This window comes from Streptomyces sp. NPDC024687, from assembly GCF_055559055.1.
On record NZ_JBVHLJ010000005.1, the window covers coordinates 355,579 to 410,784 of the forward strand.

53 protein-coding genes and 1 pseudogene (2 of these 54 cut by a window edge) are annotated in these 55,206 nt (G+C 71.5%); 24 read left to right on the plus strand and 30 right to left on the minus strand.

All coding sequences use genetic code 11. The features are described 5' to 3' along the window. The 3 genes from ACZ39I_RS21755 to ACZ39I_RS21765 form a co-directional block, all read left to right on the plus strand. A protein-coding gene (locus ACZ39I_RS21755; protein ID WP_467245984.1) for a sensor histidine kinase crosses the window boundary here: on the plus strand, positions 1–479 show its 3' end. It extends 727 nt beyond the left edge of the window; only the last 479 of its 1,206 coding nucleotides appear in the window; the start codon falls outside the window, past its left edge; the stop codon is at positions 477–479. Between the two features lie 253 nt (positions 480–732). Further along, positions 733–1,392 (plus strand): response regulator transcription factor, encoded by a 660-nt coding sequence (locus tag ACZ39I_RS21760; protein WP_403656272.1) that lies wholly within the window; start codon positions 733–735, stop codon positions 1,390–1,392. 104 nt (positions 1,393–1,496) lie between these two features. Then, entirely contained in the window at positions 1,497–2,417 is a 921-nt protein-coding gene (locus ACZ39I_RS21765) for a CPBP family intramembrane glutamic endopeptidase (protein ID WP_467245985.1), read from the plus strand. 32 nt (positions 2,418–2,449) lie between these two features. Here ACZ39I_RS21765 and ACZ39I_RS21770 read toward each other — a convergent pair whose 3' ends face one another. Beyond that, positions 2,450–2,797 carry a hypothetical protein gene (locus ACZ39I_RS21770; RefSeq protein ID WP_352387432.1) on the minus strand — a complete coding sequence of 116 codons (348 nt, stop codon included), beginning with the start codon at positions 2,795–2,797 and terminating at the stop codon, positions 2,450–2,452. 71 nt (positions 2,798–2,868) lie between these two features. Between ACZ39I_RS21770 and ACZ39I_RS21775 the strand changes: the two are divergent. The 3 genes and pseudogenes from ACZ39I_RS21775 to ACZ39I_RS21785 all read left to right on the plus strand — a co-directional run bounded on the left by ACZ39I_RS21775 (position 2,869) and on the right by ACZ39I_RS21785 (position 4,913). Beyond that, positions 2,869–3,497: pseudogene (locus ACZ39I_RS21775) on the plus strand (RNA polymerase sigma factor). Next, on the plus strand, positions 3,494–4,531 hold the full coding sequence (locus ACZ39I_RS21780; RefSeq protein ID WP_467245986.1) for a CU044_5270 family protein: 1,038 nt from the start codon (positions 3,494–3,496) through the stop codon (positions 4,529–4,531). Before ACZ39I_RS21775 ends, ACZ39I_RS21780 begins: the two are co-directional and overlap by 4 nt. Before the next feature lie 58 nt (positions 4,532–4,589). Further along, a complete protein-coding gene (locus ACZ39I_RS21785) occupies positions 4,590–4,913 on the plus strand; it encodes an antibiotic biosynthesis monooxygenase family protein (RefSeq protein WP_467245987.1) in 324 nt (107 codons plus the stop codon). A gap of 62 nt (positions 4,914–4,975) precedes the next feature. Here ACZ39I_RS21785 and ACZ39I_RS21790 read toward each other — a convergent pair whose 3' ends face one another. Beyond that, on the minus strand, positions 4,976–6,556 hold the full coding sequence (locus tag ACZ39I_RS21790; protein WP_467245988.1) for a carbohydrate-binding protein: 1,581 nt from the start codon (positions 6,554–6,556) through the stop codon (positions 4,976–4,978). Positions 6,557–6,682: 126 nt separating this feature from the next. Here ACZ39I_RS21790 and ACZ39I_RS21795 point away from each other — a divergent pair, with 126 nt between their 5' ends. Together ACZ39I_RS21795 and ACZ39I_RS21800 are read left to right on the plus strand one after the other, a co-directional pair. Beyond that, the gene (locus tag ACZ39I_RS21795) at positions 6,683–7,300 is read left to right on the plus strand and encodes a phosphoribosylanthranilate isomerase (protein WP_467245989.1); all 618 of its coding nucleotides are present in this window, start codon (positions 6,683–6,685) and stop codon (positions 7,298–7,300) included. A 17-nt stretch (positions 7,301–7,317) separates the two neighbouring features. Further along, positions 7,318–7,455: a hypothetical protein gene (locus ACZ39I_RS21800; RefSeq protein ID WP_467245990.1), complete on the plus strand. Its 138-nt coding sequence runs from the start codon at positions 7,318–7,320 to the stop codon at positions 7,453–7,455. Between the two features lie 373 nt (positions 7,456–7,828). Here ACZ39I_RS21800 and ACZ39I_RS21805 read toward each other — a convergent pair whose 3' ends face one another. Beyond that, complete coding sequence (locus tag ACZ39I_RS21805; RefSeq protein WP_467245991.1) at positions 7,829–10,681, minus strand: golvesin C-terminal-like domain-containing protein; 2,853 nt, start codon at positions 10,679–10,681, stop codon at positions 7,829–7,831. A 315-nt stretch (positions 10,682–10,996) separates the two neighbouring features. Here ACZ39I_RS21805 and ACZ39I_RS21810 point away from each other — a divergent pair, with 315 nt between their 5' ends. Then, the gene (locus ACZ39I_RS21810) at positions 10,997–11,488 is read left to right on the plus strand and encodes a signal peptide protein (protein WP_467245992.1); all 492 of its coding nucleotides are present in this window, start codon (positions 10,997–10,999) and stop codon (positions 11,486–11,488) included. A 60-nt stretch (positions 11,489–11,548) separates the two neighbouring features. Here ACZ39I_RS21810 and ACZ39I_RS21815 read toward each other — a convergent pair whose 3' ends face one another. Beyond that, positions 11,549–13,147: an alpha/beta hydrolase gene (locus ACZ39I_RS21815; RefSeq protein WP_467245993.1), complete on the minus strand. Its 1,599-nt coding sequence runs from the start codon at positions 13,145–13,147 to the stop codon at positions 11,549–11,551. Between the two features lie 240 nt (positions 13,148–13,387). Here ACZ39I_RS21815 and ACZ39I_RS21820 point away from each other — a divergent pair, with 240 nt between their 5' ends. The 4 genes from ACZ39I_RS21820 (at position 13,388) to ACZ39I_RS21835 (ending at position 18,500) form a co-directional block, all read left to right on the plus strand. After that, complete coding sequence (locus ACZ39I_RS21820; RefSeq protein WP_467245994.1) at positions 13,388–15,592, plus strand: MMPL family transporter; 2,205 nt, start codon at positions 13,388–13,390, stop codon at positions 15,590–15,592. A 91-nt stretch (positions 15,593–15,683) separates the two neighbouring features. Further along, complete coding sequence (locus ACZ39I_RS21825) at positions 15,684–16,916, plus strand: sensor histidine kinase (RefSeq protein ID WP_467245995.1); 1,233 nt, start codon at positions 15,684–15,686, stop codon at positions 16,914–16,916. Between the two features lie 139 nt (positions 16,917–17,055). After that, positions 17,056–17,850 carry an inositol monophosphatase family protein gene (locus tag ACZ39I_RS21830; RefSeq protein ID WP_467245996.1) on the plus strand — a complete coding sequence of 265 codons (795 nt, stop codon included), beginning with the start codon at positions 17,056–17,058 and terminating at the stop codon, positions 17,848–17,850. Between the two features lie 119 nt (positions 17,851–17,969). Continuing rightward, the gene (locus ACZ39I_RS21835) at positions 17,970–18,500 is read left to right on the plus strand and encodes a TerD family protein (RefSeq protein ID WP_467245997.1); all 531 of its coding nucleotides are present in this window, start codon (positions 17,970–17,972) and stop codon (positions 18,498–18,500) included. Between the two features lie 55 nt (positions 18,501–18,555). Here ACZ39I_RS21835 and ACZ39I_RS21840 read toward each other — a convergent pair whose 3' ends face one another. Beyond that, complete coding sequence (locus ACZ39I_RS21840; RefSeq protein WP_467245998.1) at positions 18,556–18,822, minus strand: DUF6959 family protein; 267 nt, start codon at positions 18,820–18,822, stop codon at positions 18,556–18,558. 196 nt (positions 18,823–19,018) lie between these two features. Here ACZ39I_RS21840 and ACZ39I_RS21845 point away from each other — a divergent pair, with 196 nt between their 5' ends. The 3 genes from ACZ39I_RS21845 to ACZ39I_RS21855 all read left to right on the plus strand — a co-directional run bounded on the left by ACZ39I_RS21845 (position 19,019) and on the right by ACZ39I_RS21855 (position 21,291). Then, positions 19,019–19,240, plus strand: coding sequence for a hypothetical protein (locus ACZ39I_RS21845; RefSeq protein WP_007383474.1), 222 nt, complete (start codon positions 19,019–19,021; stop codon positions 19,238–19,240). A gap of 547 nt (positions 19,241–19,787) precedes the next feature. Further along, a complete protein-coding gene (locus tag ACZ39I_RS21850; protein WP_467245999.1) occupies positions 19,788–21,020 on the plus strand; it encodes an acyltransferase family protein in 1,233 nt (410 codons plus the stop codon). A gap of 46 nt (positions 21,021–21,066) precedes the next feature. Continuing rightward, a complete protein-coding gene (locus tag ACZ39I_RS21855; protein ID WP_467246000.1) occupies positions 21,067–21,291 on the plus strand; it encodes a hypothetical protein in 225 nt (74 codons plus the stop codon). Here the strand turns inward: ACZ39I_RS21855 and ACZ39I_RS21860 are convergent, their stop codons facing one another. The 6 genes from ACZ39I_RS21860 to ACZ39I_RS21885 form a co-directional block, all read right to left on the minus strand. Beyond that, entirely contained in the window at positions 21,292–22,383 is a 1,092-nt protein-coding gene (locus tag ACZ39I_RS21860; protein ID WP_467246001.1) for an ABC-2 transporter permease, read from the minus strand. It abuts the gene before it with no gap. Positions 22,384–22,906: 523 nt separating this feature from the next. After that, positions 22,907–25,348 (minus strand): SpoIIE family protein phosphatase, encoded by a 2,442-nt coding sequence (locus ACZ39I_RS21865; protein WP_467246002.1) that lies wholly within the window; start codon positions 25,346–25,348, stop codon positions 22,907–22,909. Positions 25,349–25,488: 140 nt separating this feature from the next. After that, entirely contained in the window at positions 25,489–25,791 is a 303-nt protein-coding gene (locus tag ACZ39I_RS21870; protein ID WP_053852860.1) for an SCO5918 family protein, read from the minus strand. 119 nt (positions 25,792–25,910) lie between these two features. Beyond that, a complete protein-coding gene (locus ACZ39I_RS21875; protein ID WP_467246003.1) occupies positions 25,911–27,347 on the minus strand; it encodes a DEAD/DEAH box helicase in 1,437 nt (478 codons plus the stop codon). Positions 27,348–27,557: 210 nt separating this feature from the next. After that, positions 27,558–27,761 carry a cold-shock protein gene (locus ACZ39I_RS21880; RefSeq protein ID WP_007383480.1) on the minus strand — a complete coding sequence of 68 codons (204 nt, stop codon included), beginning with the start codon at positions 27,759–27,761 and terminating at the stop codon, positions 27,558–27,560. A gap of 485 nt (positions 27,762–28,246) precedes the next feature. After that, positions 28,247–28,843 carry an NADPH-dependent FMN reductase gene (locus ACZ39I_RS21885; RefSeq protein ID WP_467246004.1) on the minus strand — a complete coding sequence of 199 codons (597 nt, stop codon included), beginning with the start codon at positions 28,841–28,843 and terminating at the stop codon, positions 28,247–28,249. Positions 28,844–28,955: 112 nt separating this feature from the next. On the opposite strand from ACZ39I_RS21885, the gene ACZ39I_RS21890 reads away from it, so the two are divergent. Continuing rightward, entirely contained in the window at positions 28,956–29,795 is an 840-nt protein-coding gene (locus ACZ39I_RS21890) for a helix-turn-helix domain-containing protein (RefSeq protein WP_467246005.1), read from the plus strand. Between the two features lie 219 nt (positions 29,796–30,014). Then, positions 30,015–31,334, plus strand: coding sequence for a phosphatase PAP2 family protein (locus tag ACZ39I_RS21895; RefSeq protein ID WP_467246006.1), 1,320 nt, complete (start codon positions 30,015–30,017; stop codon positions 31,332–31,334). Between the two features lie 19 nt (positions 31,335–31,353). On the opposite strand, the gene ACZ39I_RS21900 is transcribed toward ACZ39I_RS21895, so the two are convergent. Further along, positions 31,354–32,643, minus strand: a complete 1,290-nt coding sequence (locus ACZ39I_RS21900; protein WP_467246007.1) for a helix-turn-helix domain-containing protein — start codon at positions 32,641–32,643, stop codon at positions 31,354–31,356. Positions 32,644–32,830: 187 nt separating this feature from the next. Between ACZ39I_RS21900 and ACZ39I_RS21905 the strand changes: the two genes are divergently transcribed. After that, positions 32,831–33,565, plus strand: a complete 735-nt coding sequence (locus ACZ39I_RS21905; RefSeq protein ID WP_467246008.1) for a DUF4232 domain-containing protein — start codon at positions 32,831–32,833, stop codon at positions 33,563–33,565. A gap of 13 nt (positions 33,566–33,578) precedes the next feature. On the opposite strand, the gene ACZ39I_RS21910 is transcribed toward ACZ39I_RS21905, so the two are convergent. The 4 genes from ACZ39I_RS21910 to ACZ39I_RS21925 form a co-directional block, all read right to left on the minus strand. Continuing rightward, the gene (locus tag ACZ39I_RS21910; RefSeq protein WP_467246009.1) at positions 33,579–33,929 is read right to left on the minus strand and encodes a MerR family transcriptional regulator; all 351 of its coding nucleotides are present in this window, start codon (positions 33,927–33,929) and stop codon (positions 33,579–33,581) included. 435 nt (positions 33,930–34,364) lie between these two features. After that, the gene (locus tag ACZ39I_RS21915) at positions 34,365–34,613 is read right to left on the minus strand and encodes a CBS domain-containing protein (protein WP_352387476.1); all 249 of its coding nucleotides are present in this window, start codon (positions 34,611–34,613) and stop codon (positions 34,365–34,367) included. A gap of 54 nt (positions 34,614–34,667) precedes the next feature. Further along, positions 34,668–36,146: a DEAD/DEAH box helicase gene (locus ACZ39I_RS21920; RefSeq protein WP_467246010.1), complete on the minus strand. Its 1,479-nt coding sequence runs from the start codon at positions 36,144–36,146 to the stop codon at positions 34,668–34,670. 177 nt (positions 36,147–36,323) lie between these two features. Next, the gene (locus ACZ39I_RS21925; protein ID WP_004986771.1) at positions 36,324–36,527 is read right to left on the minus strand and encodes a cold-shock protein; all 204 of its coding nucleotides are present in this window, start codon (positions 36,525–36,527) and stop codon (positions 36,324–36,326) included. Positions 36,528–36,991: 464 nt separating this feature from the next. Between ACZ39I_RS21925 and ACZ39I_RS21930 the strand changes: the two genes are divergently transcribed. Then, complete coding sequence (locus tag ACZ39I_RS21930; RefSeq protein ID WP_467246011.1) at positions 36,992–38,050, plus strand: right-handed parallel beta-helix repeat-containing protein; 1,059 nt, start codon at positions 36,992–36,994, stop codon at positions 38,048–38,050. A gap of 42 nt (positions 38,051–38,092) precedes the next feature. After that, a complete protein-coding gene (locus tag ACZ39I_RS21935; protein ID WP_467246012.1) occupies positions 38,093–39,148 on the plus strand; it encodes a methyltransferase in 1,056 nt (351 codons plus the stop codon). Positions 39,149–39,194: 46 nt separating this feature from the next. Here ACZ39I_RS21935 and ACZ39I_RS21940 read toward each other — a convergent pair whose 3' ends face one another. The 10 genes from ACZ39I_RS21940 to ACZ39I_RS21985 all read right to left on the minus strand — a co-directional run bounded on the left by ACZ39I_RS21940 (position 39,195) and on the right by ACZ39I_RS21985 (position 47,680). Continuing rightward, positions 39,195–39,527, minus strand: a complete 333-nt coding sequence (locus tag ACZ39I_RS21940) for a TcmI family type II polyketide cyclase (RefSeq protein WP_352388042.1) — start codon at positions 39,525–39,527, stop codon at positions 39,195–39,197. Positions 39,528–39,547: 20 nt separating this feature from the next. Continuing rightward, positions 39,548–40,027 (minus strand): SRPBCC family protein, encoded by a 480-nt coding sequence (locus tag ACZ39I_RS21945; protein WP_352387483.1) that lies wholly within the window; start codon positions 40,025–40,027, stop codon positions 39,548–39,550. A gap of 1 nt (position 40,028) precedes the next feature. After that, entirely contained in the window at positions 40,029–40,286 is a 258-nt protein-coding gene (locus ACZ39I_RS21950) for an acyl carrier protein (protein ID WP_467246013.1), read from the minus strand. Between the two features lie 42 nt (positions 40,287–40,328). Beyond that, positions 40,329–41,579: a ketosynthase chain-length factor gene (locus ACZ39I_RS21955; RefSeq protein WP_467246014.1), complete on the minus strand. Its 1,251-nt coding sequence runs from the start codon at positions 41,577–41,579 to the stop codon at positions 40,329–40,331. Beyond that, complete coding sequence (locus ACZ39I_RS21960; RefSeq protein ID WP_467246015.1) at positions 41,576–42,844, minus strand: beta-ketoacyl-[acyl-carrier-protein] synthase family protein; 1,269 nt, start codon at positions 42,842–42,844, stop codon at positions 41,576–41,578. Before ACZ39I_RS21960 ends, ACZ39I_RS21955 begins: the two co-directional genes overlap by 4 nt. Then, positions 42,841–43,293: a cupin domain-containing protein gene (locus tag ACZ39I_RS21965; protein WP_352387490.1), complete on the minus strand. Its 453-nt coding sequence runs from the start codon at positions 43,291–43,293 to the stop codon at positions 42,841–42,843. The genes ACZ39I_RS21960 and ACZ39I_RS21965 overlap by 4 nt, the downstream gene beginning before the upstream one ends. Positions 43,294–43,360: 67 nt before the next feature. Further along, positions 43,361–44,518, minus strand: coding sequence for a SchA/CurD-like domain-containing protein (locus ACZ39I_RS21970; RefSeq protein ID WP_352387492.1), 1,158 nt, complete (start codon positions 44,516–44,518; stop codon positions 43,361–43,363). Between the two features lie 166 nt (positions 44,519–44,684). Then, the gene (locus ACZ39I_RS21975) at positions 44,685–45,383 is read right to left on the minus strand and encodes a class F sortase (protein WP_467246016.1); all 699 of its coding nucleotides are present in this window, start codon (positions 45,381–45,383) and stop codon (positions 44,685–44,687) included. 119 nt (positions 45,384–45,502) lie between these two features. Beyond that, positions 45,503–45,877 carry a hypothetical protein gene (locus tag ACZ39I_RS21980; RefSeq protein ID WP_352387496.1) on the minus strand — a complete coding sequence of 125 codons (375 nt, stop codon included), beginning with the start codon at positions 45,875–45,877 and terminating at the stop codon, positions 45,503–45,505. A 147-nt stretch (positions 45,878–46,024) separates the two neighbouring features. Beyond that, entirely contained in the window at positions 46,025–47,680 is a 1,656-nt protein-coding gene (locus tag ACZ39I_RS21985) for an FAD-dependent oxidoreductase (protein WP_467246017.1), read from the minus strand. 475 nt (positions 47,681–48,155) lie between these two features. On the opposite strand from ACZ39I_RS21985, the gene ACZ39I_RS21990 reads away from it, so the two are divergent. Continuing rightward, on the plus strand, positions 48,156–48,539 hold the full coding sequence (locus ACZ39I_RS21990; protein ID WP_467246018.1) for a hypothetical protein: 384 nt from the start codon (positions 48,156–48,158) through the stop codon (positions 48,537–48,539). Between the two features lie 45 nt (positions 48,540–48,584). Here the strand turns inward: ACZ39I_RS21990 and araD are convergent, their stop codons facing one another. Genes araD through araB form a run of 3 tightly spaced genes read right to left on the minus strand, consistent with a single transcriptional unit; the run spans position 48,585 to position 52,537 of the window. After that, entirely contained in the window at positions 48,585–49,313 is a 729-nt protein-coding gene (gene araD, locus ACZ39I_RS21995; RefSeq protein WP_467246019.1) for an L-ribulose-5-phosphate 4-epimerase AraD, read from the minus strand. Between the two features lie 25 nt (positions 49,314–49,338). Continuing rightward, positions 49,339–50,862 (minus strand): L-arabinose isomerase, encoded by a 1,524-nt coding sequence (gene araA, locus ACZ39I_RS22000; protein WP_467246020.1) that lies wholly within the window; start codon positions 50,860–50,862, stop codon positions 49,339–49,341. 13 nt (positions 50,863–50,875) lie between these two features. Beyond that, positions 50,876–52,537 carry a ribulokinase gene (araB, locus tag ACZ39I_RS22005; RefSeq protein WP_467246021.1) on the minus strand — a complete coding sequence of 554 codons (1,662 nt, stop codon included), beginning with the start codon at positions 52,535–52,537 and terminating at the stop codon, positions 50,876–50,878. Positions 52,538–52,881: 344 nt separating this feature from the next. Between araB and ACZ39I_RS22010 the strand changes: the two genes are divergently transcribed. Both ACZ39I_RS22010 and ACZ39I_RS22015 read left to right on the plus strand, forming a co-directional pair. Next, entirely contained in the window at positions 52,882–54,180 is a 1,299-nt protein-coding gene (locus ACZ39I_RS22010) for an alpha/beta hydrolase (protein ID WP_467246022.1), read from the plus strand. A 136-nt stretch (positions 54,181–54,316) separates the two neighbouring features. Further along, positions 54,317–55,126 (plus strand): COG4705 family protein, encoded by an 810-nt coding sequence (locus ACZ39I_RS22015; protein WP_467246023.1) that lies wholly within the window; start codon positions 54,317–54,319, stop codon positions 55,124–55,126. A gap of 49 nt (positions 55,127–55,175) precedes the next feature. Here the strand turns inward: ACZ39I_RS22015 and ACZ39I_RS22020 are convergent, their stop codons facing one another. After that, positions 55,176–55,206: the final stretch of a TetR/AcrR family transcriptional regulator gene (locus tag ACZ39I_RS22020; protein WP_467246024.1), read on the minus strand. It continues 539 nt past the right edge of the window; 31 of the gene's 570 nt are visible here — the last part of the coding sequence; its start codon lies beyond the right edge, outside the window; the stop codon is at positions 55,176–55,178.

Genomic DNA, 55,206 nt, shown 5'->3' on the forward strand with positions numbered 1-55,206 from the left:
GGGACCCGGTCGGCGCCGACGAACTCCTGGAGCGGGCCCAGTCCGCGGCCGAACAGGCGCTGGCCGAGCTGCGGACCGTCTCCCGCAGCATCCTGCCGCCGGTGCTCGCCGACCGGGGCCTCGCGGGGGCGCTGACCGGGCTCGCGGCTCAGAGCGCGGTGCCGTGCACGGTCGACGTGGAGGTGGCCCGGCGCTGTGCCGCGTCCGTCGAGGCGACCGCGTACTTCGTCGTCGCCGAGGCGCTCACCAACATCGCCAAGCACAGCGGGGCGTCCCGGGCCACGGTCACCGTCCGCGCCCAGGGCCCCCGGCTCCTGCTGCGGGTCACGGACGACGGCCGGGGCGGCGCCGACGAGCACACCGGCTCCGGCCTCACCGGCATCCGCCGCCGCGTCGCCGCCCACGACGGCACCCTCAGCCTGACGAGCCCACCGGGCGGCCCCACGACCCTGGAGGCGGAGCTGCCGTGCGGGCTGTGATCCCGGGCCGCACGGGGTGCGGTGCGCCCGCCGGTGGCAGTGCCCCTCGCCCCGTCCGCGCCCTGGGTCCCCGGCTCCTGCTGCGGGTCACGGACGACGGCCGGGGCGGCGACGAGCCCGCCGGGCGGCCCCACGACCCTGGAGGCGGAGCTGCCGTGCGGGCTGTGATCCCGGGCCGCACGGGGTGCGGTGCGCCCGGCCGGGACAGCGCCCCTCGCCCGACCTGTCGAACGACCCCGGAGGTGGACCTGCCATGCGGATCGTGATCGCCGAGGACGACCCCCTGCTGCGGGAGGGGCTCGCGCTGCTGCTGCGTGCCGAGGGCCTCGACGTGGTCGGTACGGCCGGCACCGCCGAGGGGGCGCTCGACGCCATCGAGACGCACCGGCCCGACGTGGCCATCCTCGACGTACGGATGCCGCCCACCCACACCGACGAGGGGGTCCGCGCGGCCGTCGAGGCCCGGCGGCGCAGGCCCGGCCTCGCCGTCCTCGTGCTGTCCGCCTACGTCGAGCAGAGCTTCGCGACCGAGCTGCTGACCGGCGGGGTCGGCGGACTGGGCTATCTGCTCAAGGAACGGGTCGGCCGGGTCGAGGAGTTCCTCGACGCGCTGCGCCGGGTGGCGTCCGGCGGCACCGCCATCGACCCCGAGGTCGTCGCCCAGCTGTTCACGCGCTCCCACCAGGACGTACGGCTGGAGCGGCTCAGCCCGCGCGAGAAGGAGGTGCTCGCCCTGATGGCCGAGGGACTCGGCAACAGCGCCGTAGCGGAAAGGCTGTTCGTCACCGACGGGGCCGTGCACAAGCACATCCGGAGCATCTTCGCGAAGCTCGATCTGGCGCCCACGGACCAGGTCGACCGGCGCGTGGCGGCCGTACTGCACTATCTGGAGGACGCGCGGCGACGGTCGTAGTACAGCCTGCTGCACCTGAGTCGGGCCCTTGGCGGCAATGATCCGCAGACCTGGAGCCGGTGTGCTGGACGCATCACAGAAGCCCCCTTCGAAGGGACCCCGCCGTGAGCGTCCACACCCCCGTCGACATCGAGACCCGACCGCTCGCGCACGAGGCCGGCGGCCTGCGCGGAAGCATCCGGCGCAACCCCCTGACCTGGTTCTTCACTCTGGCCTTCGCGCTGAGCTGGGCCGCCTGGACACCGTACGTCCTGTCCGCGAACGGCCTCGGCGTCTGGCACTTCGCCTTCCCCGGCGGCCGCGCGGGCAGCCAGCTCGCCGGCGTCCTGCCCGGCGCCTACCTCGGCCCGATCGCCTCGGCCCTGCTGGTCACCGGGATCACGGAGGGACGCGCGGGCCTGCGGGCCTGGCGGGTCAGGATGACGAAGTTCAGGGTGAGCGCGCGCTGGTACCTGGCCGTCCTGCTCGCGGTGCCCGCCGCGCTGACCCTCGCCTCGGCCGCGCTGGCCGGCCGCGGACCCGAACTGCCGTCCGCGACGATCCTCGCCGCGTACCTCCCCGGACTGCTCGTCCAGATGATCACCACCGGTCTCGCGGAGGAGCCCGGCTGGCGGGAGTTCGCCATGCCGCGGATGCAGCGCCGCCACGGCCCCCTGACCGCGACCCTCGTCGTCGGCGCGCTGTGGGGCTGCTGGCACCTGCCGCTGTTCCTGACGGAGTGGGGCGGCGGACCGCACCTCGCGTGGACCGTGCCGGTGGAGTTCATCGCGATGACCATCACCTTCAGCTGCGTGATGACCTGGGTGTTCAACACGTCCGGCGAGAGCATGCCGCTGGTCATGCTGCTGCACACCGGCGTCAACAACTTCTTCTCCCTCGCCTGGACGGACATGTTCCCCTCGCTGTCCGAGGGGGAGGTCGCCCACGCCCTTGTCCTCAGCACGACGGCGGCGGCCCTGATCCTGCTGGCCGCGACCCGGGGCCGGCTGGGCCTGCCCCGGCGCGACCCGCACGCCCACGGCTGACCCGCCGCGCACGGACGAGCTCCGGCGCGCGGCTACTTCTGCGCCCCGCCCGCGAGCTGCAGGGAGATACGCCGCAGCACCTCCGCGGAGGTGTCGGTGCGGCCCTCGTCGTGGGCCTCGGCCAGCTGGACGAAGGCGAACGCGAAACAGTGGGCGATGCTCGCGATGGCGGGCCCCAGCTCCTCCACCACCGCGTCCGCCGCCGCCTGTCCACTGGCGTCCGCCGGGAGGTGGATCCGTGGCAGGGTCTCCACGAGCAGCGCGGAGACCGCTCCGGTCAGCGAGACCTGCTGGTCGGGGTGTTCGCGGACCTGCCGCCGCATCTCCAGTGCCTCGGTGAGGATGCCGACGACGTTCTGCATGATCTCGCGCTGTTCCATGGCCGCAGAGTAAGCGCTGCATGTGGTGCAGGACACAGGAACCCGGGACCGGGGTGCGGAGCGTTACGGGTGTGAGGGAAACAGAAGTGGCGGAACCGGAGCGGGCGCGGATACGGGCCGGTGACCGGGCGGCGTTCGGCGAGCTGTACGACCGGTACGCGCGGGCGGTCTACAACCACGCCCTGCGGCTGACCGGGAACTGGGCGGACGCCGAGGAGGCGATGTCCGAGACGTTCCTCGCCGCCTGGCGGACCAGGGAGAGCGTGGAGCCGGAGGGCGGCTCGCTCAAGCCCTGGCTGCTCGGCATCGCCACCCACAAGGCACACAACGCCAACCGGGTCTGCGCCGCAGGCTCGCCTTCCTGGCACGCACCCCCGAGCCGCGCCCGGTCGACGACTTCGCCGAGGAGACCGCGGGCCGGATCGACGACGCCCGGCGGCTCGCGGTCGTGCACCGCGCCCTGGCCGGGCTCAAGCGGCAGGACCGTGAGGTGTTCGCGCTGTGCGTGTCGGCCGGCCTCGACTACCGGCAGGCCGCCGAGGCCCTGGGCGTCCCCGTCGGCACCGTGCGCTCCCGGCTGTCGCGCGCCCGCGCCCGGCTCGCCCGGCTGAGTGCGGAGGCGGAACCGCCCCCGGCCCACGGAGAGATGGAGAGTGAGGCCGCGCTCGCGGCCCTGTTCCTGAAGGAGGAGACCCGATGAGCGAGGCCGAGGAACTGCTGAAGGCCACGGCCGAATGGGACCTCCCGCCGGAGCGCCACCGTCACTTCAAGGACGTACTGATGCAGCAGATCGACCAGGACCGGAATCAGGACCTGAACCTGAACCTGAACCAGGCCCCTTCCGTACGGCCCTCCGTCCGGCGCCGGTTCATCCGCCCGGCCGTTCTGGTGCCCCTCGCCTCCGCGGCCCTGGCGGGCGCGCTGCTGGTGACCCTGTCCGTGGACGGCCGCGCCCCGGCGGCCCGGGCCACCCCGTCGGCGACCGCCGCGGGGGCCTCCGTCACCCTGAACCGGATCGCCACGGCCGCCATGGCGAGCGACGCGATCCGGGTGCGGGACGACCAGTTCGTGTACGTCAGGACGCTGTTGCGCGTCAACAAGGGCGACTTCAGCGGGCCGATCCGGATGGGCGCCCTGCACACCGAGGAACGGTGGACGGCGCAGGACCCCGACCCGCTCCACATCACCGGGTGGATCCGGGAGAGCGGCAAGGACGCGATCATGCCCGACGAGATGATCCCCATCGAGAACACCGACGCCGTCCCGGCGGGCCCCGACCACCCGACCTACCGGTGGCTGGCCTCGCTGCCCACCGACCCGGACGCCCTGCTGCAACGGCTCTCCGAGGCGGCCAGGCCGGTCGAGGGCGAGTCGCGGGACCAGGCGGTCTTCTCCCTGATCGGCAATATGATCAGCGGAACCGTCATGCCGCCCGCCAACGCCGCCGCCTTCTACCGGGCGGCCGCGAGACTGCCCGGAGTGCGGGAGGTCCCGGACGCCGTCGACGCGGCCGGCCGGCACGGCATCGCCATCACCCTGGACGACACCGGCTTCGCGACCCGCGACGAGTGGATCTTCGACAAGGAGACCCTCACCCTCCTCGGCACCCGCTTCTACATCACCGATCCCGACCGGGGCATCACGACCGAGACCCTGGCCGGCACCACCGCCGTGATGAAGACCGCGGTCGTCGACGCCAAGGGCGAGGCACCCGCCCGGGCCGCGTCCCGCTGACGTCGCGCTGACGTCCCGCTGACGTCCTGTTGATGCCCGTTGGCGCACAATGGCCGTCATGAGCATCGTCAAGATCAACGTACTCACGGTTCCCGAGGAGCAGCGCGAGACGCTGGAGAAGCGGTTCGCCTCACGGGCGGGGACCGTGGACAGCGCGGACGGCTTCGAGTGGTTCGAGCTGCTGCGTCCCGTCGAGGGCACCGACACCTACCTCGTCTACACGCGCTGGCGGGACGAGGAGTCGTTCAAGGCGTGGATGGAGGGGTCGATGAAGGCGGCCCACCAGGGCAGCGGCGAGGGCGGCGGCGAGCGTCCCCGGCCCGCCGCGAGCGGGTCGACGCTGTGGAGCTTCGAGGTCGTCCAGCAGGCCGCGCCCAAGTAGGGGGACGGCGGGGGCCCCGGACCGTGCGTCCGGGGCCCCCTTCCGTGCTCTGTTGACGTCCTCTACAGCGTGACCTGGCGGCCTCCGAGGGTCACCACGAGGCTGCCGTTCGAGGCGAACGACCAGCCCAGGGCCCCGGAGTACGCGGAGCAGCGGGACCCGTTGGTACCGGACCAGAACTGGTTCGAGCTGTCGGAGTCGCCGATGATCCGGTCGTTGGTGCCACTGCTGGAGCGGCACGAGGTGTTGTTCCGGAACACCGAGGTGCCGCCGTCGAAGTTGAAGTTGCGCTGGGCGTTGTCGATGCTCAGGTTGTTGGAGATCGTCATCGTGCCCGGGTTGCTGTTGAAGGTGAACCCGTGCTTGCCGTTGCCGAAGGCGATGCTGCGCCGGACGACATGGTTGACGGGTATGTCCTCGCCGCCGAGCTTGTAGCCGTTGCGGTCGCCGGCGCCGGCCTGTGAGCCGTCGCTGAGAGTGCCGTTGTTGTAGGAGAGGGAGTCCTCGATGGTCACCGGGCCGATCGCGCCGGTGTCGGACTTGGTGTAGAGGTCCCAGCCGTCGTCGATGTTGTTGTGCGAGACGGCGTACCGGAAGACGTTCCCGGTGCCGGTGGTGAGCTTGGCGGCGAAGCCGTCGGCGTCCTCGCCGTCGGAGTCGGCGTTGTCGTGCGACTCGGCGCTGAGGATCAGGTTGTTGGCCGGCCAGGCGCTGCTCGGGGTGGTGGAGGCGATCCGGCCGAGCTGGAGGCCGGTGTCCCGGTTGAAGCGGGTCACCGTGCGCTCGACGACGTTGTTGCTGCCGCCGATGTAGATGCCGTTGTCGCCGGCGTGCTCGACGACCAGGCCGTAGATCTTCCAGTAGTCGGCGTTGAGCTGGATCCCGCGGTTGGAGGAACTCTCGGTCTGCGCCGAGAAGTTGAGCACCGGTGTCTCGCCCGGGTAGGCGGAGAGGGTGGTGCGGGCGGCGGAGCTGCCGTTGCTGCCGGCCGGGATGGTCACCGTCGAGGAGTAGGCGTACGTCCCCCCGCGCAGGTAGATCGTGCCGCCGGCGGAGATGCGGCTGATCGCCGAGGTGAGGGTGGTGGGCGCGGTCACCGTGCCGGCCGCGCTGTCGGTGCCGCTCGGCGACACGTACAGGGCGCTGCTCGACGGCGGCGGGGTCGTCGTGCCGGACGTCTCGGCGTCCAGGTAGTCGACGTTGGGCAGGCCGGTCGCGGCGGTCGGGTTCAGCCGGACGGTGTTGCTGCCGGCGTTCACCGGGACGGTGAGCGTCTTCGTGGTCCAGCCGGTCCAGGTGCCGGTGGACTCGAAGGACGCCGAGGAGACCGTCGTGCCGTTCACGATGATGTTCGCGGGGCGGGCGGCGGTCGTGCCGTTGGCGAAGCGGACGTTCAGGGTCGCCGTGCCCGATGCGGGTGCGGACACGGTGAACTGGGCGTACGCGCCGGTGGCGTTGGTGCCGTTGCAGAAACCGGTGCCGGAGTAACCGGCGTACTCGGTCTCGACGGCTCCGGTGCAGATGGCGGGGGATGTCTCCGCCTCGTAGCGGGTGGTGGCGGCATGTGCCGCGGTGGTGCCGGACAGTGCGACGAGCGTGCCGGCGATGAGGCCGACGGATGCGATGACTGGTCTCAGGTGCATCGTTCGTCTCCATGGTGTGCGGCGACGGGGGCACGTATCGTTCGGAAGGTAAGCGCTTGCCATGGTCGCGTCAACGGTTATGCATGTGATCGTTGTTCATGTACGCGAATTGGATACGGTGGCGGCATGACGCTCTTCGTGAAGATCTGCGGCCTGAGTACCGAGCAGGACGTCGACACGGCCGTCGAGGCCGGCGCCGACGCCATCGGGTTCGTCTTCTCCGACAGCCCGCGCCGGATCGACCCCGCCACGGCGGCACGGTTGGTCGCCAGGGCCCCCGAAAGCGTCCTCACGGTGGGCGTGTTCCGCCGCGAGTCCCTCGACCACGTCCGCTCCGCGGCCGCCGAGTCGGGCATCGGGGCGGTCCAGCTGCACGGTCCCGAGGACCGCGACTTCTACACCGAACTCGCCAAGGGCGGCTGGACCCTGATCCGCGCGGCCGCCTTCGGCGACTCGGTGCCGCGCTGCGGTGAGCTGGGCGAGGACATGCTGCTCCTCGACGCCCCGGTGCCGGGCTCCGGCATCGCGTGGGACTGGTCGCGCCGGCAGCCGGCGGGGGCGGGCGAGAGGTGGCTGCTCGCGGGTGGCCTCACCCCGGAGAACGTACGCGAGGCCGTGGACGTCACCCGCCCCTGGGGCGTCGACGTCTCCAGCGGCGTGGAGGCAAGCCGGGGCGTCAAGGACCCGGCCTTGATCAAGGCGTTCGTGGAAGCGGCGCGCGCGGGGGCGGGCGGCGCGGGGTGAGTTCTCTTGGGGGGACGGTGTCGTCCGGGCCGCGGCCGCTGCTGGGCGCGAGCCTGTCGCGGCTCGTCGCGTCCGCGAGCGGGGGTGTCAAGAGCCCGGCCCTGATCGCGGCGTTCGTGGAAGCGGCGCGCGCGGGGGCCGCCACCTCGGGGTGAGTCTCCTGGGGGCGTCGGTGCTCGGCAGGGACAGCGCCGTGGGGGCCGGTCGTCGTTGCCGGGTGCGGGTTGGTCGTGGCTGATCGCGCAGTTCCCCGCGGGCAGCTGCGCTGCGCTGCGCTGGGCTGGGCGGGGCGCCTACGGGGGTGCCGGGGGAGGTTGTCGGGCGGCTGCGGGTGTTTTGTGGCTGGTCGCGCAGTTCCCCGCGCCCCTGGGGGGTGTGCCGGCCCGTTGTCGAGTGCGGGTTGGGCGTGGCTGGTCGCGCAGTTCCCCGCGCCCCTGGTGGCCTGCCGTGGTCGTCGGTTTTCCGTTGCCCGCGCCCCTGGGGGTGTGCCGCGTCCGCCGAACCGGTCGGCGGACGCGGCTACTTGGGTTACTTCGACGCCGACGGGGTCGCCGTGTCCGCCGGTGCCCCCTTCAGCGGTACGAACGCCAGCGCGTCCCATGCGATCGACGCGTCGCCGGTGCCGTCTGCCGTGGCCGAGCTCAGGGAGACGCTCGGGGTGCCCTTGAACTCGTAGGAACCCAGGGAGACCCAGGTGTTCCTGCCGCCCGTGTCCTGGGAGACCGTCTTCTCCACGACCGTGCCGTCACCGAGGTCGATGCGGTACGTCGCCGACGGCGTGTTGGCCTCGTGGTCGGGCAGGTGCACCATCACCTCCGCCCAGTCGCCGATCTTCCGGTCCGGAGTCCAGGTGCCGGTGACGACGGAGTCGGTGAAGCTCGGCACCCGGGTGTGGGTGAGCCAGAAGTGCCCGCCGAAGCCCGCGCCCAGCTGATGGAAGTCGATCTTCGAGGGGTAGACGGTCGCGCCGTTCTGCTGGGCCGACCCGAAGGTGAACCGCAGCGTGCCCCGGCTGGTCCAGTTCCGGCCCGCGCAGGGGTTGACCGCACCCACCCGGAACTTCACCGTGTTCGGCACGTCGTCCACGATCAGGGCGCCGGCCGGGAGCGTGGACGTGCAGGCGGCCGGATGAGGGGCCGCGACCTTCGGCTCGGGGTCGCCCGCCTGGTACCTGAGGACCTCGGTGCCACAGGTGGCCGTGCAGTCGGTCCAGTTCACCGGCTGGTTCCACCAGCACTTGAAGTCGTCCCGCTGGCACGGCCCCTCGGGCTGGCTGGAGCCCTCGACCTTGCGCGGCTTGGTGATGTCGCAGTCGTTGACCGTGGGCTTGCAGAACGTGTCGTGCGCGGGCTCGGCCGCAGGCGCGCCCGCAGGCCAGTCACCGACGGTGAACGCCCTGACGGTCGCCCCGGTCGCCGGGTCGGTCTTCTGCTGCGAGTAGGCCGCCCAGCCCAGCACCCGCTCCGGGTACGTCCACAGGTTGGGGTTGCGGGCGTCGTCGTAGCCGGAGGACAGGAACATCGTGCGGTCGGCGGGGTAGAGGCCGTTGGCCGGGTTGTTGAACCAGCCCAGGCCCCAGGGCGCCGTGGCATCCGTCGAACTGGGCAGATTGAAGCCGCTGTTGTAGGCCCACAACGCGAGCCACCAGTTCTCCAGGTACTTCGGGTCGCCGCCGTTGACGAGCAGACCCTTGTCGTACAGCTGGTTCCACTTGTCCTGGAGGATCTGGAGCCCCGCGGCGATGTTGGCCGCGTAGTCCACGGTGATCGCCTGCTGCTGCTCGGCGGTGTACGTGGTGTCCGCCTTCGCCATCCCGCTGGTCACCTGGGCGATGCCGTAACCGCAGTCGGCGGCCGCCCAGTTGACGGTGTGGACGCTGCCGGCGTTGCCGTAGTAGCCGCCCTGGATGAAGTTGCCGCTCTCGCCCGCGGCCGCCCGGGAGCTGGCCTGGAGCAGGTTGGACTCCTGGGAGAGCACGCCGAGCATGATCTGCGCGGGGACCCGGCCGCCGCCCTTGAGCGGGGTGGACGGGAACAGGCCCTGCGGGGTGTACGAGGGCAGCTCGCTGCCGTTCCAGCCGCTGCGGCGGCGCACGTCGAGCTTGCCCCGCACGGCGAGGTCGGTCGCCCACTCGGCCTGCGCGGTCGAGGGCTGGAGCGACTGGAGCTTCGGGTCGTTGCGGGTGACGGCGCAGGCGCGGTCGGGGTCGGTGGTGGAGGTGGACGGGTCGTCGTCGGTCGGGGTGACGCTGTCGGTGTGCACGCCGTCGGACAGGGCCGGGGACTGCTCGGCGCCCTGCGGCTTCCGGGAGATCTTCGGCTTCACCGTGAAGTCGACGGTGCTGTCGCTGCCGGGCAGCACCGCGCCGATCCCGACGGACTGGGCGATGTCGGCAGCGGCCTTCCTGCCGCCGGCCGCCTCGGTGCCGTTGCCGACGGAGGTCAGCGCGAGACCGCCGGTGGTGGAGACCTCCGCGGAGGCGGGCACGTCCAGCGTCCGCCAGCTCTTCGGCAGGGTCTTCACGGCGTCCCCGGCGTCCGCGCCGGTCACGAAGACCCGGCCGCCGTTGCCGTGCACCGCGAGGGCGCCGAGCGCGCCGGAGCCGAGGAGCCGGTCGGCGCCCGCCGAGGTGACCCGGCGGACCTGCACCTTCTTCCCCGCGGGCACCTGGTAGGCGAGCCCGCTGTGCGCGTCCGGCACCAGCCGGAACGGCGTGCTTGCGGTCCTGGCCAGGGTGCTGGTCGCGCCCTTGGCGTCCACCGAGACCACCGAGTTGCCCAGGGCGGCCGCGATCTCGTTCCCGAAGGGCACGGCGGAGGTGAGCTGACCGGCGACGGTCTGCTGCCGGACCAGCTCCCCCTTCTCGGCGTCGACGGTGAGCAGTTGCGTGCCGTCCCCCTGTGGCCGGGTCAGGACGGCCCGTTCGCCGTCGCCGCAGCCCGGGTTGAAGTAGGCGAGGGAGACCAGCTCGGGCAGCTTGGTCACCCTGCCGCTCGCCAGGTCGACCACGGCCGCGAACGCGCCCTGCTGGAAGCCCTGTTGGTCGTTGACGGCCTGCCGGGGCGCGTAGACCACGACGGCACGGTCACCGGACCCGGTCACACAGGTCTGGCCGATCCACTGGTCGGTGTCGACGCCGGGCTCGGACAGGGTGGCCGCGGTGTGCCACCGGTAGGCGTCGGCCGCGTCGGCGACCAGGACGTGCAGTCCGGTGCCGTCCCCGTCGTAGGTGACGATGCGGTCGCCGGACTTCTGCCATCCGGAGGGCAGTTGGGAGGTGTCGGTGACACGGTCCGCCGCCGGCGCGGTCGTGGGGTCGGCGGGGTCGGTCAGGGCCGCCGAGGCCAGCGGGGCGATGAGGGCCAGCGAGAGCACGGACATCGCGCCGGCCGCCGCTATACGGCCACGGCGGCTTTTCGGCACCCGCCAGCGGTGTCTTCCGCTCGGGTTTTCACGGAAAGTACGCAAGGAATTCCGTCCGGTCATTGCAAAGGTCAAGGTGGGGTACCGGCTTCGACGCTCCCCCGGGCCGGTGACGCGGAAGTTATCAGTCCGCTATGACCGCAATGGGAGTCGTGGGTGATCTACCGGGCGGTATCCACGAAATATCCACGGGAATCCACCAACGAATTTCCTTTTGCCGGAGTCTCCTTTGATGACATCCCCCACGCACCACAAGGAACAGTGAACGTGTTGATGAACAGCAGACGTCTCAAAGTGGCCCTTGTGGCCGCGGCCATGACCCTCGCGGGTCTCGCGGCGGCCGGTCCGGCGGCGGCCACCACCGTTCCCCGGGCGACGGCCGTACAGGCCCAACAGCCCGCCGTACCCGTCGACTTCGTGGACCTGCCCAGCAGTGCCCTCGTGGCCGACGGCGAGCAGCACCAGATCACCGTCACCTACCGCAACGACACCTCGGCGGACCGGACCGTCGCCCCGCAGCTCCTGGTGGAGTCGCCGGACGCGGGCCCGTTCCTCGACCCGTCGGACGTCGTGGTCGAGCAGCGCACCGCGCACGGCTGCTGGCGTCCCGTGGAGACCGCGAGCCAGACCGGCACGCTCTTCACCGACCTGACGAGCGCTCAGCGCACCCTCCACGCCGGCCAGACCCTCACCCAGGTCTACCGGATCACGGTCGTCGACCCGGACGCCCAGGGCACCGTGCAGCCGAGGATCGCGCTCTACTGACCGGCTTGTCCTGACGCGAGAGGGCCCGGACTTCCCCTGGAGACCCGGGCCCTCACACCGCTAACGCAGCGAACCGATGTGGTCGACCCGGTCGTTCACGCCGTTGCGCAACTCGCTCAGCGTCGTGCCGGGCGGGGCCACCGTGGGCTCGGACGTCGGCGGCTGGGTCTCGTCCGCGCAACTCGCGCCGCGGGCCGGGACCTTCAGGTCCACCAGGTAGTCCGTGATGGCGTCCGACGCGCACGCGCTGCGGCCGAAGGCGGTGTGCCCCTCGGCCCGGAACGTGAGCAGACGGCCGTTGTCGAGCTCACGGGAGAGGGCCACCGCGTCCTGGTACGGGGTGTCCGGGTCACCGGTGTTGCCGATGACGAGGATCGGCGCGGAGCCCTTCGCGTGGAAGTTGCCGGCGTAGCGGCTGGTGTGCTCGCCCTGCCACTGGACGCACGCGGTGGCGTGCTGGTGGTCGTAGGTCGGCGGTCCGAAGGCCATGGCCGGGCCCAGCAGCGGAGCCAGCCTGGCGTTGGTCGTGACCTCGCGCTCGAGCCGGTCCAGGTCGGCCGGGTACTTCTTGTCGACGCACTCGACCACGACGTTCGGGTTGAGGAAGTCGAAGCTGGCCGGGGACGGCGGCCGCAGCAGGAACGACGTGTTGTCGCGCAACTGCGCCTTGCGCAGGGCCTCACCGAAGGACGGCCAGATGACCTTGCCCTCGTTGATGTTGAACATCAGCCGGTAGACCAGGGTGTAGCCGTTCGCCCGGCCCCCGTTCGCGGTCGGCACCGGGTTGGCGTCCAGGTCGGCCTTCAGCTTCTCGAACGCCCCGCGCGGGTCACCGTCACCGAAGCCGCAGGTCGCCTGGTCGGCCTTGCACCAGTCCAGGAAACGGCTCATCGCCCCGTCCAGGGCGAGGTACTGCGGCCGGTCGTAGGCGTAGGGGCGGCTGGTGTAGTGCTCCGGGTCGTACGCCCCGTCGAGCGCGAGCGCGCGGACCCGCTTCGGGAACATCGCGGCGTAGACCGTACCGATGTAGGAGCCGAACGACCGCCCGTAGTACGTCAGTTGCTTCTCGCCCAGGGCCTGGCGCAGCAGGTCGATGTCCCGGGCCACGTACTGGGTGCCGACGTACGGCAGCAGGTCGCCCGCGTTGTCGCGGCAGGCCTGGTCGAAGTCGGCGGCCTGCCGGAGCGCGGGCTCGTAGGCGTCGGGACCCGGGACGCCCTTGGCGGCGGTGACGGCGCCGGTGTAGGTCGGGTCGTCCCAGCACACGACCTGCGAGCTGCGGCCTACGCCCCGCACGTCGTAGCCGAACACGTCGAAGTCGTCGCGCAGTTCGGACGGCAGGTCCGCGTAGTTGTTGCGCACGAAGTCCACCCCGGAGTTGCCGGGGCCGCCGGGCTGCAGGAACAGCGTGCCCTTGCGGTGGGAGGGGTCGGCCGCCTTCTTGCGTATGACGGCCAGGGTGAGGGTCCTGCCCTGCGACTCCCGGTAGTCCAGGGGCACCTGGGCGTCGGCGCACTCGAAGCCGCCCTGACAGTCCGACCAGGCCAGGGTCGGCACGGTCGGTGTGTGCTGCGGGGCCGCCGAGACCGGGGACCCGGTCCAGGCCACGGTGAGCGCGCCCACCGCTGCTCCCGCGAGTCTTATTCGTCTGAACTTCACTGTCTCTGTTCCCCCTTGGGGCTGGTCAAGCCTCAATGAACTGGTCGTCTCACAGAGGAGACACAGAAAAAGATGCGCCACGGTTCCCGCGCTCCGTCGGTAGTCCCAGAGGCTTACGCGCAGACGGTCGCGTACTGCGTTCTCAGTAGCGGGGAATGTCGGCAGGCGCACGACGACGCGGGGGGTCTCGTCCGGTCAGCCTGGGTGGACTGTTCGGCATCAGATGTGGAGACCCCCGCCGTGGCTGCTTTTCTTTACCGTGTGGGCCGCCTGGCCTTCCGGCGACGCTGGTACGTCGCCCTGGTCTGGGCGGCCGTCCTCGCCGCCGTCGGGCTGGGGGCCCTGAAGGCGCCCGGCGCGGCCGACGAGGGGTTCTCGATGCCGGGCATCGAGTCCCAGAAGGCGTTCGACCTCATGGAACAGCGCTTCCCGGGGGCCACGGCCGACGGCGCGACCGCGCGGGTCGTCTTCGTCGCGCCGCACGGTGAGAAGGTCACCGCGGCCGGCCACAGGAAGGCCGTCGAGGACGCCGTCGCCGACCTGGCCGACGGCTCGCAGGTCGCGTCCGCCGTGGACCCGTTCCGGGCGAAGACGGTGAGCAGGGACGGCACGACGGCGTACGCGACCGTCAGCTACAAGGTCGCCGCGAACGACCTCACCGACGCCGACAGGCACCAGCTGGAGCAGGCCATCGACCAGGCCCGGGACAGCGGGCTGACCGTCGACGCCGGCGGCAGCGCCATGGCCGACGGCGGTGGCGCGGGCGGTGCCGCCGAGATGATCGGTGTCGCGATCGCCGCGGTCGTCCTCCTCGTCACCTTCGGCTCGCTGGCCGCCGCCGGACTCCCGCTGCTGACCGCGCTCATCGGCGTCGGCGTCAGCATGGCCTCGATCCTCGCCCTCTCGAGCGCCCTCGGCCTGTCCACCACCACCGGCACCCTGGCGATGATGCTGGGCCTCGCGGTCGGCATCGACTACGCCCTGTTCGTCGTCTCCCGCTACCGGGAGGAGCGCGCCAAGGGCCGGGCACCCCAGGAGGCGACGTCCCTCGCGGTCGGCACGGCCGGCTCCGCGGTCGTCTTCGCGGGCCTGACCGTCGTCATCGCGCTCGCCGGACTCTCGGTCGTCGGCATCCCGATGCTCACCAAGATGGGCCTGGCCGCGGCGGGCGCGGTCGTCGTCGCCGTCCTCATCGCGCTGACCCTGGTCCCGGTGTTCCTCGGCTTCTGGCCGAACGCGGTGCTGCGCCGCAAGGACCGCAAGAACGGCCGTACGGGCCAGGACGCCAAGGACAACGGCGGCACCCGCTGGGCCGGCTTCGTACTGCGCCGCCCGCTGCCCGTGCTGCTGCTCGGCGTGGTCGGCCTCGGCGCCCTCGCCCTGCCGATGACCGGCCTCCAGCTGGGCATGCCCGGCGACGAGGCCAAGCCGACCTCGACCACCGAACGCCGGGCCTACGACGCGCTCGCCGAGGGCTTCGGACCGGGCTTCAACGGCCCGCTGACCGTCGTGGTGGACGCGAAGGGGGACGACGACGCCAAGGGGGCGGCGTCGGCGATCGCGAAGAAGATCGGCGCGACCGAGGGGGTCGTGTCCGTCTCCCCGGCGCGCTTCAACGAGGCCGGTGACACCGCCGTCTTCTCGGTCGTGCCGTCCACCGCGCCGACCGACGAGAAGACCAAGGACCTCGTCACCACGATCCGCGGCGAGCGCCCCGGCGTCGAGTCCGGGACCGGCGCCACCTTCGAGGTCACCGGCTCCACCGCGCTGAACATCGACATCTCGGAGAAGGTGCAGTCCGCGCTGGTGCCGTACCTGATCGTCGTGGTGGGCCTCGCGATCGTGCTGCTGCTGGTGGTCTTCCGCTCCCTGCTCGTCCCGCTGAAGGCGGCCCTCGGCTTCCTGCTCTCCGTCCTGGCCTCCCTCGGCGCGGTCGTCGTGGTCTTCCAGGAGGGGCACGGCGCCGGGCTGCTGGGTGTGGAGACCACCGGCCCGATCATGAGCCTGATGCCGATCTTCCTGGTCGGCATCGTCTTCGGCCTCGCCATGGACTACGAGGTCTTCCTGGTCTCCCGGATGCGCGAGGCGTACGTCCACGGCGAGACGTCCCACCAGGCCGTCACCTCCGGATTCCGGCACAGCGCCCGGGTGGTCGTGGCCGCGGCCCTGATCATGATCGCGGTCTTCGCCGGGTTCATCGGGGAGAGCGACTCCATGATCAAGATGATCGGCTTCGGCCTGGCCACCGCCGTCCTCCTCGACGCCTTCGTGGTCCGCATGGCCATCGTGCCCGCCGTGCTCGCCCTGCTCGGCGACAAGGCATGGTGGCTGCCGAAGTGGCTGGACCGGGCCCTGCCCCGGGTGGACGTCGAGGGCGAGGGCCTCACCAGGGGCGCCGACAATCCCGAGCCTGCGCCCGCCGACCAGGAGGCCGTGCGCGTGTGACGCCGGCCCCCACCAGGGGCCGCCCGTGTCGTAAGGCACGGGCGGCCCCATTGGCCCACCATGGGGCCCTGGCCACCCACCGGAGACCACGATGATCACGAGCCCGGACCGGCGCTATGCGGACCGCCTGGAGCACTTCTCGGACCGCCATCCCTTCCTCGTCGACCTGGCACTGGTCCTGGCGCTGATGGGTTGCGCGACGCTCGGGGCCTCGCTCACGCTGCCCGGGGTCGCGCCACCGGTCGACGACAGACTGGCCGTGGTCCTGATGGGCGTGTCCTGCCTCGCCCTGCTCAAGCACCGCACCCACCCGCGCAGCACCGTCGTGGTCAACGCGGTCTGCGCCACGGTCGTGATCGCGCAGGGGTACCTCCTCACCCCCCTGCTGCTGGCTCCCGTCATGGCCTCGCTGTACTGGCTGGCCACCCTCACCGAGCGGACGACCATCCGTGCCTACGGCCTGCCGACCATGCTGGTGCTGACGCTCGCGGCGGCCCTCTCCGACTCCATGGACCGGGTGTCGCTGCTCCTGCGGACCATCGGGCCCGTCTTCTGGCTGCTGCTGCCCCTGGCCGTCGGCAACATGGCCCAGCTGCGGCGGGCCTATCTCGCGGCCACCCAGGCCCGCGCCGAACACGCCGAACGCACCCGCGAGGAGGAGGCGCGGCTCCGGGTCACCGAGGAACGCATGCGGATCGCCCGCGAGTTGCACGACGTCGTGGCCCACCACCTGGCCCTCGCCAACGCCCAGGCCGGCACCGCCGAACACCTCGCGCTCGCCAACCCCGAGCAGACCAGGCGGATCCTGCACGACCTCACCGGTACGACCTCTTCGGCACTGCGCGAACTGAAGGCCACGCTGGGCCTGTTGCGGCAGACCGACGACGAGGGCGCACCGCTGGAGCCGGCCCCCGGCCTCGCCCGGCTGCCCGAACTGGTCTCCTCGTGCGCCTCCGCGGGGATCACCGTCACCGTCACCACGGAGGGGGAGCCGCAGCCCCTCTCCCCGGGCGTGGACCTGACCGCGTTCCGGATCGTGCAGGAGGCGCTCACCAACGTCACCAAGCATGCCGCCACCCAGACCGCCCACGTCCGCTTCGTCTACGACGGCCCCCGTCTCCTCATCACGGTCACCGACGAGGGCCCGCCCGCGGCGGCCGCCGAGCCCGTGAAGGGCTTCGGCGTCATGGGCATGCGCGAACGCGCCCACTCCGTCGGCGGTGAACTCCGGGTGGGACCGCGCCCGGAGGGCGGCTTCGAGGTGAGTACGGCACTGCCGTTGCAGCCGGCGGTGAGCGGGGAGGAGGAGCGGGGGACGGTGTGAGGGGCGGTGTGAGAGGGGGACAGCCGTCACCCCGGGTTCACCGGGAGGTCGCCGCCTGCCGGGCCCCGTGTCCGTCGTCCTGGTTTCCTGGGCGTGGACGCGATCACCGGCAACGACGGGGAGGGACTGGTGACGAGCTGTGGCTGACGTGGATCTCGACCGGGCACTGGAGGTCGCGACGGAACTCGCGGCCTGGGCGGCGGAGGCGATCCGGCGCCCGCGCGACCCGGCTGCCGAGGTGCGGGAGAAGGACGGACCCGCGGACATCGTGACCGCCACCGACGAGGCGGTGGAGACCCACACCCGCGAGGTGCTCGGGCGGGCCTTCCCCGACCACGGGATCGTCGGCGAGGAGTACGGCACGACGGAGGGTTCGGCCGGCGCCCCGCACTGGGTGATCGACCCGGTCGACGGCACCACCAACTACGCCCACGGACTGGGCTGGTGCTCCTTCTCGCTGGGCCTGGCCGCCGCCGACGGCACCCCGCTGCTCGGCGTGGTCGCGGACCCCTGGCGAGGCGAGACGTTCACGGCCGTCCAGGGGCGCGGTGCGTACCTGAACGGCACCCGGGTGCACGCGGCCGCCCACACCACCCTCACCGGCCACGTCTTCCTCACCGAGTGGGCGGCGCACGCCCACTGGCCCGGCATGGACGCCCTCCTCGCCGAACTCGCCGACCGGCACTGCACGGTGCGCGTGATGGGATCGACGGCACTGTCCCTCGCGCAGGTGGCGGCGGGCCGGGCGACGGCGGCGGCGATCGGCTCCTTCCACGCCGTCGACGGACTCCCGGCGCTGCTGATCGCGCGCGAGGCGGGAGCGGTGGCCGTTCCCGAACTGCCGTCCCACAACCAACCCCTGCTGCTCGTGGCGCCCGGCGCCGCCGAGGAGACGAGCGACCTCTGGCACAGGTCGGGGGCGGCGGCCGGCTGACGGCCTCCCGGTCGAGATCTGACCAGGAGATAACCGCCAGTGAGGTATCAAGAGACCGGCCGGAGCACATACTTCAGCAAGCGGGGAAGTCCCGGGGAACTCCGACGGGGAGCGGCTTGATGCATGGCGATGGTGCGGGTCTTGGCAGGGTCCAGGTGCGGCTCAAGTGGGATCCGAGCGCCTACGGGGAACCGGCCCGGCACCTCGACATCGTCGCCGCGACCTACGCGGCGGGCGACCCGTACGGGCGGCCGGAGTACCTCGTGCACACCGAGAGCCGCTCGCCGGACGGCACCATCACCATGACCCGGCACAGCGAGACCGGCCTCGGCCTCGGCTACGTCGAGGTGATGGAGCTGGAGTTCGAGCGCCTGTCGTCCGCCTACGGCCGGGTGGTGGTCGGCGTCGCCATCCACCAGAACGGCGGCCCCCGCACCTTCGGCGACCTCTCCCACGCCGGAGTGCTCGTCGTCGAGGGCTACCGGCAACTCCTGTCCGACGACTTCACGCGCCTCACGGACGCCACGGCCGCGACGATCGCGGAGTTCACCCGGGACACCTCCGGGTCATGGCACCTCGGAGAACTGATCCGCGGCTTCGACAGCGCCCCGGCGGCCTTCATGGCGGAGATGGGCAGCGTACGGGGGTGAGGGGCCCGACGGCACTGAGCCGGCGGCGATGCGCGGCTGGCGCCGGCAGGTCGTTTCAGTACGGCCGACGGATCCCGTGGTCCGCGAGCGCTGTCTCGTAGGCGGCCAGGAGATCGTCGAGGCCGCTCAGGAGGAGGCCCGCCGAGTCACGGGCCTCTGCCGGATCGTCCCGTTTGCACGCCTCGGCGATCTCGGCCACCTCGGTGCGCAGGATGTGCAGGGAGTCACCCTGCACCAGGACGCCGGGGAAGCGGCGGCCGGGCAGGCGGACCACGGCATTGTTGCCGCCGGACGTGAACAGTTCTGCTTCGACGCGTTCCACCGGACCATCCGATCCGGCCCTCCTACGTTCTCCGACAGAGTGGTGCGATCGAGCCCGAAGACCCTGGTGGCACCCCCTTCCGGGCCGTTCACGGCGGTCTCCGGGGCGGCTTCCGCGGATCGTGGCCCGTTGCGTGTTCGTATCGGTCCTGGACAGACGGCGCGGGCCGGGCGGCCGTAGGCGCATACTGAGGAAGATGACAAAGCCTGCTGCACAGAAGCGTCACTTGCCCACCAGCCCCTTCAAGGCACCGGTCGCACCCGCTCCCAAGCACTTCGCGGTGGGCGACCAGGTCACACACGACATGTACGGTCTCGGCCGGGTGATCGGCGTCGAGGACGGAATCGCGGTACTCGTCGATTTCGGCTCGTCGCAGATGCGGATCCTGAGTCCGTACTCGAAGATGACCAAGCTGTAGGAGAAAGGACCCTCTCTCATCGATCTGACCTCGCTGTTCTCCGCCCCTGAAGGGCAGCCCCAGCGCACCCCCGCGGCCCTGCCGCCCCCCACCACGAACCCCTTCCAGGCCCCGGACTTCGGGGACGACGAGGACGAGACCTTCCCGCGGCCCGAAGCGGCCTAGCTCCCGTCCCGTCACCTGACAAGAGACCCCCGCCTCACCGAGGGTGCGGTGAGGTCAGACAGTGCTGCCCGGTGAACTCCTTTCCGTAGTCGCCGTCCGGAGCGCGGATCACCCAGTGGACGCGCTTCTGGGTCGTGCCGTCACCCTGGCCCGCGCCGTACGCGCCGGCCAGGGGACCCGGATTCCGGCAACCGGCCTCGTCAGCCGTACCTGCGCCACGCCCGCCCTTTGTGCCGCGTGTGCCCAAGCTCACCCTGTGCGTGTCCTGTGATGCTGCCGTGATTCCGCACAGCCCGTGCCCAGTGAGGCATGCGAGCGTGATTTCCGGTTAGGCGCACCGGGATTACTCGTTTCAGCGGGCAGGTGGGAAGAGATCTCTTTCATGGCGAAGGCACCGGACTCGACGGCTGTGGCGGACGCGGAGCAGGAAGGAGCGGACGCGGCGGTCGGCGTCCGCAGACCCCCGGCCCCGGTCGCACCCCGTGCGAGCCGGGGTTTTCCGTCCGCGGTGTCCCGCACCGGCCGGGTGAGCGGTCTGGACGGACTGCGCACCCTCGCGGTCGCGCTGGTCATCGTCCACCACGTGGAGCCCGACGTGCTGCCGGGCGGCGCGGTCGCCGTGGACGTCTTCTTCACCATCAGCGGCTTCGTCATCACCCGCCTGCTGGTCGCCGAGTACGTCCGCCGCGGCGGCATCTCCCTCATGTCGTTCTACCGCCGCCGCTGGCTGCGGCTGGTCCCCGCCCTGCTGGCCCTGTGCGCGGTCTGCGTACTGCTCGCGTCGACGACGTCCCTGTGGGGCTTCGACGGTTCGCTCCAGGCCGCGGGCCTGTCGGCCGCCTTCCTCACCAACGTCGTACGGGCCATGGAGTCCGGCCCCTACTCCGACCTCACGAGCCCGCTCGCCCACACCTGGTCGCTGGGCGTGGAGGAGCAGTTCTATCTGCTGTGGCCGCTGGCCCTGCTCTTCCTCCTGCGACGGGTCCGGGCCCGTACGGTCCTTCTCTGCACGGCCGCCCTGTGCGTGCTCCCCCTTCTGTGGCGCTGCGTCCTGTGGAACCCGGAGGCGGCCCACCGCATCTACAACGGCACCGACACCCGCGCCGACCAGCTGCTGGCCGGCGCCCTGGTCGCCGTGGCCCTGGCGCGCCTGCGCTCCGACGACCCCCGCCTGGCCGTCCTGCGCACCTGGTCCGGCCGCCTCGCGTGGCCGGCCCTCGCCCTGCTGGGCCTCATCGCCTGGCAGGTACCGGTCACCGAGGACCTCGGCGCCTGGACGGCCGCGTGGTACACCATCGGCTTCCTCGCCGTGGCGGCCCTCTCCGCCACTCTGGTCACCGCCCTGGAACTGCGCCCGGCGGACCGGCTCTCCCGCCTGCTGGCCCTGACCCCCCTGGCCTGGGTGGGCCGCAACCTGAGCTACGGGATCTATCTGTGGCACTACCCGGTGGTGCGGCTCCTGGCCTCCCTCGGCGTGCAGGAGGGACGACTCGCGTGGACGGTGGTGCTGACGCTGCTGATGGCGCTGCTGTCGTACTACGCCGTCGAGCGGCCGTTCCTACGCAGGGCGCACACGGCGAGGACGCCGGCACCGGCGCTGGCGGCTGCGACGTAGGGGCATCGGTGATCCGCCGCGGCCCGCCGTTTCCTACACTCGCGGGATGAGCAACCACACGTGCGCGCACTGCGGCACCGTCGGTCTGACCGAGGGTTTCATCGAGGACACCGGCGATCACTCCCGTGGCTACGCGCGGTGGATCGAGGGCGCACTGGAGCGGGGAATCTTCGGCGGCGCCAAGCGGCTGGGCCGCCCTCGACGCCAGATAGCGGCTTTCCGCTGCCCCAAGTGCGGACACCTCGACCTGTTCGCCACGGACGAGGTGTAGTCAGACGGTCCCCGAGGGCTCCGTCGCCGTGTCGGCGCCCCGGGGTTCCCGCCACCACGACGCACCCCAGGCCAACACCGCTCCGCCCACCGCGTACGCCCCCAGCACCCACAGCGCCGAACTTGTCGCGTGCCCCGAGAAGTACACCGTGTTGCGGACCAGCGTCGTCCCCGCGCCCGGCGGCAGGGCCTGGCCGATCGCGCTCCAGAAGGCGGGGAGCAGGGGGGCCGGGTAGACGCCGCCCGAGCTCGGGTTGCCGAGGACCACGAAGAGGAGCACGACCAGGCCCGTGCCGAGCAGGCCCAGCAGGGTCTGCAGGGCCAGTGCCGTGGCCGCCGAGGCAAGGACGGTCAGCGTTCCGATCGCGCTCAGCGCCCAGAAGTGGCCGCCCAGGGCGTCGAACACCGGGCCCACGATCACCGCTCCGGCCACGCCCGACACCACCGCGTACGGGATCAGGACCGCCAGGCGGATCAGGGTGCGGGGGCGGTTCGCGGGGCGGGAGCCGGACGCCATGCCCATGATGGTCGCCGTGAGGTAGCCGCCGATCACCCAGCCCAGGACCAGGTAGAAGGACGTCATGCCGCGGCCGTCGCCGGGGTTCGGGGGGCGGATATCCGTCACCGAGATCTGGCGCTTCTCGGACGCCTCGATCTTCTGGGCGATCTGGGTGGCCGTCTGGGAGACCGACGGGCCGCCCGCCGAGGCGACGAGCAGGGTGTCCTTGGTGCCGTTCGGGCTGAAGAGGAAGGCCGCGTCCGTGCGGCGCGTCATGACCCACTCGCGGGCAACGGCCGTACTGGAGGCCGCCATCGCCTTCACCGGTTCGCCGTCCAGTGCGTTGAGCTGGGCGACGATCTTCGCCGATGCCTGCTGGGGGGCCACCACGGCCACCGGGATGCGCTGCGGGGTCGGGGAGTGGAAGGCGCCGACGTACGAGACCACGAAGGCCAGTTGGACCAGCAGGCCGCCAAGGACCAGGCCGAACGCCCGGAGCGTCACGGCGTCCTTGAACTCCGCCGCGAATCCAGGGGACTTGGGGGCCGGCGCCGTGGGTTCTGGGCCGGCGGAAGGGCTGGAGGGTGCGTTCACGGGCGCATCGTCGCACAGGCGGATGAATTCGCTGTTCCGTTTACCGTCACGCCTGAACCGGCCAACCCGACAGACCTAACCACCGCAAGACGGACCCACCGGAGCCAGATGCGCGGAGACGGACCCGCCGGGGGGCGGACCCGACCGGGGTACAGGCCGCCGGGGGCCGGACCCGCCGGGGGGACAGGCCCGCCGGGAGACGGATCCGCCGGGGGACAGGTCCGCCCAGAGATAGGCCCGCCGGGAGACGGATCCGCCGGGGGACAGGTCCGCCCAGAGACAGGCCCGCCAGGAGACGGGCCCACCGGGAGACGGACCCGCTCCGAGACGGATCCGCCCCGGAGACAGGCCCAGGGAGATGGACCCGCCCGGAGACGGATCCGTCCGGAGACAGGCCCGCTGGGAGACGGACGCGCCCGGAGACAGATCCGCTGGGAGACGGGCCCAGCCGGAGACAGGCCCGCCGGGAGACAGGCCCCGCCCGGAGACATATCCGCCGGGAGACAGGCCCCGCCCCGGAGACCTACTCGTCCGGTAACCCCAGCTCCGCCCAGATCGTCTTCCCCGTGGCCGTCTGACGGCTTCCCCACCGCTCCGCCATCTGCGCGACCAGCAGCAGTCCCCGCCCGCCTTCGTCGAACACCCGCGCCCGCCGCAGGTGCGGAGCCGTGCTGCTGCCGTCGGAGACCTCGCAGATCAGCGCGGAGTCACGGATCAGGCGCAGGACGACGGGGTCGTCGCCGTAGCGGACGGCGTTCGTGACCAGCTCGCTGACGATCAGTTCGGTCGCGAAGGACGCTTCCCCCAGCCCCCACGCAGTGACCTGCTCGCTTGCCGCCTTCCGCGCCCGGGCCACCGCCGCCGGGTCGCGCTCGAGGTGCCAGGTGCGCACCCTCGCCGCGTCCAGGGCCGAGGTGCGGGCCAGCATCAGGACGATGTCGTCGGCCGGGCGGGCGGGCAGGACCGTGCGCAGGACGTCGTCGCAGGTCTCCTCCAGCGGACCCGCCCTGTCGGCGAGGGCTCCGCCCAGCAGGTTCAGACCGACCTCGATGTCCCGGTCGGCCGCCTCGACCAGCCCGTCGGTGTAGAGGGCGAGCAGGCTGCCCTCCTCCAGTTCCACCTCGACGGACTCGAACGGCAGGCCGCCCAGGCCCAGGGGCGGCCCGGCCGGCAGGTTCAGGAAGCGGACCTCGCCGCCCGGGGTGACCACGGCCGGCGGCGGGTGGCCGGCGCGGGCCATCGTGCAGCGGCGCGAGACCGGGTCGTAGACGGCGTAGAGGCAGGTGGCCCCCACCTCGCCCGCGGTCACGCTCTCCGAGGGCCGGCCGCCGCGCGTCTCCGGCCCCTCCTCCCGGTCGAGCCTGACGACCAGGTCGTCCAGCTGGGTGAGGAGTTCGTCGGGCGCGAGGTCCACGTCCGCGAGGGTGCGTACGGCCGTGCGCAGGCGGCCCATCGTCGCCGAGGCGTGGATGCCGTGGCCCACCACGTCGCCCACGACCAGCGCGACCCGGGCGCCGGACAGCGGGATGACGTCGAACCAGTCCCCGCCCACGTCCGCGCCGGAGCCCGCCGGGAGATAGCGGTACGCCACCTCCATGGCCGCGAGGTCCGGCGGGCGTTCGGGCAGCAGGCTGCGCTGGAGGGTGAGCGCGGTACGGCGTTCGTGGGTGTAGCGGCGGGCGTTGTCCACGCTCACCGCGGCCCTCGCGACGATCTCCTCGGCGAGCAGCAGATCGTCGTCGCTGAAGGGCTCCGTCGTGCGGTGCCGCAGGAAGTGCACCAGGCCGAGGGTGACCCCGCGGGCGCGCAGCGGCACCATCATCACCGAGTGGATCATGTACTTGGCCACGGACTCGGCACGGGCCCGGGAGGAGTCGACCCACTCCTGCATCCCGGGGTCCAGGGGCTCCGCCCGGGTGCCGCGGCCGGCGATCAGGGTCTGCATCGGGGGCGTGTCCACGGGGTAGAACGTCCTCTCGCCGGACGCCACCGCCGACTCCGGGCAGCCGTCGAGGACCGATCGCTGCGCCGTACGGCGTACCGTGACCGGCCGCTCCGGCGGCACCGGTTCCGGTTCCGCGCCGAGGGCGACCGACTCCAGCAGGTCCACGGTGACGAAGTCCGCGAAGCCGGTCACCGCCACCTCGGCCAGTTCCTCGGCGGTCCGGGTCACGTCCAGGGTGCTACCGATGCGGAGGCCGGCGTCGTTGAGGACCGCGAGGCGGCGGCGGGCCCAGTACTGCTCGGTGGTGTCGAAGACGGCCGCGGACAGGCCCCGCAGCGCCCCGCTCTCGTCCTTCAGCGGGGAGAGGAACATCGACCAGGCGTGGCCCCGGACCTCGCCGGGTGCCTGTCCGAAGCTCTCGTGGAAGAGCGGCTCGCCGGTGCGCAGCACCTGCCGCTGGAGGCGGTCGTACTCGTCGAAGGGCGGGTTCGGCTCGATCTCCCACAGGGTCAGACCGCGCATCTCGGCCAGGGTGCGGCCCATCACCCGGGTCATGACCTCGTTGGCCGCCACCAGCCGGGCCTCGGTGTCGTAGACCGCCACCGGCACGGGCAGCTGCGCGAGCGTGAGGTCCCACAGGGCCTCCGCGTCCGGTTCGACGGGCCCGGCCATGTGCTCCTGGGCGGCTGCGGTCACCAGCCACGGCCGCGCGCCGTCGCCGTCCGCGAGCGGTGTTCCCTTCAGCCGTACGACGACCCGGCCGCCGCCCCGGTGCCGCAGTGCGACCTCGGTGGCCCAGGGCCGGCCCTCGGCCACATGGCGGCGCGCGGACTCGGGCAGGCCGACGGCGAGGAGGGCGGCCGCCGGTCGTCCTACGACCTCTTCGGCCTCGTATCCGAGCAGCTGACGCGCCCCGGCGCTCCACACCGTGATGGTCCCGCCGGCGTCGACGACGACCGCCAGGTCCTCGGGTACGCGTCCCTCCACGGTGCCTCCGGGTGTGCCGCCCCTGCCGTCCATGCTCCCAGCGTCCCGCCGCACAGGCCCCCGCTCAAGCGGCGGCGCTGCCGTGAGGAGCCGCAGTCTTGCACGGGGCAGCGGGGAGAGGGAACGGAACGGGGTGATCGCGGCGGACCGCCGTGCCGTGCGCCCGGGATGCGTCAGCCCAGCGGGGTGTCGGCCCAGGGGAGGGACGCGGCCGGGTCGTTGAAGGCTTCCTGGCGGGGCGGCTGGACCTCGTGGCAGGTGAAGCCGAGCCGGGTCAGGGCCCTGCCCACCTCGCTGGCGGTGAAGTCGCGGCGGTCCTGCCGGGTGATCACCTGGCCGACCTGCTTGACCGGGTAGACGTGGGGGCCGACGGTCACACACAGGCCGGTGGCGGGTTCGGGCTGGACGCCGTCCATCGACCTCTCGACCTCGCTCATGGTCAGGTCGAAGGGAAAACGTGCGATGACGATGCGCATGGTGCCTCCACGGGGGCGGGGACGTGACGGTGAGAACGGCCAGGGTGCGGCCCTGTTCGTCTCCTTCTCGACGGGGACGCCGGCGGCGCGGCCACCGGGCCCGTCAGTGGGTCGTACGGCTATCGGCTGGTGGGGGTGGAGCGGCGGCCGCCCCGGCCCCGCGCGGGGCGGCTGCTGCGGCCGCGTCCCGCGGACCCGGAGCGCTTCGGGGTCTCGGCGGGCGCCGGAGCGGGGAGGACGACGGGCACGCCGGAGGGGGTGCGGGCGCCGGTGATGCGGTTCAGCTCGGCCTCGCCCGGACGGACCCGGGTGGTCTGCGCGGTGACGCCGGCGTCGGACATCAGACGGTCCACCGCGCGCCGCTGGTGCGGCAGGACCAGGGTGACCACGGTGCCGGACTCGCCGGCGCGTGCGGTACGGCCGCCGCGGTGCAGGTAGTCCTTGTGATCGGCGGGCGGGTCGAAGTTGACGACGAGGTCGACGTCGTCCACGTGGATCCCGCGGGCCGCGACGTTGGTGGCCACCAGCACGCTCACCTGGCCGTCCTTGAACTGGCCGAGGGTGCGGGTGCGCTGCGGCTGGGACTTGCCGCCGTGCAGCGCCGAGGCCCGCACGCCCACCGACAGCAGGTGCTTGGCCAGGCGCTCCGCCGCGTGCTTGGTGTCCAGGAACATGATCACGCGGCCCTCGCGGGCGGCGATCTCGGTGGCGGTGGCGTGCTTGTCGTCGTCCCGGACGTGCAGGAGGTGGTGGTCCATCGTGGTGACGGTGCCCGCCGACGGGTCGACCGAGTGCACCACCGGGTCGTGCAGGTAGTTGCGCACCAGCCGGTCGATGTTGCGGTCGAGCGTGGCCGAGAACAGCATCCGCTGGCCGTCGGGGCGTACCTGGTCGAGCAGGGCGGTGACCTGGGGCATGAAGCCCATGTCGGTCATCTGGTCGGCCTCGTCCAGGACGGTCATGGTGACCTGGTTCAGGCTGCAGTCGCCGCGCTCGATGAGGTCCTTGAGCCGGCCGGGCGTCGCCACGAGGACCTCGGCGCCGGCCCGCAGCGCGGACGCCTGCCGGCCGATCGACATGCCGCCGACGACGGTGGCCGCGCGCAGGCGCAGCGCCCGCGCGTAGGGGGTGAGCGCGTCGGTGACCTGCTGGGCCAGTTCGCGGGTCGGTACGAGGACCAGGGCGAGCGGGTGCCGGGGCTCGGCGCGCTGTCCGTCCAGGCGGGCCAGCAGCGGCAGACCGAAGGCGAGCGTCTTGCCGGAGCCGGTGCGGCCACGGCCGAGGACGTCACGGCCGGCCAGCGAGTTCGGCAGGGTCGCGGCCTGGATGGGGAAGGGGGTGGTCACACCCTCGGCGAGGAGCGCGGCCTGCAGACGCTCGGGCAGGTCCAGCTCACTGAACGCCTCCACCGCGGGCAGGGCCTCGGTGACGGTGGTGGGGAGGGTGAACTCGCCGCGAGGTGCGGCGGCCGGGCGGGAACGCTGGTGGCTCGCGCCCCGGGAGTGCAGGCGGGACGTGCTGTTCCCGTTGTTCCCGGTACGACGGGTGCGGTTCATGGGAGGGGAACCCTTCCTCGATGCGTGCGGCACGTGTCGAGGAATTCCTGCTGGGCGCGGCGAAGCCGCACGAGAATTCGCAAGAAAGAGCCGGGGAGAAACAAAGCGAAGATAATAAGATTCTTCGGGACAATCAGATTGTTCACGGGCAATGGGACAGGGCCCGCACCCCAAGAGTGCGGGCCCCAGCCGTGAAGATACGCGTCAGCGTCAGGCGGGAACGATGTTCTCGGCCTGCGGGCCCTTCTGGCCCTGCGTGACGTCGAAGGTAACCTTCTGGCCTTCCTGAAGCTCGCGGAAGCCGGAGGTGGCGATGTTGGAGTAGTGCGCGAACACGTCCGCGCCGCCACCGTCCTGCTCGATGAAGCCGAAGCCCTTTTCCGCGTTGAACCACTTCACGGTGCCAGATGCCATATTGAATCTCCCTAGGGGGCAGTGCCGAGACCCGCACTGTACGGACCTCGAGTCGCCGCGATGGACTCCCCTCCGGAAGATCCGGAAAGACGCCGGTGAAGTTCAATAAAGAAATTCTCCGGAAACCAAAACTGCAACTTTTATCACGGTAACACAGGGTAGGTGGGTGGATCTACACCGACTTGAATCGTGGTGGCGCCCTGGTCGAAAACCTTGCAGGGCCCCGCCCGGGATTCTGTTGCGGCCGTGACAGTTATTCGTCCGGCCGTCGGCACATCTCCTCGTTCGGGCGGAGGCCTCGGTGAGCGGGTCCTCCAGGACAGCGGGATGTCGGCGGCCCGCCCCATGGTGTATGTCCAAGGCCCACGCACCCGCATATGTGACGTCACCACACCAGACTTTTGCGCCCGCCCGAAGTCCCCGAGAAGCACCCCCCGACGCCCGGCGTGATCCACCACACGCTCGGATGCCGACTCGTCGCCGACTCAGGCCGGGTACGGCGTGGTCTCGCGGGCCGAGCGCAGGGCGCCCGCCCACCAGGACAGCTGTTCCAGCAGGGTCTTGGCGTATCCGGCGGCCTCCGGGTCCAGGGGGCGGCCGTCCTGCCACGCGGTGAAGTAGTTGGGGAAGGCGAGGCCGTCGCGGACGGTGACCGCGTGCAGTTCGGTCAGGACGTTCTCCAGGTGCAGCACCGCGTGGCGCCCGCCCGCCGCGCCGCCGTAGCTGACGAAGGCGACGGGCTTGGCCGTCCACTGGGTGAAGTGCCAGTCGATCGCGGCCTTCAGGGACGCGGGGTAGCTGTGGTTGTACTCCGGCGTGACCACGATGAACGCGTCGGCGCTCTCCAGGGCCGACGTCAGCGGCTCCATCCCGGCCGGCCGCGGATAGTCGTCCCCCGCGTACTTCGGCGACACCGCGGGCAGGGCCAACGGGACGTCGATCCCGGCCAGGTCGACGATCTCCACCTCGAACCCCCCGTGCGCCGCGGCCTGCTCGGCGACCCACGAGGCCACGACCGGCCCGAACCGCCCTTCGCGGACGCTTCCGACGATGACCACCAGCTTGTGCTTGTCGTTTGCCATGCCCACCACGATCGGACCGCTCCGCGACCACAGCCAGACCGGGCTGAGGCTGGCCCCCGCAGGGCCACCCTGAGCCCTGCGCAGGCGGCGGCGCGGAACCTATGCTCGGGTCATGGGGACACCACTGGGGGATTTCGTCCGGGCCAAGCGGGACAGTATCCAGCCGGAGTCGCTGGGCCTGCCGGACCACGGCCGCCGCAGGTCACCGGGGCTACGGCGATCGGATCTCGCCGCCCGGGCCGGCATCAGCGTCGAGTACCTGACCCGCATCGAGCAGGGCCGCGACCGCAACCCCTCGATCGCCGTGGTCAACGCCCTGGCCGACGCGCTCAGCCTGGACGCCGCCGAGCGCACCCACCTGCGCTACCTCACGAAGATCAGCGGCGGTGAGTGCGTGGCCCACCACGCTCGGCCCGCCCCGCCGTCGCGTCACGTACGGCCCTCCGTACTGCGGACACTGCGCCTGCTGGAGCCGGGCATCGCCCTGGTGACCAACCGGATGGGCGACGTCCTCGCCCACACCGGTGCGTTCGAGGCGGTGACGAACGGGACGGGACTGCTCGACTCCGAGACCCCGAACCTCACCCGGTACGTCTTCACCGACCCCCGCGCCCGGTCGTTCTTCGCCGACTGGGACGACATCGCGGACGAGCGGGCCTTCGACCTGTGGCTGGGGCCGTCTCTCGACTCCCACGAGTGGTTCACCGCGGAACTCGCACCCGTCGCGGGCCCCGAACTCACCCGCCGCCTGAACCGCCACGTCGTGCCGCGGCGCGGGGACCTCCGGCTGCGGCATCCCTCCGGACCCGAACTCCGGCTGGTCCGCGAGACCCTCGAGCTCTCCGCGGACGCACAGCAGCTGGTCGTCCTCCTGCCCGCGGACGAGGCGACGGACCGGGCGGTCGACGAACTGCGCCGTCCGGCCCACGGCGGACTGAGAGCCATCTCCTGACAGCCGGCCGGACCCCCGCCGTCCGGTGTTCGATTAGTGCTGCCATGTCATACCCTGCATCTTCGGTCGGCCGGGTTTCTTAGGGTGGACGCAGGAACCCGGACGGCGCTCCTTCCCTCTTCCACAGTCGGGCAGGCGGTTCTGACGAGCATCTAGTGAAACTGGCTGAAAGTGATAGAAATGCCACCGCGGATTCCTTCGCGAGCGAGGCTCTGGGCCGTGGGGGCCGTCGTGGCCCTCGGGTTCTTCGTCGCGATGGAGTGCGCCGCCCACCACTACGGCCTGCCGGGACCGCTCACCACCCAGGCGCGAGAGTTCGTGTGCCCGCCCAAGTCGGGCCCCCTGCTGTACGCCGGCCTGGCACTGATGACGGTGGTGCTGACCTGGCGGCAGCGGTTCCTCGCGTTCGGTGCCGCGATCGGCATAGACCTCGCCTTCGTGGTGGTCCGGTGGGTGTGCGACATCGAGGTGACCCACGGCCACCCCTTCGGCAACGGCGCGCTGTGGGTGATCGTGGGCTGCGCGGTCATCGCCCTCACCCGCCGCACCGGTGCGGACCGCGTCCTGCTGCTGAAGGGCGTCGGGCTGGGCCTGCTGCTGGTGGCCGGCCGCAAGACCGGTGACACCTGGCTGCTCATCACCGCGAAGAGCCGGCCGCAGGTGCTCGACCCGTACCTCGCAAACGCCGACCACGCCCTGGGCAACCCGTCGTGGCTGATGGGCCGGCTCGTCACCGCTACCGGAGCGGTCGGCTTCAACTTCCTCGACACCATCTACGGCCAGCTCGCGGTGGCCGCGGTGATCGTCGCGCTGTACCAGCTGCGGCACGTGGCGGCACAGCGCCGCTTCCCGCGCCACCACCTGGTGCGCACCTTCCTGCTGATCGGCCTGCTCGGACCGGCCATCTACATGATCTTCCCGGTGGTCGGCCCGGTCTTCGCCTACGGCACCGGCACCGACCACTGGGCGTCCATCGCCCTGTGGTCGCCGCAGATACCGAGCGACGGGAGCTGGGCGGTGGCGAACCTGTGGCCGCAGACAGCGCCGCCGATATCCGCCCCGCACTCCATACCGTTCGACGCGGTCACCCCGCGCAACTGCATGCCCAGCCTGCACACGGCGTGGGCCACCGCGATCCTCATCCACTCCCGCACGGGCCCCCGGTTCCTGCGGTACGCGGGCACCTTCTGGCTGATCGCCACCCTCTGCGCCACGCTGGGCTTCGGCTACCACTACGGCGTGGACCTCCTCGCCGGCGTGGTCTTCACCCTCACCATCGAGGCGGGCCTGCGCTCCTACGACCGCGGCTGGGACCGCGCCGGTCTCCGGCTGACGGCCTACGGCACGGCCGTCTTCCTCGCGCTCCTGCTGTCGTACCGCTACCTGCCGGTACAGATGGCCGAGTACCCCTGGCTGGCCGGGCCCCTTCTCCTGCTGGCGATGGGCTCGGTGATCTACGGCTACACGCGGACCGTGGCCCGGTGGGAACCGGTGACCCCGCCGGCGCGAGCGCCGCAGCCGCAGCCCGAACTGCTGTGAACCGCGGCGGACGCCCGGATCAGCCGCCCGTCCGCTCGATCCACTCGCCGCCGCCCAGCGGATAGTCGTAGCCCGGGCGGCCCACGTCGGCGCTGGTGCGGAACGGCCTGCCGTCGTCGTTGAGGTGGACCGTGCCGCTGCGGCCGCCGCTGGACCAGTCGAGGCTGAGGTCCCAGCGGACGTCGTGCGCCTTGGCGCGGGCGGTGACGTAGAAGACCTCCGGGTCGGACTCGCTGACCTTGTACGGGAAGTCGCGCTGGCCGTTCTTCGCGGTGACCGCGGGGCTGCCGTTGTCCAGGTCGATGTCGAAGGACTTGGTGCCGACACCGCCTCCGCAGCCGACGCCCATCGAGTAGTCGTTCCAGGCGAGCGGCGCGCCCTTGGTGAGGAAGCGGACGTGCAGGGCGTTCAGTACGACGGTCTCCTCGCCGGTGCCCTGGACGGTGAGCGCGATCTGCTGCTCGCCCGAGGAGACGGCCCCGTAGGCGGCGGCCCAGCGCGGCGCGTCCTGCTCGGGCGCCGGCGGGCCGACCTGCTCGGGGTCGCTGTCGACGAGGAAGTGCTGGCTGCACGGGTCCGCGTAGACGTAGGGACGGACGCCGACGGTGAGCGGGACGCCGGCGGCGGTGTCCGGGGCCGCGCCCTGCTCACCCCCGCCCTTCGCGGTGCCGGACCCGGTGCTCTTCGAACCGGCTGTCCCGCTCGGAGAGCCGGTGGCCGACGCGGACGGCTTGCGTGCGCTCGCGCCGGCGGACGGGCCGGCGGAGGGCTGCGCGGCGGGCCCGGTGTCCAGGGTGTCGGTGAACGTCGGCGCCGTGGTGTCCCCGGCGCGGGTGTCCACCGGGCGCAGGGCGTAGGCGACGGGCCCCAGCGCGGCGAGCACCGCGACGGACGCGATCAGCACGGTACGGCGACGACGGAGCCAGGAGCGAGGACGCGGCGGGGCGGCGTCGAGAGGGGTGTCGAGAGGGGTGTCGACGACAACGGGCTCGGCGTTCCCGGTCGCGGCCTCACCCGCATCCTTCGCCGCGACCTGGTCCGGCCTGCGTCCACGTTCCGCGTCCGCCAGGATCCAGCGCCGGTGCAGCTCCACCAGCTCCTGCGGTGTGGCCCGGCAGACCCGCGCGAGGCGCTCCACCGGGGCGTACTCGACCGGCACGGCGGTGCCGTTGCAGTAGCGGTGCAGCGTCGACGTACTCATGTGCAGACGCTTGGCGAGCGTCCCGTAGCTCAGCCCCGACCGGTCCTTGAGTTCCCGCAGCAGCTGCGCGAACGCCTCCGGCCGGTCGGTCCCCGTTGCCCCTGACACCCGTTCCCCTCAACCCCCAGCATCCCGGCAAAGCGTTCCAGGGGCAGTGCGTTCCCCCTGGTCAGAGCCCGTTCCGGCGTTCCAGTGTCCCCAACTGCCCGCTGAACGTGGCGGTCGGGACGGATCACCTCACAAGCTTCGGTCATCCAATCACCACGCCACCCGAACTCCGAAGGGGCACCGCACCATGTCCAAGATCTCCCGCACCCGTCTCGTCGCCGCCGCCGCGACCACCGTCCTCGCCGCGCTCTCGCTGACCGCGTGCAACGACGGGGCAGGCACCGAGGACGAGGGCCGCGCGGCCGGCACGAGCCCCTCCACCGCGGTCTCTTCCGAGGCCACGGCCTCCGCCACCCCGGCTCCCTCGGGCTCCTCGGCCGTCACCGGCCCGTCGGCCTCCACGGGATCCTCCGGCGCCGGGTCCACCGGCGGCACCACGACGTCCGCCGAGCGCACCGGCGTGCCGACGAAGGCGGCCACCTCCGGGGCGGGCAAGCCGGTCACCTGCGAGGGTTCCACCACCAGGACGGTCGCGGCCCCGCTGACCCGCCCGGTGAACCACATGCTGCTCACGGTCACCAACACCGGCAGCAAGAGCTGTTACCTGTACGGCTACCCGGCGGTCCGCTTCGGCGAGGCCCAGTCCGTGCCCCCGGTCATCGAGGCCTCGAAGCCGCAGGCGGTCGTCACGCTCGCGCCGGGCGAGTCCGGGTACGCCTCCGTGAGCCTGTCCGCGACCGACGGCAGCAGCGCGAACGGCTACACCGCGAAGTCCCTGACGGTCTACTTCCACGGCCGCTCCGGCAACGAGAGCGTCGGCACGGCCGCCCACCCGCCGCTGTCCGCGAAGGGCGTCTACGTGGACGACTCGCTCAAGGTCACCTACTGGCAGCAGTCGATGGACGACGCCGTCAGCTGGTGACACCACCGCGCCGTCAGCCGGCCCGGGACCCGGAGTTGTCGGATGTCGAGTTCGCGGCGCGGCGGTACTCGGCGTTGATGCGCTGCGCTTCCTCGAGCTGGTCCTCGAGGATGACGATGCGGCAGGCGGCTTCGATGGGGGTGCCGCGGTCGACGAGCTCGCGGGCGCGGGCGGCGATCCGCAGCTGATAGCGGGAGTACCGGCGGTGTCCGCCCTCCGAGCGCAGGGGAGTGATCAGCCGGGCCTCCCCGATGGCTCGCAGGAAGCCCGGGGTGGTGCCGAGCATCTCTGCCGCCCGGCCCATCGTGTAGGCGGGGTAGTCGTCGTCGTCCAGGCGGTCGCCGAGTGGAATATCTGCTGTCATGTCACCTCGTTGTGCAACGCGTCGAGGGGCCCCGATGCCGTACGGCACCGGGGCCCCGAAGGGAATTCAACACCATCTGTCGGCCCTGTTGCTGTGCCGACCTTCTGTTTCCGCTACCCGGCCCGGTGACGGGAGGGGTGCGGGGATCGCGGCTGCGTGACCGGGGACCACCATCCAATCCGGGGTCTTGCGGTACCCGGGCCGAACACGTCGGGCCGGGCGATCCTGATGGCGTCTGTCCTCCGTTCTTTCCTCGCTTGACCATGTCTACGAGAAAAACAGTAACCGTGGCAGGAGCCAATGTCTACTCTGACAAGAGGAGATTTTGGCGCTCGTGTGACGCAGACATCCTTCGACGTGAAGATCCGCGCCGGGATACGACGATGGGGCCCTGCCGACGCGCGTCGGCAGGGCCCCATCGGGCCTGAGGGTGGATCAGCCGGCGAGGCCGAGGACCTCCCGCAGCTGGAGCCGGTCGGTGTAGGCGGCGCTGTCCCGGAGAACGGCGAGCCCGGCCAGGGTGACCACACCCGTGCGCTGCTCGTCCCCGTCGCAGAGGACGAGGTGATCGACTCGGGCACCGGCCATGAGGGACAGAGCCACCTCGACCGTCATGTCGTCACTGACCCGGGGCCCGGGCCCCTGCTGGTCGAAGATCACGTGTGGCGTCTGGGTCGGCGTCATGGGTGTCTCCTACGGGGAAGGGGGCGGGGTCGTGAGCGGTCCGGCGCAGCCGTCCTAGGCAGCGGAGCCGAAGCCGGTCCGGCGCGGTGCGCTGCGGCGTGCCGCGTCGCCCACGGGGCGGCCCTGGCCCGCCTGGCCCCGGCGTCCACGACGGCCCCGGGAAGGGGACGAGGACGAGGACGAGGAGGATGTGCGGCGGGGGCGTTCCGCCTGCGGCGCGGTGATGACGACCGGGACACCGGAAGGCGCCTGGGCCCCGGTGATGCGGCTCAGCTCCTCCTCGCCCGAACGCACCTGGGCGATCCGGGGGGTGATGCCCGCCGAGGCCATCAGCCGGCTCATGTCGCGGCGCTGGTTCGGGGTCACCAGGGTGACGACGCTGCCGGACTCGCCGGCGCGGGCCGTACGACCGCCGCGGTGCAGGTAGTCCTTGTGGTCGGTGGGCGGATCGACGTTGACGACCAGGTCGAGGTTGTCGACGTGGATCCCGCGCGCCGCCACGTTGGTCGCCACCAGCACGGTCACGTGCCCGGTCTTGAACTGGGCGAGGGTGCGGGTGCGCTGCGGCTGGGACTTGCCGCCGTGCAGGGCCGCGGCGCGCACGCCGCTGCTCAGCAGGTGCTTGGTCAGGCGGTCCACCGCGTGCTTGGTGTCCAGGAACATGATCACCCGGCCGTCCCGTGCCGCGATCTCGGTGGTCGTCCGGTGCTTGTCCGCGTCGAGCACGTGCAGGACGTGGTGCTCCATCGTGGTGACCGCGCCGGCCGAGGGGTCCACCGAGTGGACGACGGGGTCGTGCAGGTAGTTCCGCACCAGCTTGTCGACGTTGCGGTCCAGGGTGGCGGAGAACAGCATCCGCTGCCCGCCCGGACGCACCTGGTCGAGCAGGGCGGTGACCTGCGGCATGAAGCCCATGTCGGCCATCTGGTCGGCCTCGTCGAGGACCGTGATGGCCACGTCGTCCAGTCGGCAGTCGCCGCGGTCGATGAGGTCCTTGAGCCGCCCGGGCGTCGCGACGACCACCTCGGCCCCGGCGCGCAGCGCACCGGCCTGCCTGCCGATGGACATGCCGCCGACGACGGTGGCCAGCTTCAGGTTCACGGAGCGGGCGTAGGGGGTGAGCGCGTCGGTGACCTGCTGGGCGAGCTCACGGGTGGGGACGAGAACGAGGGCGAGCGGCTTTCGCGGCTCGGCCCGCTGTCCGGCCGTACGGGCCAGGGTGGCGAGGCCGAAGGCGAGGGTCTTGCCGGAGCCGGTGCGGCCACGGCCGAGGACGTCACGGCCGGCCAGGGCGTTCGGCAGGGTCGCCGCCTGGATCGGGAACGGCGCGGTCACGCCTTCACGGCCCAGCGTGGCCAGCATCCGCTCGGGCATGTCGAGGTCGGCGAACGCCTCGACCGCGGGCAGCGCGGGCGTGATCGTCTTCGGCGGGGCGAACTCGCCCTGCACGGCCTGCCGATTTCCGTTCGTCCTGGAACCACGGTACGGAGCGCCGGAGCGGCCACGGGTGGGATTTGAGCGTGTGCGATTCATGCGAAACCTTCCTTGATGCGGCACGTATCAAGGAATTCCCGCAGCCGGTGAGCGGCGCAGAGAATCGCGAGAACGGGCCGAGGCGATGTGTGTGATGCGCCCTGAAATGCCGCGAGCTGGGGCCCGCACCGCAAGGTGCGGGCCCCAGCTGCGAAGTTAGCGCGGCGGTGCCGAGCGTCAGGCCGGAACGATGTTCTCGGCCGTCGGGCCCTTCTGGCCCTGCGCGATGTCGAAGGACACCTTCTGGCCTTCCAGCAGCTCACGGAAGCCCTGGGCGGCGATGTTGGAGTAGTGGGCGAAGACGTCGGCGCCGCCGCCGTCCTGCTCGATGAAGCCGAAGCCCTTTTCCGCGTTGAACCACTTCACGGTGCCAGTAGCCATGTCATTTCTCCTTCGGAGGCGGTTTCGGAATTCACCCTGCGTGAATCCCGTGTCGCCGTGCTGATTAACCCGTCGGAAAAAACCTTGTGGCAACCACACCTGCAACTGAGATCGACAGTAGCACGGGGTGATCGGCCCCGGCGGGGCGATAAATGTGGACCGCACCGACGTTCGGGGAATACTCGCCGTGCCCCGGTCCTATATCTCATTCAGCGGGCGCAGATATTGCGCCCCCCTGGACGCCGCCTACCTCCCGCGCGCTCCACCCGCAGCCCTGTGACCTCCGGTGATGGCGGATTCGCCGGGGTCCTCGGCATCAGGGGACGGCACGGCGGCGAACGCCCCGGAACCCCGCGATCACGATGAACGTCACATCCGGCGCCCGCAGCGGACCGCACCCGTGACACGCCCCCGGATGGACTATCCCGCTCATTCCCGACCTTTCAGGCCATACCGTGCCGAATATGATGAGATTTCATATCTCCCGCCTGGCATGCACTGTGGCGATCATCGGGGCGGTGTTCGGGGCCGCCCCGCCCGTCGCCGCCGACCAGATGACCCACGTGGTCTTCCCCGGAGAGTCGATCCAGCAGGCGGTGGACGCCGCCGAGCCGGGCGACACCGTCCTGCTGACCCCGGGTACCTATCGCGAGAGCGTCATGGTGAGCACGCCCGGGATCACCCTGAGCGGCATGGGCCGCAGCACCGTCATCGAGCCCGCCCCGAAGAAGACCGGCAAGTGCGCCGAGGCCGGCAACGGCATCTGCGTACTCGGTACGAAGGACCACGACGTCGAGGGCGTCACCATCGCCTCCCTCACCGTGACCGGCTTCACCAGTACCGGCGTGTTCGCCATGGCGACCGACGGGCTGACCGTACGGAACGTGACCGCGGTGAAGAACGGGGTGTGGGGGATCGCCCAGGAGCGTTCCGTGCACGGGGTGTTCCGCAAGAACACCGCCCGGGACAACGGCGACGCCGGCCTGTTCCTCGCCAACACCATCAAGGAGGAGGCGGGCGCCGCGGACACCGGGGGAACCCTGGTCGAGCACAACCGCCTGGAGGGCAACCGGATCGGCCTCACCGTCCGGCGTCTGAGGAACCTCACCGTCGCGGGCAACCACCTCACCGGCAACTGCGCGGGCGTCTTCGTCGTGGGCGACGAGAACAAGCCGCGGGCCGGTGCGCTGACCGTGCGCGACAACTCCGTCGTGAAGAACAACAAGTCCTGTCCGAAGACCGCGCGGCTGGACGCGCTGCAGGGCTCCGGGATCGTGCTGACCGGCACCGAGGACGCCCTGGTGACGGGCAACCGCGTCATCGGCAACGCCGGCGCCTCCTCCCTGTCGGGCGGCATCGTCCTGTTCAAGAGCTTCGTGGGCACCCCCAGCGAACGGAACCGGATCTCCGACAACGTGCTGGAGGACAACGCCCCGGCGGACCTCGTCAACACGGACGCGGGCAAGGACAACACCTTCGAACACAACACCTGCCGGGCCTCCAGGCCCGCCGGAATGTGCTGACCGGCCATGGCGATCCAGGAACTCGAAGAAGAGAGGCGGCCCATGACGACCGCTCAGACCACTCGGACGGCCGAGGCCGCCCGGACCGCCCCGCCGCCTTCCATGCGGCTCAGGGAACTCGTGTTCGGCGCGGCCTGTGCCGCCGCCCTCCGTGCGGCCGCCCGGCTGGGCGTCGCCGACGCCCTCGACGACAGCCCCCTGGCCGTGGAGGACCTCGCGGCCGCGGTGAAGACCGAACCCAGGACGCTGCGACGGCTGCTGCGCGCCCTGTCCTGCTACGGCATCTTCGCCGAGCAGCGGGACGGGACGTTCGCCCACACCGACATGTCCCGGCTGCTGCGTGAGGACGACCCGAACAGCCTGCGCGACATCGCGCTGTGGTGCACCGAGCCGTGGACCTGGGCCGCGTGGCCGATGCTGGACGAGGCGGTGCGCTCCGGCCGCAACGTCGTGGAGGACCTCTACGGCAAGGAGTTCTTCCAGTACCTCAACGAGGACGCCCCGGAGTCGGCCGACGTCTTCAACCGCGCCATGACGACCTCCAGCGTGCAGTCCGCGCGGGATGTGGCCGAGTTCCTCGATCTGTCGGGGAGCAAGTCCGTCGCCGACATCGGTGGCGGTCAGGGGCATGTGGTGGCGAGCCTGCTGGAGAAGTACCCGTCGCTCCACGGCACCCTGCTCGACCTGCCGCGCGTGGTGGAGAACGCCGACCCGCGGCTGCGTCCGGGCGGCGCGCTCGCGGACCGGGTGCGCCTGGTGCCCGGTGACTGCCGTACGGCCGTTCCGGTCCAGGCCGACGTGTACATCATCAAGAACATCCTGGAGTGGGACGACGAGAGCACGACCCGCACCCTGCGCAACGTCATCGGGGCGGGCGGTCCGGGAGCGCGGGTCGTGGCCATCGAGAACCTCGTCGACGACTCGCCCTCGATGCGGTTCAGCACCGCCATGGACCTGCTGCTGCTCCTCAACGTCGGAGGGGCCAAGCACACCACCGAGAGCCTGACCCGCAGGCTGACGGAGGCGGGCCTGGTCATCGACGACGTCCGCCCGGTCAACCCCTACCTGCACGCGTTCGACTGCACGATCCCCGCCTGACCGACCCTCGCCGGGCACGCGCGGTGCGTGCCCGGCGAGCGGCGGGTCAGGAGGCGGCGTCCCGCTCCCAGCGGTAGAAGCACCGCGCCATCGCGTCCTTCGGTGACCGCCAGGTCGCCGGGTCGTACGCGCTGACGTACGCCGCGAGGCGCTCGCTGATGTCCCGGAACTCGGGGTGTCCGGCCGCTTTGGCGATGGCGGGCCCGGGGTCCTGCTCGGACTCGATGAGGTGCAGGTACACGTCGTCGAACTGGAACAGGCTGCGCCGGGCGACCCCGACGAGGTGCGGCAGTTCGCCGCGGTCCGACTCCTCGAACACCTTGGCGATGTCCAGGGCCGACTCCGGGGCCATACGGGCGACGATCAGGGACTGGTGCATCGTCATGTTCTCCGTCCCGCTCAGTCGGACAGCATCTGTACGGGCCGGCGCTCTTCGGCGGCCTTCTCGATGCGGTCCCGGATCAGCTCCATCTGGACCTTGGAGTTCCGGTTGATGTTGTCCGTCATCCAGTCGTCGTCGACCGGTGCGTCCGGCCGCATCGCGAAGTCCTGCGTCCACACCATCCGGGTGCCCTCGGGGACCTTCTCGTACTGCCACACGATGTTCATGTAGGCGAAGGGCCCGGTCTCGACCCGGCGGGCCCGCACGGTGAGCGTGTCGCGGTCCGGCTCCCGCTCCGAGACCCAGCTCCACACCTTGCCGTCCTTGTCGGGGTGCATGGTCAGCCGGAAGGTGGTCCGCTCGCCCTCCCGGGAGATGATCTCGGCGGAGGCGTACTCGCTGAACAGCTGCGGCCAGCTCTCGACGTCGTTGGTCATGTCCCAGACCAGGTCCAGCGGGGCCGCGATGGTGATCTCGTTCTGCGTGTGTCCGGTCATCTCAGGCTCCTGCCAGAAGCGCGCTGTTGACGAGTTCGAGGAACTGCCGGGGACTCTTGCTCTTCTCCGCGTCGGGAGGCATCGGGGTGCCGTACCGGTTCTCCAACTCACCCACGATGCCGAGCAGACCGAGCGAGTCGAGGCCGAAGGCGTCGAAACCCGAGTCGCTGCGCTGCTCGAGCTCCGCGGGGGCGACGGTGATGCCGGCGGCCTTCTTCATGAGCTCGGCCAGCTCTTCCACGGTGATGCGGTCACTCATGGCGTTCCTCTCCTTGTGTGGTGTTGTGTTCGCGCAGCCTCGCTAGGAGGCGTCCGCGGCACCGCGCCGTAGCACCAGCGCCGCGTTCGACCCCATGAGCCCTCGGCTGAGGACCAGTGCCGTACGCGCCTCGGTGGCTCGCGCGCGGACGGTGACGAGGTCGAGGTCGTGGCAGACGTCGAAGACGTTGGGGGTGGGCGGGATCAGCCCGTGCTCCATCGCGAGCACCGCGGCGGCCACGTCCAGCACGGGCGCCGCACCGTAGGCGCGGCCGATGGCGGTCTTCGGCGCCGTGACGGGCACGCGGGTGCCGTGCGGGCCGAGGGCGTCCGCGATCGCCAGCGCTTCGGCACGGTCGGCCTCCGGGACGCCGAGGGCGTCGGCGAAGACCACGTCGATCTCCTCCGGTGCGCACCCGGCCTCGTCCAGGGCACCCCGGATCGCCTGGGCCAGCCCCTCCCGGGACTCCTCCCAGCGGGAGGCGCCGGTGAACGTCGCCGCGTGTCCCGCCAGCGTGGCCCGCACGGGCACGCCCCGCTCCCGGGCCGAGTCCTCGGCCTCCACGACGAGCATGGCGCCGCCTTCCGCGGGCACGAATCCGCAGGCGGCGGTGGTGAACGGGCGGTAGGCGCGGTCCGGTTCCTCCACGGTGCTCAGCTCCTCGTAACCGAGCTGGCAGACCATCGAGTAGGGGGCCAGCGGCGCCTCGGTCGCGCCGGCCACCATCACGTCGGTGCCGCGCCGCACGGCCCGCGCAGCGTGCGCCAGGGCGTCCAGACCGCCCGCCTCGTCGGAGGCGACCACCCCGCAGGGGCCCTTGAGGCCGCGCCGGATGGAGATCTGGCCGGTGCTCGCGGCGTAGAACCAGGCGATGGACTGGTACGGCCCGACGAACCGGCTGCCCTTGCCCCACAGTTGCTGCAGCTCGCGCTGCCCGAACTCACCGCCGCCGGAACCGGCGGCGGTGACCACGCCCACGGAGAACGGCGCGGCGTCGGTGTCGGACCGGCCGAGCCCGGCGTCGTCCAGCGCCAGGTCGGCCGCGGCCATCGCGAAGTGGGTGAACCGGTCGGTCTGGACGAGGTAGCGCTCCTCGACCGCCGAGGGCGGATCGAAGTCCCGGATCTGACCGGCCACCCGCAGCGGCAGGTGCTCACACCCGTCACGCGTGATCCGGTCCAGGACGGCGACGCCCTCCATGGTGGCCTTCCAGAAGGCCTCGGTGCTGATTCCGTTGGGCGCGACCACGCCGATTCCGGTGACGGCCGCGCGCCGGGGTTGGGGTGCGCTCATTCGGTCCTCTCCCTCGGCAGGGTCATGATCACCGCGGACTGGAAGCCGCCGAACCCGCTGCCCACGGAGAGCACGCTGCGCAGCTTGCGCTCGCGGGCCACGCGCGGCACGTAGTCCAGGTCGCACTCGGGGTCCGGGGTCTCGTAGTTCGCGGTGGGCGGGACCACCTGGTGGGCCAGGGCCAGCGTGCAGGCGACGACCTCGATCGCCCCGATCGCGCCGAGGGAGTGGCCAACCATGGACTTGATGGAACTCATGGGCGTGTCGTAGGCGTGCGCGCCCAGCGCCCGCTTGACCGCGGCCGTCTCGTGCCGGTCGTTCTGCAGGGTGCCCGACCCGTGCGCGTTGACGTAGTCGATCGCCGTGGGGTCGAGCCGGGCCTGGTCGAGGGTGTCCGTGATGGCCCGGGCCATCTCCAGGCCCTCACCGGTCAGACCGGTCATGTGGTAGGCGTTGCCGAACGTGGCGTAGCCGCCGATCTCGCAGTACACGCGCGCGCCGCGGGCCCGTGCGTGTTCCAGTTCCTCCAGGACGAGCACCGCGCCGCCCTCGCCCATGACGAACCCGTTGCGCCGGGCGTCGAAGGGGCGTGAGGCGTGGGCGGGGTCGTCGTTGCTCGGGGAGGTGGCCTTGATCGCGTCGAAGCAGGCCATGGTGATCGGGGAGATCGGCGAGTCGGAGGCGCCGGCGATGCACACGTCGGCCCTGCCCTCCTCGATCGTGTGGAAGGCGTACCCGACGGCGTCGAGCCCCGAGGTGCAGCCGGTGGAGACGGTCTGCACCGGCCCGCGCGCCTCGAACCGCTCCGCCACCGCCGAGGCGAGAGTGCTGGGCGAGAACGCCCGGTGCAGGTGCGGACCTGCCTCCCGGGGGTCCACGTCCCAGCGCTGCCCGCCGTGGCTGACCAGGACGTAGTCGTGCTCCAGCCGGGTGGTGCCGCCGACCGCGGTGCCCAGCGAGACCCCGACCCGCCACGGGTTCTCCGCGGCCAGGTCGAGGCCGGAGTCCCGTACCGCCTCCTCGCCGGCGACCAGGGCGAACTGGAGGTAACGGTCGCTCCGGGCGATTTGCTCCGCGTTCAGTCCGTGGGCCGCCGGGTCGAAGTCGCACTCGGCGGCGATCCGGGAACGCAGCTCCGACGGGTCGAAAAACGTGATCCCGCGGGTCGCCGTACGACCGCTGGTCAGCAGGTCCCAGAACGCCGGGACGCCGATACCGCCCGGAGCGACGATTCCTATGCCGGTGACCGCCACGCGCCTGTTCATGAGCGCAACCCGGATTGTTCGGCCGCCCCGGCGTGGACCGCGTCCACGGGGATCGGCACGCCGTCGGCGTCCTCGGTGTCGACGTGCCCGAGCGGCGGGCTCGGGGCCAGCGGGCCGAGGTGGAAGACCATGCGGGCTTCCACGTTGCCGACGTTGCGGAAGCGGTGCCGCATGTGGGACGGGATCAGGAGCCCCTGCTCGGGACGGAGTTCATGGGGCTCACCGTCCAGGTCCACCTCGAGCTGCCCGCACACCACGTAGATGAACTCCTCGGAGTACGGGTGGTAGTGCTCGGCGATGCGGTCGCCGGGCTGCACGATGGCCACGCCCATGAAACCGCTGGTGGAGCCGACCGTGGTGGGGGTGAGCAGGGCGCGCAGATCGCCCCCGCGCCGGGTGTTGGGCTCGACCTCGCTGAGGTCCACCACTCCGGGATGACGTTTGATCACGAGGTTCCTCCGAACATGTGCTGCTTCGACATGAGGGCGTGGCCGGTCACGGCCCGAGCCGGTGGGATCAGGCCTCGGGCGCGCGGCGGTCGGTGACGAGGTCCATGCGGGAGACCGCGAGGAGGTGGGCGGGGGTGCTGTCCCGCAGGGCCGGACCGTCCACCCCGAGGGCTTCGCCGTCGAGGAGTGCCGTCAGCTCGGCCGCCCGGCCGTGATCGGTGAGACCGAGCACCGGGCCGGGGTCGCCGTCGAGGGGGCCGCGCACGTCGACCAGGCGCATCACGACGTCGTCGCGCTGGAAGATGGTGCTGCGCAGCACCGGTCCCCGCGGATCGTCCGCCGCCGCCTCGTCCTGCCGGGCGAGCAGCTCGGCCAGCTGCATGCCGCGGCCCTCGCGGGCCGGGTAGTACAGCGCGTGCCGCACGGCCTCCGGGCTCTCCTGTCCGGCCGTCACATGGTGGACGGCGGGCAGTGCCGCGCGGGTGAAGAAGACCCGGGCGGACTCGGGGTCGTCCAGGTCCCGGTCCTGCTCCAGGTACGGGTTGATGGCTTCCTCGACGGCCCGCACCTCGGGCTGGCGGGCGACGTGGCGCAGCGCGGCGAGCAGGTCGCCCCGCACCTCGATGGCCCGGACGACCCGGTTGCCGTGCATGAAGAGGGAGGTGCGGATCAGCCGGGTGGTGTCGTCGACCCGCGGTTCCGGCGAGGTGTAGCCGGCGAGGATCTCGGCGACGGTGGCCTCGCTGCCCGGCTTGACGGTGAAGGTGAGCGCGTGCCGGATGACCCCGTCACCGATCCTGGGCGCCGCCTGGAGCCGGCGCTTCCCGGGCCCGGTCGGCACCGCCGGGCCGCCGGTCTCGCGGACGATGTGGAAGCGCAGCGACCGGGTGTCCCGGACGCAGCTGTGCAGCGGCTGCACCATCCGCACGTGTTCCTCGCTGTTGACCCAGGTGAGGAACGGCGGGGCGCTCTCCCACTCGCTGGTGATGAGCCACTGGGAGGGGTTCTCGATGGACTGGCACAGCTGGTCGCTGACATGTCCGGGCACGGAGGCGACCTGGCTGCACAGACTCTCGTACGCCTCGAGGAACTGCTGCTGGGCCCCGTCGTAGACGTCGACCAGCAGGACGACACGGAGCCTGGAGCCGTCGAACACGGACTGGGAGACTCGCTGCGACGCCTGTTGCGTAGGCGCTTTCGAAACACGGTCGGACGTGGTGGTCATCCTGCGCACATCTCCTTCGGGGGCTAAGGCGGGCGAACGTCGGCCACGGGGCGTGACGTCGGCGTTCCTCGATCGTCAGCCCGCCCCGGGAAGCGCGCGACTCGTATGCACCGTGGGGGTGACCGGTGGGCCGGGAGCCGGGCGGGGCGGGGCGGGTGAGGGGGGCTCAGAGGAGGTGGGCGAAGACCACGAGGTTGTCCGTGTAGTCCTTCGCCGAACGGTCGTAGTCACCCGCACAGGTGATGAGCCGCACCTCGGGCCGGGCCGTGTCGTCGTACACGCGCCGGCTGGGGAAGTTGTCCTTCTCGAACGTCTCCACGCTGTCGACCACGAAGGACGCTCGGCGTCCGTCGGCACGGTCCACGTGGAAGACGTCCCCCTCCTCCAGTTCGCCGAGGTTCACGAACACGGCCGCCGACGTCTTCGTGTCGACGTGCCCGGCGATGATCGCGGTGCCCGGTTCCCCGGGGGAGACGCCCTTGGCGTGCCAGCCGACGAGGTTGGTGTCGCCGGCGGGAGGAGGTTCGAGCCGGCCGGTAGGACCGATGACGAGGTCCGTGAAGGGGGCGTCGACCCCGATCTTCGGAATGAGCAGGCGTTCGGGTCTGGACCGCGGCAGTTGCCTGCCGGCCGGCTGCCCGGCCGCCTGTCCGGGCGGTGCGGGTGGAGACGATACGGCGGTGGGCAGGGCCCGCGGCAGCCTGGGGGCGTCGGCGGACGACCCGTCGTTTCCGCCGAACAGGCTCACGGCCAGCACCAGGAGCGCCACGGCGCCCAGCATCAGCTTGGTGTGGGACCCGTCCCCGGTCGGGGCGGGATCGTCCTGGCCGGGACTGTCTGCGGGGGGAGAAGGACGAACTGCCATCGGGCACCACCTCACCAGGGCACGGCAGCAAATCAGGCGGACGGGGCACGGGGAGGGCCGGCCGGGCCGCCACGCGGCACACGCGTGGCGGCCACGGCGGCTATCGCGTCCGGCATCGGTCAGGCCATGCTTCCGGCGAACTTCTTACGGCGTGCCGCGTACAGGCCGGTTCCGGCGACCACCAGCATGGCGAGGCCGCCCGTGGTGACCGCCGGGGAGGCGAGCCCGCCGCCGCCGGTGTGCATGCCGCCGCTGGGCTTCTCGTGGCTGCCGCTCCAGCCGCCGCCGTCGTGCTTGCCGCCACCGGACTCCCGGCCCTGCTCGCTGTCCTTGTCCTTGTAGGTCTCCGGGTCGTACTTGGGGTTGGTGTGCTCCTTGCTGTAGGAGGAGTCCGACGAATCCCAGTCGTCCCCGGCCGCGTGAGCGCCGGGTGCGCCGAGAACGAGGACGGCCGAGGCCGCCGCCGTGGTCAGGAGGATGCGGGCAGAGCGCATGTGACGTTCCTTCCGTCGGTGGCCGGGCAGCTGCTGCTTCGTCAGCTGAGGTGGCCCGCCCCCGACGTGATCCACCGTCAGCCACCCGGGCGTCCGCCACCACTCAAGGCGCTCACCCGGGTGAACACGCCCGCATCCGGGGGAATGTCAGACGGATCCGAGCAGGCTGCTCAGCACCTGACGCAGCGTCGATTCGGCATCCGCGGCCGGCTCCTGCGACCGCCAGGCCACGAACCCGTCGGGCCGTACCAGTACGGCGCCTTGGGGCGTCGTACCGTGCGCGGCCGACCAGTCCGCGCCGCCCTCGAGCGTCAGCTCGGCGCCCGGTCCCTCGCCCAGCCGGTACGACGTCAGCGGGACGGACGTCTCCGCGGCGAGGCGGACGGCGGTCTCGTGCCAGCCGCTCGCTGCCTCGGCGTCGCTGAGCAGGACGAGCGAGCGTTCGTAGAGGTCCAGGGTGGAGATCCGTTCCCCTTGGCGGCGTACCACCAGGTGGGGTGCCCTGCTGCCGGGTTCGCCGGACAGGTCGAGGCGGTCCGGGACGACCGGGGTCGCGGGATCGGCGCCCACGACCGCGCCCTGCGGATAGCGGTAGCCGAGGGCCACGTTGAGGATGCCGCGCTGCGGGCCGCCACCGGTGCCGGGGGGCGGGGCGTAGCCGGGGTGGCTGTGCTCGGCCGACCGGGCGGCGGCACGGGCGCTGGTCGCCTCCGCCACCGGGCGCCGCTCGGCGTCGTAGGAGTCGAGGAGCGTCTCCCCGGCCCAGCCGCCGAGGACCGCGGCGAGCTTCCAGGCGAGGTTGTGCGCGTCCTGGATACCGGTGTTGGAGCCGAACGCCCCGGTGGGGGACATCTCGTGGGCCGAGTCGCCGGCCAGGAAGACGCGTCCCGACCGGTAGCTGCGGGCGACGCGCTGGGCGGCGTGCCAGGGGGCCCGGCCGGTGATCTGTACGTCGAGATCGGCGACGCCGACCGCGCGGCGGATGTGGTCGACGCACCGCTCGTCGGTGAACTCCTCGAGCGTTTCGCCGTGTTCGGGGTGCCACGGCGCGTGGAAGACCCAGTTCTCCCGGTTGTCGACGGGCAGCAGGGCGCCGTCGGCCTCCGGGTCGGTCAGGTAGCAGACGATGAACCGGCGCTCGCCCACGACGTCGGCGAGGCGGCGGGAGCGGAAGGTGATGCTGACGTTGCTGAACAGGTCACCGGGACCGCTCTGGCCGATGCCGAGCTGCTCGCGGACGGGGCTGCGGGGGCCGTCGGCGGCGACGAGGTAGTCCGCGAGGACGGTGGTGTGCTCGCCGGTCTCCCGGCTCTTGAGGATCGCGGTGACGCCGGAGGGCGAGGTGTCGAACGACAGCAGTTCGGTGGCGTACCGCAGATCGCCGCCGAGCCGCGTGGCGTGGTCGAGGAGGACCGGCTCCAGGTCGTTCTGGCTGCACAGGCACCAGGAACTGGGGCTGAAGCGGGCCAGTCCGCCGCCCGCGTCGATCTCCTTGAACAGCCACTCGCCCGCGTCGCCGACCAGGGTGGGGGTCTGCAGGATCCCGTGGTTGTCGGCCAGGGTGGCTGCGGCCTGACGGATCATCGGCTCGACGCCGGCCGTCCGGAACAGTTCCATGGTGCGCACGTTGTTGCCGCGGCCACGGGGGTGGATGGAGGTGCCGGCGTGTCGCTCCACCAGCATGTGCGGTACGCCCAGTCGGCCCAGGAAGACCGAGGTGGACAGGCCGACGAGGGAACCGCCGACGATGAGGACGGGGACCCTGTGGGTGGTGGGTTCGGCTTGGGCAGCTCTTTGGTTCATCACTCGCCTCCAGCGCGTCGTGTCCGCCGACTCGTCCGGGTGCGGCGGCGAGCTTCATGCATGCCCCGCGACACGACCACGGGCACAGGCTTCACCCGCTCAACACGCCCGGTTCCCCGAGTCGGCGGGCACTCGACGTGACGGCGGCTTCGACGCGCGCGGGGCCCCGATGCCGTACGGCATCGGGGCCCCGGAGGATCGGTACTGCGCCGGCGGCTCCTTGATGTGCGAGCCGCCCAGTGCGGCCCTCAGCCTCGTCGCCACCCTGGGAACGCCTTGGCTTCGAGGCTCGAGAGCCGCACTGACCTGCGAACTTCGTCTACCACTACCCGCCAGTTCGTGTCTGCCGGGTCTCTTTCGACCATGTCTACGATATGAAGCGTAACGATGTCGGCGAAGGATGTCTACTCTGGCAAGAGTAGATTTGCTGGCCCGGACCGCAGGCCGGTTCCGGGACTGAATAGGATCTGCTCTCATGTCGAACCCTGACGAGCTGCTCGTCGCCCTCTCCACCGCTGTGGAGTCCGAGCGAAGCAATCAGATGTCGTTGACCGTGGTCGTCGGCGGTGCCGTCATCACCGGCCGGCTGGCTCCTGAGGCCGTGTGGCGGGAACGCGTGGCGGAGGTGCTGAAGGACTCGGACCGCCTCGGCCCGTTCTCCGACGTCTTCTCCCGTGCCCCGGGAGGGGACCGGCCCGACCACGACGGGGCGCCCGCCCAGCCCACCCATCTGCACTTCCATCTCGCCCGGATCCTGCAGGGAAGCCTCGGTATCCCGGAGACGGGAGGCATGTACCGCGTCGCGATCAAGGACGTCAGCGCGTGGACCGTGGGTGATCTCAGCTACTTCGACCAGTAGAACGAGACCGGGGGCCCGGTCCGGCCGGGCCCCCGGTACTGCCGCTCACCGTCCCGGGAGCGCCGCCTCCGGGTTGCCGTAGTAGGCGTCGGGGCCGTGCTTGCGGGTGTAGTGGCGCTCCAGGAGGTGCTGGGGCGGCGGTGCTGTGGGGTTGAGGGACATGGTGTGGAGGGCGATGTCGGCGACGGCTTCGCAGATGATCGCGTGTTCCAGGGACTTGCGGGCGCTGGCGCCCCAGGTGAAGGGGCCGTGGCCGGCGACGAGGGCGGCGGGGACCTCGACGGCCCGCTGATCCTCTCCGTCCAGCAGATCCACGATCACTTGGCCGGTGTTGTACTCGTAGTCCTTGGCGCACTCCTGCTTGGTGAGGTCGCGGGTGACGGGGATGGGTCCGTTGAAGGTGTCGGCGTGGGTGGTGCCCAGGACCGGGATGTCGCGGTGGGCCTGCGCGAAGGCGACCGCGTGCGTGGAGTGGGTGTGGGTCACGCCGCCGACGGAGGGGAACGCGCGGTAGAGGCAGCGGTGGGTCTCGGTGTCGGTGGACGGACGCAGGTGGCCGTCCACGACGGCGCCGTCGGACAGGCGGACCGTCACCAGGTCGTCGATCGTCAGGGCCTCGTAGGGGACCCCGGAGGGCTTGATGACGAAGACCCCCGCCTCGCGGTCGACGCCGCTCACGTTGCCCCAGGTGAGGGTCGCGAGCCCGACCTGGGGGATGGTGAGGTTGGCCTCCAGGACCTCCTGGCGCAGACCCTCGCGGACACGCACGCTCATCGGTCGTCTCCTTCGATGCGGGCGGTCACAGGGCCTGGGCCAGTCGGTGGTAGGCGGCGTTCCACCGGATCTCCTTGGCGAACTGCTCGGTGCGGGTGTGCTCGTCGATGGTGAGGAGTTCGACGCCGGTCATCGAGGCGTAATCGGTCAGGGTCTCGAGGTCGACGGCGGAGCTGAGGACGGTGTGGTGCGGGGCGCCGGCCAGCAGCCAGCTCTCCGCGGACTCCGCGAGCGAGGGGCGCGGCTTCCACACCGCCCGGGCCACGGGGAGCTGAGGCAGGGGCTCGCTGGGGCCTACGACGTCCACGGCATTGGCGGTCAGCCGGAAGCGGTCGCCGAGGTCCGAGAGGCCGACGACCACGGCGGGTCCCTCGGCCGCGTCGAAGACCAGACGGACCGGGTCCTCGCGGCCGCCGATGGACAGCGGGTGGATCTCGCAGCTGGGGCGGTCGGCGGCGATGGAGGGGCAGACCTCCAGCATGTGCGCGCCGAGCACGCGGGGGGTGCCGGGGCCCAGGTGGTAGGTGTAGTCCTCCATGAAGCTGGTGCCGCCGGGCAGCCCCTGGCCCATGACCTTCAGGGTGCGCAGCAGGGCGGAGGTCTTCCAGTCGCCCTCGCCGCCGAAGCCGTAGCCGTCCGCCATCAGGCGCTGGACGGCCAGGCCGGGCAGCTGGCGCAGTCCGCCGAGGTCTTCGAAGTTGGTGGTGAAGGCGGTGAAGCCGCCCTCGGTCAGGAAAGTCCGCAGGCCGATCTCCTGGCGGGCCGCGTAGAGCAGGGAGTCGTGGCGGATACCGCCGGGGCGCAGGGCGGGGACGACGTCGTAGGACTCGACGTATTCGGCGGCGAGTTCGGCGGCGGCCTTGTCCTCGACGGCGTCGACGACGGCGACCAGGTCGTTGACTCCGTAGGTGTTGACGGAGAAGCCGAAGCGCAGCTGGGCTTCGACCTTGTCGCCTTCGGTGACGGCGACGTCGCGCATGTTGTCGCCGAAGCGGGCCAGGCGCAGGGTGCGTGAGGCGTGGCGGCCCAGGGCGGCGCGGGTCCAGGCGGCGATACGGCGGATGACGCGGGGGTCGGTGGCGTGCCCGGCGACGATCTTGCGGTCGATGCCGACGCGCGATTCTATGTGGCCGAACTCGCGGTCGCCGTGGGCGGCCTGGTTGAGGTTCATGAAGTCCATGTCGATGCTGGGCCAGGGCAGCGACAGGTTGTACTGGGTGTGCAGGTGCAGCAGGGGCACACCCAGGGCGCTGAGTCCGGCGATCCACATCTTGGCCGGGGAGAAGGTGTGCATCCACACGATCACGCCGACGCAGTTGTCGGAGGTGGTGGCCTCCAGGCACATGCGGCGGATCGAGTCGGCGTCGGTGAGGACGGGCTTCCACACGATGCGGGCCGGGATCTTGCCGGGGCCGCCGAGGATGTCGGCGATGTTTCTGGACTGCTGGGCGACCTGGTGCAGGACGTCGTCGCCGTACAGGCCCTGGCTGCCGGTCAGGAACCAGATCTCCTGACCGGAGTCGGCGGTGGCGTTGGTGTTGCTGGCCATGGGGGTTTTCCTTTCAGGAGGACGCGGAGACTTCGGTGCGCAGGCGGCGCAGGCGGCGCATGACGTCGTTGGTGCCGCGGCCGAAGTAGTCGTGCAGCAGCCGGTACTCGGCGTAGAGGCGGTCGTAGGCCGCGGCGCGCTCGGGGTCCGGCTGGTAGACGCCGCGGTCGGCCTTGCCCATGGACCGGGCGGCGGCCTGGATGTCGGGGTACGCCCCGGCCGCCACCGCGGCGTGCATCGCCGCACCGAGCGCCGGGCCCTGGGTGGAGCCGATGACACCGAGGGGGCGGCGGGTGACGTCGGCGTAGATCTGCATCAGCAGCGCGTTCTTCGTCAGGCCGCCCGCGATGATGAGCTCCTCCACCGGCACGCCGGCGGCCTCGAACGCGTCGATGATGGTGCGGGTGCCGAAGGCGGTGGCCTCCAGCAGCGCCCGGTAGACGTCCTCGGGGCGGGTGGACAGCGTCTGGCCGATCAGCAAGCCGCTCAGGTCGTGGTCGACCAGCACCGAACGGTTGCCGCTGTGCCAGTCCAGGGCCACGAGTCCGTGCTCGCCCACCTTCTGCCGGGCGGCCAGCTCGGTCAGGTACTCGTGCGCGGACTGCCCGGCCGCCGCGGCCTTCTCGGCGTACTCGGCGGGGAACCCGGTGCGGACGAACCAGCCGAAGATGTCGCCGACCCCGCTCTGCCCGGCCTCGTAGCCCCACAGGCCCGGCAGGATCCCGCCGTCCACGACACCGCACATGCCGGGCACAGTGCCGAGCTGGTCGGAGCTCATCACATGGCAGGTGGAGGTACCCATGATGGCGACCATCTGGCCGGGCTCCACGGCCGCTGCCGCCGGGGCGGTGACATGCGCGTCGACGTTGCCCACGCAGACCGTGATGCCCTCGGGCAGTCCCGTCCAGGCGGCGGCCTCGGCGGTCAACGTCCCGGCCGCGTCACCGAGTTGGCCGATCGGATGGTCCAGCTTGTCGGTGACGAAACCGGCGAAGTCCGGGTGCAGGGCGCCCAGATGGGCGGGTGACGGATAGACCCCGTCCTGGTACTGGCCCTTGTAACCGGCGGTGCAGGCGTTGCGGACGTACGTGCCGCACAGCTGCCACACGATCCAGTCGGCCGCCTCCACCCACCGCTGCGTACGGCGGTAGATCTCCGGGTCCTCCTCCAGGACCTGCAGCGCCTTGGCGAACTCCCACTCCGAGGAGATCTTCCCGCCGTAGCGCTGGAGCCACGGCTCCTTCATCTCGGCGGCCAGCGCGTTGATCCGGTCGGCCTGGCCCTGGGCCGCGTGGTGGCGCCACAGCTTCACGTAGGCGTGCGGACGGGCGGTGTACTCGGGCAGCTCGCACAGGGGGGTGCCGTCGGCGAGTGCCGGCAGGACCGTGCAGGCGGTGAAGTCGGTGCCGATGCCGATGACCTGCTCGGGCGCCACACCGGCGCGGGCGAGGGCCTCGGGTACGGCGGTGCGCAGCACGTCGATATAGTCCGAGGGCATTTGAAGGGCCCAGTCGGGGGGCAGCCGGGTGCCGTCGGGCAGCTCGCGGTCCAGGACCGCGTGCGGATAGACGTGCTCCGCCGACGCGAGCTCCTCGCCGTCACGGACGCGGACGACGACGGCACGGCCGGACAGGGTGCCGTAGTCGACACCCACGACGCAGGGTTCCTCGGGCATGGCGCCCCACCTTTCGTTCGATATCTCGATCGCTGTTCGGGATCTAGGGCAGAGGATAAGGGGTCCGGCCTTGGGCTGGACCCCCCTACGGGTCAGTTAATCCGCGCGACCTGCCACAGTTCGTCATCGGCGCCGTTGTCCGCAGCCTGTTGGCGAGCTTGTAGTAGCCGCCTCCCGCTTCCGTGAGCGTCCACTGCTGGGAGCTCGCGGTGAGCGACGCCTTCTCACGGCCGAGTGGGCGGCATCACCACCCCTTTTGCACTAATTGGGGAACGCGGAGGATTCCCCACCCCTCCTTCTGTGTGAAGGAAACCGCACAGGTAGGAAATCGGGGATCAACCGGTATGGGTCTGACCAGCGAGACGACCGTGTATGTGATGGCGGCACTCGCCGCCGTGTGTGTGGCACTGCTGGTCTGGTGGTGGCCACGGTTCGCCCGGCAGGGGCTGCTGCAGGTGCTCGGGCGCCTGGTGGCCCTCGGCACGACCCAGGTGGTGATCGTCGCCGCGTTCGCCTGCTGGCTGAACTCGTCGTACCAGTTCTTCGGATCCTGGGGCGAGCTCTTCGGCCACGTGGAGACGGCCCCCGTCGGGGTCACACAGGCGGGGAACTACGGGGGCACCGCCGGCGCGGGGACGGTGGACGGTGTCGCCGTGAAGGGCGCCCTGGTACAGCCCGCCACCGATGAGCAGCTGCGCCGGGTCAGCGGACTGCCCACCGGCCCCGCCGCGGTGAACGGTCGGGTGGAATCCGTCAAGGTCATCGGCCGCCGTACGGGCGTGGTCGACCCGGCGTTCGTCTACCTGCCGCCGCAGTACTTCCAGAAGGCGTACCAGCGCCAGCGCTTCCCGGTGATCGTCGCGCTCAGCGGCTACCCGGGCAGCATCTTCAACCTCGCGCAGTATCTGCGGGTGTCCCAGACGGCCGGGGCACTGCAGAAGAGCGGGCAGATGCAGCCGACGATCATGGTGATGATCCGGCCGACGATCGCCCCGCCGCGCGACACCGAGTGCGTGGACGTGCCGGGCGGTCCGCAGACCGAGACCTTCCTGGCCAAGGACCTCCCCGACGCCCTGAAGTCCGCCTACCGGGTCGGTCATGACGCCAGCGCGTGGGGAGTCATGGGCTACTCGTCCGGCGGCAGTTGCGCCCTGCAGCTGACGATGCGCGATCCGCACGTGTACACGACGGCCGCCGCCCTGTCGCCCGACTACAAGGTCAAGGATGACCCGACGACCGGCAACCTCTTCGGCAACGGCCCGGACCGCACCGAGCGGATCAACGGCCACGACCTGATGTGGCGGCTCAAGCACCTGCCCGTCCCCGCGGTCTCCGTCCTGGTGGCCGAGAGCAAGCACGGCGAGCGCGGCTATCCGCAGACGCAGGCCTTCATCAGGGCCGTCAAGGCACCCATGCGGGTCGCGTCGATCGAGCCCGAGCACGGCAGCCACAACTTCCCCACCTGGGTCCAGGAGATGCCCCCCGCCCTGAAGTGGATGAACCAGCAGCTGACGTTCCCCCAGGACGTCGTGCCCCGCCACCACAAGAAGGGCACGGTGGTCGCCGACCCGCCGAAGCCCGGTCACGACCCCCTGCGCGCCGACGGCCCGGAGCCCACGCCGACGACCAGGACGCGCAGGTAAGGGCTGCGGTCAGCCGGGGCTGTCCGCCGTGCACCGGCGGCCGCCCGCCGTGCGGGGAAACTTACCCACCAGAGCCCCAAAAACTATGGCAAAGCAGTCTGGGAGGAAGGCGGTTGACCATGCCATCGTGCGGGCCATGACGACACCGCACCTCCTCGACGACCTGGACGACCCGGACGACAGGTCCCGCCGTGCCCTGCGGCCGATGGCGAACAAGGTGCCCGAAGTGACCGCCTGCTTCTGGGTCATCAAGGTGCTGACCACCGGCATGGGAGAGACGGCGTCCGACCTCCTGGCCCGCGTGCTCGGCCCGGTCCCGGCGGTCGCCGCCGGCGCTGTCGCCCTGGTCGCCGCCCTGGCCGTCCAGCTGACCGTCCGTCGTCACATCGCCTGGGTCTACTGGACCGCCGTCGTCATGGTCAGCATCTTCGGCACGATGGCGGCCGACGTCCTGCACGTCGGCCTCGGCGTCCCCTACGTGGTCTCGACCCCGGCGTTCCTCGTCGTCCTGGCCGCCGTCTTCGTCCTCTGGTACGCGAGCGAGCGCACGCTGTCCATCCACAGCGTCCGGACCCGCCGCCGCGAGACGTTCTACTGGGCGGCCGTCCTCGCCACGTTCGCCCTCGGCACCGCGGCGGGTGACCTCACCGCCACCGCCGGCCTCGGCTACCTGGGCTCGGTCGTCCTCTTCGCGGTCGCCATCTGCGTGCCCGCACTGGCCCACCGCTTCAGCGGCCTGAACGCGGTGACCGCCTTCTGGACCGCGTACGTCATCACCCGCCCCCTGGGTGCCTCGCTCGCCGACTGGATGGCGGTGAACCGCTCCCGCGGCGGCCTCGCGCTGGGCCTGGAGCCGGTCACCCTGGCGTGGACGCTCGCCATCCTGGGCTTCGTGGCCTACCTGGCCGCGTCACAGCGCGAGGGGCGTGGTGCCGCGGCGGCCTGACCGTCGTACGGCGGTCCTCCGGCGGGGCGGCCGTCGTCCGTCGGCCAGGTCAGCGGACGCCCGCCGCGTCGAGCAGGGTG

Coding starts and splice junctions, on each gene's coding strand:
- ACZ39I_RS21760 (WP_403656272.1), top strand. CDS start 733: ATGCGGATCGTGATCGCCGAGGACGACCCCCTGCTGCGGGAGGGGCTC.
- ACZ39I_RS21770 (WP_352387432.1), bottom strand. CDS start 2,797: ATGGAACAGCGCGAGATCATGCAGAACGTCGTCGGCATCCTCACCGAG.
- ACZ39I_RS21780 (WP_467245986.1), top strand. CDS start 3,494: ATGAGCGAGGCCGAGGAACTGCTGAAGGCCACGGCCGAATGGGACCTC.
- ACZ39I_RS21785 (WP_467245987.1), top strand. CDS start 4,590: ATGAGCATCGTCAAGATCAACGTACTCACGGTTCCCGAGGAGCAGCGC.
- ACZ39I_RS21790 (WP_467245988.1), bottom strand. CDS start 6,556: ATGCACCTGAGACCAGTCATCGCATCCGTCGGCCTCATCGCCGGCACG.
- ACZ39I_RS21795 (WP_467245989.1), top strand. CDS start 6,683: ATGACGCTCTTCGTGAAGATCTGCGGCCTGAGTACCGAGCAGGACGTC.
- ACZ39I_RS21805 (WP_467245991.1), bottom strand. CDS start 10,681: ATGTCCGTGCTCTCGCTGGCCCTCATCGCCCCGCTGGCCTCGGCGGCC.
- ACZ39I_RS21810 (WP_467245992.1), top strand. CDS start 10,997: ATGAACAGCAGACGTCTCAAAGTGGCCCTTGTGGCCGCGGCCATGACC.
- ACZ39I_RS21825 (WP_467245995.1), top strand. CDS start 15,684: ATGATCACGAGCCCGGACCGGCGCTATGCGGACCGCCTGGAGCACTTC.
- ACZ39I_RS21835 (WP_467245997.1), top strand. CDS start 17,970: ATGCATGGCGATGGTGCGGGTCTTGGCAGGGTCCAGGTGCGGCTCAAG.
- ACZ39I_RS21845 (WP_007383474.1), top strand. CDS start 19,019: ATGACAAAGCCTGCTGCACAGAAGCGTCACTTGCCCACCAGCCCCTTC.
- ACZ39I_RS21850 (WP_467245999.1), top strand. CDS start 19,788: ATGGCGAAGGCACCGGACTCGACGGCTGTGGCGGACGCGGAGCAGGAA.
- ACZ39I_RS21855 (WP_467246000.1), top strand. CDS start 21,067: ATGAGCAACCACACGTGCGCGCACTGCGGCACCGTCGGTCTGACCGAG.
- ACZ39I_RS21865 (WP_467246002.1), bottom strand. CDS start 25,348: ATGGACGGCAGGGGCGGCACACCCGGAGGCACCGTGGAGGGACGCGTA.
- ACZ39I_RS21870 (WP_053852860.1), bottom strand. CDS start 25,791: ATGCGCATCGTCATCGCACGTTTTCCCTTCGACCTGACCATGAGCGAG.
- ACZ39I_RS21875 (WP_467246003.1), bottom strand. CDS start 27,347: ATGAACCGCACCCGTCGTACCGGGAACAACGGGAACAGCACGTCCCGC.
- ACZ39I_RS21880 (WP_007383480.1), bottom strand. CDS start 27,761: ATGGCATCTGGCACCGTGAAGTGGTTCAACGCGGAAAAGGGCTTCGGC.
- ACZ39I_RS21885 (WP_467246004.1), bottom strand. CDS start 28,843: ATGGCAAACGACAAGCACAAGCTGGTGGTCATCGTCGGAAGCGTCCGC.
- ACZ39I_RS21890 (WP_467246005.1), top strand. CDS start 28,956: ATGGGGACACCACTGGGGGATTTCGTCCGGGCCAAGCGGGACAGTATC.
- ACZ39I_RS21905 (WP_467246008.1), top strand. CDS start 32,831: ATGTCCAAGATCTCCCGCACCCGTCTCGTCGCCGCCGCCGCGACCACC.
- ACZ39I_RS21910 (WP_467246009.1), bottom strand. CDS start 33,929: ATGACAGCAGATATTCCACTCGGCGACCGCCTGGACGACGACGACTAC.
- ACZ39I_RS21915 (WP_352387476.1), bottom strand. CDS start 34,613: ATGACGCCGACCCAGACGCCACACGTGATCTTCGACCAGCAGGGGCCC.
- ACZ39I_RS21920 (WP_467246010.1), bottom strand. CDS start 36,146: ATGAATCGCACACGCTCAAATCCCACCCGTGGCCGCTCCGGCGCTCCG.
- ACZ39I_RS21925 (WP_004986771.1), bottom strand. CDS start 36,527: ATGGCTACTGGCACCGTGAAGTGGTTCAACGCGGAAAAGGGCTTCGGC.
- ACZ39I_RS21930 (WP_467246011.1), top strand. CDS start 36,992: ATGATGAGATTTCATATCTCCCGCCTGGCATGCACTGTGGCGATCATC.
- ACZ39I_RS21935 (WP_467246012.1), top strand. CDS start 38,093: ATGACGACCGCTCAGACCACTCGGACGGCCGAGGCCGCCCGGACCGCC.
- ACZ39I_RS21940 (WP_352388042.1), bottom strand. CDS start 39,527: ATGCACCAGTCCCTGATCGTCGCCCGTATGGCCCCGGAGTCGGCCCTG.
- ACZ39I_RS21945 (WP_352387483.1), bottom strand. CDS start 40,027: ATGACCGGACACACGCAGAACGAGATCACCATCGCGGCCCCGCTGGAC.
- ACZ39I_RS21950 (WP_467246013.1), bottom strand. CDS start 40,286: ATGAGTGACCGCATCACCGTGGAAGAGCTGGCCGAGCTCATGAAGAAG.
- ACZ39I_RS21955 (WP_467246014.1), bottom strand. CDS start 41,579: ATGAGCGCACCCCAACCCCGGCGCGCGGCCGTCACCGGAATCGGCGTG.
- ACZ39I_RS21960 (WP_467246015.1), bottom strand. CDS start 42,844: ATGAACAGGCGCGTGGCGGTCACCGGCATAGGAATCGTCGCTCCGGGC.
- ACZ39I_RS21970 (WP_352387492.1), bottom strand. CDS start 44,518: ATGACCACCACGTCCGACCGTGTTTCGAAAGCGCCTACGCAACAGGCG.
- ACZ39I_RS21975 (WP_467246016.1), bottom strand. CDS start 45,383: ATGGCAGTTCGTCCTTCTCCCCCCGCAGACAGTCCCGGCCAGGACGAT.
- ACZ39I_RS21980 (WP_352387496.1), bottom strand. CDS start 45,877: ATGCGCTCTGCCCGCATCCTCCTGACCACGGCGGCGGCCTCGGCCGTC.
- ACZ39I_RS21985 (WP_467246017.1), bottom strand. CDS start 47,680: ATGAACCAAAGAGCTGCCCAAGCCGAACCCACCACCCACAGGGTCCCC.
- ACZ39I_RS21990 (WP_467246018.1), top strand. CDS start 48,156: ATGTCGAACCCTGACGAGCTGCTCGTCGCCCTCTCCACCGCTGTGGAG.
- araD (WP_467246019.1), bottom strand. CDS start 49,313: ATGAGCGTGCGTGTCCGCGAGGGTCTGCGCCAGGAGGTCCTGGAGGCC.
- araA (WP_467246020.1), bottom strand. CDS start 50,862: ATGGCCAGCAACACCAACGCCACCGCCGACTCCGGTCAGGAGATCTGG.
- araB (WP_467246021.1), bottom strand. CDS start 52,537: ATGCCCGAGGAACCCTGCGTCGTGGGTGTCGACTACGGCACCCTGTCC.
- ACZ39I_RS22010 (WP_467246022.1), top strand. CDS start 52,882: ATGGGTCTGACCAGCGAGACGACCGTGTATGTGATGGCGGCACTCGCC.
- ACZ39I_RS22015 (WP_467246023.1), top strand. CDS start 54,317: ATGACGACACCGCACCTCCTCGACGACCTGGACGACCCGGACGACAGG.